Origin of the sequence: Streptacidiphilus melanogenes (genome assembly GCF_000787835.1) — a bacterium.
GTDB classification, from domain to species: Bacteria; Actinomycetota; Actinomycetes; order Streptomycetales; family Streptomycetaceae; genus Streptacidiphilus; species Streptacidiphilus melanogenes.
Genome location: NZ_BBPP01000044.1, coordinates 1 through 57,196, shown reverse-complemented (window position 1 = coordinate 57,196; position 57,196 = coordinate 1). Strand labels below are relative to the sequence as shown.

Here is a 57,196-nt window from a genome sequence, read left to right as displayed (position 1 = left end):
ATGAAGCCGAAGCCCTTCTCGGCGTTGAACCACTTGACGGTGCCAGTTGCCATTGCGCTGCTCCCTGTCGGGGCGGGGCCAGCAACATCTGCTGACCATGGGTCGGTCGCGTCCACGAACAGCGGATGAAGCGGAACAGCGGACAGCGAGTCTCTGAGATCACGCTACGGCAGGGTGTTCGTGGACGCCTCGCATGCGCGCTCGCGTCGCGAGTCAGGACGCGCTGCGGAAAGTGGTCCGGTAGGCCTGCGGAGTGGTGCCGGCGATGCGCTTGAAGCGTTCGCGGAAGGCGGTTGCGGAACCGAATCCGGCCTGGACGGCAATGCGTTCGACGGGGTGATCGGTGTTCTCCAGCAGGTACTGGGCGTGGCGGACGCGTGCGCGCAGCAGCCACTGGAGGGGTGTCGTGCCGGTCTGCTCGCGGAAGCGTCGGCTGAACGTGCGGGTGCTCATGCCGCAGCGGTCGGCCAGGTCCTGCAAGGTGAGCTCCTCGCCGAGGTGGTCCTGGATCCACGTCAGGGTGGGTTCCAGCAGCGAGCCGGTCGGCAGGGGCGGGCGCTCGTGGACGATGTACTGGGCCTGGCCTCCCTCGCGCTCCAAGGGGGTGACGGCCAGCCGGGCGGCGTCCGCCGCCACCGCCGAGCCCAGGTCGCGCCGCACCAGGTGAAGGCACAGGTCCAGCCCGGCGGACGCGCCCGCGGACGTGAGCAGCAGGCCGTTGTCCACATAGAGGACCTCCGGGCGCACCTCGACCGCCGGGTACTGCCGGGCGAGTTCGTCCGCGGCGATCCAGTGGGTGGTCGCGGCCAGGCCGTCCAGCAGGCCGGTGGCGGCGAGGGTGAACGCGCCGCCGCAGATCGACGCGATGCGCGTGCCGCGAGCGGCGGCGTCCCGCAGCGCCCGGAGAGCCTCGGCGGGTGGCGGCCCCGCGTGCTCGGCCCGGCCGGGAACGATGATCGTGTCGGCTCCGGCGAGGCCGTCCAGCCCCCACGGGGCGTTGATCGTGAACGTCTCGGTCTCCACCTGCGGCCGGGTGCCGCAAACCCGTAGACGGTAGGGACGGCGCCCGTCCGGCAAGCGGACCCGCCCGAACACCTCGACCGGGATGGCCATGTCGAAGGGCACCGTCTGGTCCAGCGCGAGAATCGCCACCGTGTGCACGAGTGCAGCTTATGCCTGGTTTCAGCCGCACCACAGTTCGCAGGTCATCAGGCATGAGGTGCCGATGGTGCTGGTCAGGGGCTTGGCCGGAACCCGTTGGAACGTGTCATTCCAGCCCATGGTTGCGGGCCGGCGACCCGCCTAGCGTGAGCGCGGCAGTCAACCGACCGGACATGTGAGGGGCACTGATGCTGGTCCAGTTCGTACTCTTCGACGGCTTCGACCCGATGGACGTCATCGGACCGCTCGAGGTCCTCAGCGCAGCGAGGGCCTTCACCGACGAGGTGACCATCACCGTGGAACTGGTCTGCGCGGAAGGCGACCGGGAGGTGCCGAGCGGAGTCCACGGCGTCTCGCTGCGAGCCGTGGCGCGCCTGGACCCGGACCGCGCCGACCTGGTCGTGGTGCCCGGCGCGGCGGGCAGGCTCCCCGGACACGGCGAGGACCAGCCGGGCGCCGAGGCCGTCTGCGCGGACGCCGGTGCCGGAGCCAGTGCCGGTGTCGGTGTCGGTGTGGGCGCGGATGCCGATACCGCCGACGAGATCCCCGCGATCCTCGCCCGCGCGCTGACCACCGAGCTGTCGAAGCTGCTGGCCCAGGCGCTGGCCGCACCGGCCACCACGGTGGCGACCGTCTGCGGCGGCTCCCTGCTGCTGGCGATGGCCGGACTCCTGCACGGCCGCCATGCCACCACCCATCACCAGGGCCTGGACGTCCTCGCGGCCGCCGGTGCGCGCGTCGTACCAGGCCGGGTCGTCGACGACGGCGACCTGGTCACCGCCGGGGGCGTCACCTCCGGTCTCGACCTGGGCCTGTACCTGCTGGAGCGGGCGGTCGGCCCGCAGATCGCCATCGCGGTGGAGCAGCTGTTCGCCTACGAGCGCCGCGGCGTGGTCTGGCGCGACCAGGCCCCGGCGCGGGTGTCCGCCGCGAGCCACACGCGTGCGGCCGGCCACGCGAGCGACGCGGTGCAGCCGCGATGACCAAGCTCCTGCTCGTCCTGCACGTCGTCGCGGCGATCATCGCCGTCGGGCCGGTGACCGTGGCAGCCAGCATGTTCCCCGCCGCGACCCGCCGGGCCGCGAGCGCGCCCGACCGCCCCGAGGCCGTCGCCACGCTCCGGGTGCTGCACCGCATCTGCCGGGTCTACGCCGTGCTCGGTCTGGCCGTGCCCGTGTTCGGCTTCGCCACCGCCGGTGAGCTGCACGTGCTGGGCAGTCCCTGGGTGATCGCCTCGATCACCCTGACCGGCGCGGCCGCGCTGGTGCTGGCGCTGTTGGTCCTGCCGACCCAGGAACGCCTGCTGACGGAACTCGTCGAGCCGGACGCCATCCCGGCCACGGCCGTCCCGGCAAAAGTCACGCGCGCGCGGACCGCGCGCCTGGCCATGCTGACCGGCTCCTTCAACCTGCTCTGGGCGACGGTCACCGTGCTGATGATCCTCCGCCCCGGCTCCACCACGGGAGTGTGACACCAGTCGATGGCGGCCACGGTCTCCTCCCTCGCCGAGGCGGGACTCGTGGAACGGCGCCCGGACCCCGCCGACGGTCGGCGTCGGGTGATCGCGCTGACCGCCGAGGGACGCCGACGAGCCGAGGAGAGTCGACAGGCCCGCGGCGAGTGGCTCGCCGCCCAGCTGCAGAGCAAGTGCACCGAAGACGAACGGCAGACCGTGATCGCGGCCATGTCCGTACTGGAACGACTCGTCCAGGAATGACCAGACCACCGCCTCGCGCGGCGACACCAGGAACACCGCCCTGCAGCGGCCGACCTCGACTTCCGCGTCACCGTCCTGTCCGACGCCTGCGCCGACCCCGACCCCGAGCTGCACCACACCCTGCTCACCACGGTCCTCGCCCGGCGCGGAGAGGTGCTGTCGACGAGCGAATGGGCCGAGGCACTGAAGGCAGACGCCTCACAACCTGCAACCCGCAGGCGTGTCATCCCGCGTCGGCCGGACCGGCGGTCAACTCGCCCAAGGCATCGAGCTCCCGGCCGATCGCCTCGCGCAAGGCGTCGTGCTTCGGTCCGAGTGCGCAGGCAGGATCGCGCCAGTTCTCCACGGGATACCACCACACCGGGCGGCTCACGAGATCCGGGCGCTCCCATTCGAACCGAGGCCACACGTGCGCGTGCAGGAAACCGTCGGTGTTGCCGAGGATCTCCAGGTTCACCCGCCGGAACTCCGGATCCAGCCGCCGGCAGGCCCGCTCCACGGCCTCACCCAACCGGTCCATGTCGGCGAGGAAGGCCAGCCGCTTGCTCCGCGGCAGCTCGGACAGACGCTGCACCTCGGGCTCGTCCACCAGCAGAACCGAATAGCCCGGCAGGAACTGCACGTCACCGATCACTGCGAAACCCGCGTCAAGCCGCCGGAGCACGGTGGGGTTCGTCCCGTTCAGTGCCGTGCCGATCCTGTCGTCCCGCCAGTCGCCCACCATGAGATCGCACCGTACACGCGCGACGTTCACCCCAGCGACGCTCATCCCAGCGCCGCGCGGAGCCGCGCCGCCGCGAGGCCGCGGCGGGCGTCGTCAGGGGCGAGGAGGGAGAGGGCGTGGCGGTGGAGGGCGATGTCGTAGCGGGCATGGTGGCCGAAGGCGAGGGCCAGGGAGGGGTCCCCGGACGCCAGGACGGCCTCGCGGAGGGCGACATGGAGGTGCTCACGCCACTCGACGACGCCCGGGGCCTCCGAGCGGGCGAGCAGCGGCCCGGCGTAGACGGCCAGCGCCGTCTGCGTGTCACCGCGTTCGACGGCCGTCGCGACCAGCGCCGCGTCGCAGGCCAACGGGCGCGTCAGGGCGTAGCGACGGGTGGCGATGCCGCCGCCCAGTGCGCTGCGCAGGTGGGAGACCTCGGCCTTGAACGTCGAGGCCGAGACGGGGCGCTCGCCGTAGAGAGCATCGCGCAGGCGCTCGGGGGTGAACCCCTCCGGTTCCAGGGCCAGCAGCGCAAGGATCTCCAACTGCCGTGGCCGGAGCGGGATCTCCCTCGCCTGGCGTTCCAGGCGGGGGCTCTCGCCGAGCACGCTGAGGCACAACTCGGCGTCCACCGGCGGCGACGCGGCCACGCCCTGCTCCCGGATCCGCTCCTCGATGCCGGCCGCGAGCAGGCGAACCGTGGAGAGGGCGAGCGGATGTGAGCGGTCCCAGGTCGTCGACAGGTCCAGCACGCCGAGCACCCGCCCGTCGGGGTGCCGGATCGGCGCGCAGTAGCAGACCCAGCCGTGCAGCGCCGAGACGTAGTGCTCGGCCGAGAACACCGTCGCCGCCTGCCCGCGCAGCAGGGCCAGCGAGAGGGCGTTCGTCCCCATCGCCTGCTCGTCCCAGCGACCGCCCGGGGCGAAGTTGATCCGCTCGGCCGCACGACGCATGTGCGGGCCGCCGCACGTCCACAGGATCGTGCCGGTCTCGTCCGTCACGGCCGCCACGAAACCCGCGTCCTCGGTGATGCGGCGCAGCTCGTCCGCCACCGCGCCGACCGGGCGACGCAGTTGGGAGTCGGCCCAGCGGGAGCGCGCCGCGTCCGCGTCCGTCACCGGTGCCTCGACACAGGCCCGGTCCACGCTTGCGCCGCTACGGGCCCAGGATTCCACCACCTCGGAGCGCAGCGCCCCGCTGCCCGTCTTCGGGCGCCATGGGCCGGATCGCCCCCGCCTGCCGCCGACGCCCCGCGCTCCGACGGCCGGGGATCCTGCAGCCGGGTATCCCACGGCCGGGAGTCCGAAGGCCGGAGCACCGCCGAGCGCATCGTTCCCTACGGCGGCGCCCGGGTCGCCGTCACCCGTAGCGCCGCCCGCGCCGACAGCCTCGCCCCAGCGCACCCATGCCCGCTCCAACTCCTGCCGGAGCCGTCGCAGTTGCGACGCGTCGGGCACCCCGCCCGATCCACCGGGCTCCGCACCGGCGGGCTGGGCTCCCGTGTCCGTCCTCACGTCTCCCATTTACCTCGCCTCGGCCGCCGCCGACAAGAGCCCCCGCAGCGACGCCCCGACGAGACGGTTGCCAGTATTCGCCGCCGCCCGGTCCCGCGCGCCCAATCGATCGGTTCTCACTCCTTCGAGTGGACGGCTGGCGAAATCCTTCCGCTCCGGGGCTACGGGACTAGCGTCGGCAACTGGAGTCGGCCACGGCTCACCAGCAGGGCAGGAGGGGCCCGGCCCGGGTGGGACCGGGCGGGGAGGTTGCCGTCATGGGGAGTTCGGCCGACGCATGGGCCCGCACGGGTGCTCCGGGCGCGGCGGGAGCGCCGCGGACACCGTGGGCGGGCGTGCGGGAAGGCACATCACGGGAGGGCGCATCGTGGGGCGATCGGGGCTCGGCGCAGGCGCGCGAGCGGTTTCTGGGCGGCGACGAGGTGCGGGGCGTCGTCCGAGCCGGGGTCCTGGCGTCCTGGGAACGCTGCCGTGCCACCGGACTGTCGGCGGAGCGGACGCAGCTCCGCTACGACCCGGATCCGGACGGGGAGGAGCGCCTGCTGCTGGCCTCACTGCCCGTCCTCGAGCGGCTGCACGAGCAGCTGCTCGGAACGCGGGTCAGCGTACTGCTGGCCGACGCCCACGCCCGGGTGATGGACCGCCGGGCGGGCGAGCCGGCCCTCGACCGGCATCTGGACGCGGTGCAGCTCGCGCCCGGGTTCAGCTGGGCGGAGCACGACGCGGGGACGAACGGAATCGGCACAGCCCTGGTCGAGGGCCGCCCCGGCGTCGTCCTCGGCAGTGAACACTTCTCCGAGGCACACCGCGCCTTCGCCTGCACGGGCGCACCGATCCGCGACCCGCTGACGGGCGCGATCCGCGGCGTCGTCGACCTGACGACCTGGCGCCGGGACGCGCACCCGCTCATGGCCGCGCTCGCCCGCGAGGCCGCAACGGCGGTCGAGCACCGCCTTCTCGAGCAGTACACGCTCCGCGAACGCGCCCACCACGACCGGGCGCTGCGCACGGCGGCCCGGCGCGGGGCCGTCCAGCACAGGCCGACCCGCGGCCGCCGCACATCCTGGGAGGCGGCTCTCCCCCTCCGCGCGCTGACGGCACGCCACCCCGCCCACCCGGCCCTGGCGGTGGTGCCCCCGAGGGGGCAAGGCTCCGAGCTGCCATCGCCGGGGGCGCAGCGCCCGGGAGCGCCGTGCACCGGAACGCGGTGCGGCGGAGAACCGTCCCACGGCGGGACAGAACTGGGGACGCCGACCCGGGAAGCAGTGTCCCGGGAGCCGCTGTCCCGGGAAGCGCCGCCCCTGCGCGGGCCGCACCTCTGGGTGCCGTCCCCCGTGGTGCCGTCGGGCCGGGGCACGTGCCCGGAGAGGCCGCGCCCGGGGAGGCCGCCGCTGGGCGGCGCGGCCGACGAGGTCACCGCACGGGCCGTGGTGTCCGTCCGCGGCGGCGATTCGGGTCGGGAGGGGTCGGTCAGCCGTCGCACGGTCGACCGCGAGCCCGAGGACCACACGCCCGCCCACGGGGGCTCGCGTCCATGGGCGCCCGTGCACTCGGGCTCGCCCTCAGCCGCGCCCTCAGCCGGGGGCTCGGCGGTCACGAGCGGCGCGCCCGGTTCGCTCAGCGCGGGCGTCGGCGTCGGCGTCGGGCGGATCGCCGTCGCGGCGCGGCATCGTCTCACGCTGCTGTGGGAGGCCGGGGTCCGGATCGGCACCACCCTCGACGTCGGCCAGACCGCCCACGAGTTGGCCGAGGTGGCGCTGCCGGAGTTCGCCCAGTACGCCGCCGTCGACCTGGCCGACTGGGTGCCCGAGGGCGCCGAGGCGCCCGCCGGTGCGGATGTGGGGCCCCTGCGGCGTGCGGCCACGCGGACGATACGTGCCCGCGGGGCGCTGCTCCCGGTCGGGGCGCCGGTCGGCTACCCCGTGGGCTCCGCGCAGGCGCGGGCCCTCACCTCTGGGCGGGCCGTGCTGGACGAGGAGTCGACGAGCGTCGTCCGGACCGAGTCGGGGCTGGAGGACTACCGCGTGGGCGCGGTGATCGCGGTCCCGCTCTCCGCCCGGGGCACGGTGCTCGGCGTGGCGTCGTTCTACCGGTCCGTCGACGCCGGGCCGTTCCACGGGGACGATCTGACGCTCGCCGAGGAGCTGGCGCACCGAGCCGCCGTCTGCCTCGACAACGCCCGCCGCTACACGCGTGAGCACGCTCTCGCCCTCACGCTGCAGCGCAGCCTGCTGCCCCGGGCGCTCCCCGAACTGCCCGCGATCGAGGTCGCGCACCGCTACCTGCCGGCCCAGGAGGGCGTGGGCGGGGACTGGTTCGACGTGATCCCGCTCTCCGGGGCGCGCGTCGCGCTGGTCGTCGGCGATGTGGTCGGGCACGGCATCCACGCCGCCGCGACGATGGGTCGGCTGCGCACCGCCGTCCGCAACTTCTCGGCCCTCGACCTCCCGCCGGAGGAGCTGCTCGGCCATCTGGACGCGCTCGTCGACGCGATGGACCAGGAGGAGGGCGAGCTGGGCGGCATCGGGATCATCGGGGCGACCTGTCTCTACGTCATCTACGATCCCGTCAGCCACAGCTGCACACTGGCCAGCGCTGGTCACCCGTCCCCCGCGTTGCTGCTTCCGGACGGCTCGGTCGGCTTCCCCGAGGTGCCGTCGGGCCCGCCGCTCGGCCTCGGCAGCACGCCGTTCGAGGCCGTGGAGTTCGCGCTGCCCGAGGACAGCGAGATCGTCCTCTACACGGACGGCCTCATCGAGGACCGCGACCGGGACATCGACGTGGGTCTCGCCCGGCTCGCCGACGTGCTCGCGACCGCACGAGCCGGTCGGGACCGCACGCCGGAGGCACTCTGCACGGCTGTCGTGTCGGCGCTCTTACCCGAGCGGCCGCGCGACGACGTAGCGCTGCTGATCGCCCGGACGCGGGGCGTGAGCGGCGCGCTGGTGGCGCGCTGGCCGGTGCCGCTGGAACCCGCGGCCGTCGCCGGGCTGCGGGCACAGGTACGCGCGCGGCTGCGCGCCTGGGGGCTGGCCGAGGTCGCGGGAACGGTCGAACTGATGGTCAGCGAACTGGTGACGAACGCGATCCGGCACGCCACCGGCCCCGTGGAGCTCCGACTGCTGCGCGATCGCGGTCTGATCTGCGAGGTCGCCGACGGCAGCAGCGTCTCGCCGCGGATGCGCCGCGCACGCTCCGAGGACGAGGGCGGGCGCGGCCTCTTCCTGGTCGCCCAGCTTGCCGAGCGCTGGGGCACCCGCTTCACCAGCGGCGGCGGCAAGGTGATCTGGGCCGAGCTCAAGACCCGTGCCGGGCTGGCCAAGCGGGCCGAGCCACGTCCGCAGGCGGCCGGGGTACCGCTGGGCGTCACGCTGGGCGAACAGGGTGTATAGGGTGAGGCATGGCAGAAATGATCTCCACGCAGGGCCCTGACCAGCCGTACCGTCCGAGCGACCCCGCCGGAGCCATGAGCGGCTCCGCCGCGTACGCGTGGTCCGTCCGGCCCGAGGCGACGGACGGCTCCGAGATCACGGCGGTCCGCCGCGTCAACCTGACGGCCTTCCCCACCCCGAACGAGGCTGATCTCGTCGACGCGCTCCGGCTGGATCCGGGGGCGTGGGCGCCGGGCTTCTCGGTGGTGGCCACCGCACCGGACGGCGAGGTCGTCGGCCACGCGCTGCTGACGCGGTGCCATGTGTCGGGCACCCCCGCGCTGGCCCTCGCCCCCGTCGCGGTCCTCCCGCCCTGGCAGCGGCGCGGCGCGGGGACCGCGATGATCCACGCGCTGCTGGACGCCGCCCACGCGGCCGGCGAGCAGCTGGTGCTGGTCCTGGGCCACCCGGCCTACTACCCGCGCTTCGGCTTCGTCCCCGCGTCCGGCTACGGCATCAAGCCGCCGTTCGAGGTGCCGGACGAGGCGATGCTCGCCCTGGCCCTCGACCCGGGCCGTCCCGTCCCCGGCGGCGCGATCCGCTACGCGCCCGCCTTCGGCGACTGACAGGGGGAGCTGACGGTTCGGCAGACGGAGATCGAACCCCGGCTCGACTGCGTGGGCTGATTCGGCTGCGAGATCAGCCGTTCGGGGATTCGGCGTCGTCGGCGCTGCCGGTGGACTGAGCGGGGATCTGCGCCTTAGGGGACGGTGCCCCGCCCGCAGCCGCAGCAGGTCCACTGCTCGCCGGGGGTTCAGCCGCTGCGCTTTCGACGGCGACGGGTTCGCTCACGGCCGTTCCGGCGGGCGCGGGCTTCGTCGCGGCGGCTCCTGCCGAAGCCACGGCGCCGACCGCAGGCGGGGTGTCGTTCAGGGGGTGGGTGACGCTGCTGGTGTCGAGGAAGAGTGCGCTGAACGCCGCCGCGACGGCCACGAAGGCGGCGGGGGCGTTGGTGTGACCGCTGCCGTCGACGACCAGGGCGAGCGCCGTGACCAGCAGCGCGGCGCAGCCGACGACCGCCTGGATCCCCCAGGACGCGTCCGCCCCGGCCGTGCCCCGCCCCGCGCCGACCGCTGCGACCTGTGCGACCGGCTCCGTTGGCGCAACCGGCGAACTGGGCCGAGTGGGCGCAGTAGGCGCGGTGGGCGCAGCCTGCGCGGACTTCCTCGAACCGCCCGGGTTGATGGCGGCGCCGAGCAGAGCCGCCGCGAGCGCGCTGGAGACCTGGCCGACCGAGGAGAGGTCGACCTTGGCGCCCTGCCAGGCGACGATCGTCATGATGACCATCAGCCCCAGATAGGCGACGGTCAGCGCAGCTCGGGCGAGAGTACGGGGTTTGGACACCAGGTCGACGAACATGCGTCAACCATGGTGCTGGACGTCCGACCCCCACAATGCCCCACGAGATAACGATTTGACGGCCCATCGTCCGCTTGTGGCGGCACCGAGCGGCGCGGGACGGCCCGGCCGGTCCGCGAACCGAACAGGCGCACTACGCGTCCGCCTGCGGTGTGATGGACTCGATGATGTCGGCGCTGTCGCCCTCGAAGTCGAAGTGATCCAGGGTGACTCCGTAGCGTCTCGCCATCTCGTAGAGGTCGTGGGACTCCGTCACCACGACCTCCTCGCCGATCGGGTTGTTCAGCGCGTCGTGGGCCTGGGCGACGACGTGGCGGGGCCCGATCTCGGTCTTGACCCAGACCCGAACCGATGTCCCGGATTGTCCCGTCATGATCCAATTATCCGTCCGCACACACGGAAGCGCCAGCCCGACACGCGCAGTAGTCGAGCGCTCAACAGAGCCCTCCGATCCGTGCGGCCATCCATGCCAGTGCCTCCTCGGCGGCGTCCGAGAGGACGGAGACGTGACCCTGCCCTGGTCGCTCCCACCACTCCGCGCCGGGACAGCGCCCGGCCAGCCAGGCGCCGTGGGCGGCGGGGACCATCCGGTCGGCCGCACCGTGGACCACCAGCGTCGGAACGCCGATCTGCCCCGAATCGCAGCCCCAGGGGCGGACATAGGCGAGGTCGTCGTCGACCATGCCACCGAGGCCGCCGGCCGTCGCCCGCTGGACGACGCCCATGAACCAGGACCACGGACCGGCACTCAAGGCGGTGTGGTCCTCCGGGGTGAAGATCTCGGGATCGAAGTCGCCCGCGGCGAGCACGCTCTCCAGCTCCTCCGGGCCCGCGAGGGCGGCGCGCAGCTCCGCCGCGCCGTTGGGGTGCATGCCCGCGAACCAATCCCCGCCCTCCTTCTCGAAGGCGCCGAACGGGGCGACCCCCGAGATGCTCACCACCGCACTGACACGGTCGGGGAGCAGCGCGCCGCAGGCCAGGGCGTGCGGGCCGCCGCCGGAATGGCCCAGCACGGCGAAGCGGCCGACGTCGAGCGCGTCCGCGACGGTGGCCGCCTCCGCCGCGACGGACGCGATGTCACGCCCCTGGTGACGTGTCGAACCGCCGTAGCCGGGGCGGTCGTAGGCGATCCAGCGCAGGCCCAACCGCTCGGCGGCCGCGAAGAGCGGCACCGGCGGCTCCCCCGTGTTGGGCGTGCCGTGGTGCCAGAACACCACCGGGCGAGGCGCGCCGTCGGCGGCCTCGCCGGTGTCGTAGACGTGCAGAGTGCGGCCGTCGCCGAGGGCGACGTCCCTTTCGGTCACTGTCGTCATGGGGCGAATCTAGCCAGCCCGACTGACAGCGAACCCCGCGGCTCAGCCGACGGACGCGCCGGCCTCGACCAGCTTGGCGTAGGGGGCGTGCTTGCGCACGGCCTCGATGCTCTTCTCACAGGCCTCACGCGATTCGAAGACCTCGCTCAGAGCGATGACCTCGCCCGTCGCCGCCTTCAGGGTGAACCGGTACTCCTGCGGCCTGTCCATGTGGACCTCGAACTTGCCGGGCATGCCCGCACTCCTTCGTCCGTCTCTGTCGTCTGACCCTGCAGCAGCCGGTCACTCTGCGTTGCCGACCGACTACTGCAGAAGCTAACGCCGATCGCCCGCCTCGGCATCCGGAGCGCTCCCGAAGCTTCCCGGAGCGCTCCCGAAGCTTCCCGGGGCGCTGCCGGGCGCTCCCGAAGCGTTCCCCGGGGTCGCCCGCGATGCCGAGGCGGGCCACGCGGACCTGCGGTCAGCTCTCGACCGGCAGCTGCAGCACTCCCGTCCCGCGCTTGACCAGCTCACCTGCGATGATCAGGCGCTGGATCTCGGAGGTGCCCTCCCAGATCCGGTCGACGCGCAGCTCCCGGTAGAGACGCTCGACCGCGTAGCTGCGGTCGTAGCCGCGCCCGCCGAAGATCTGCACGCAGCGGTCGATGACCCGTCCGGAGGCCTCGCTGGCCGAGAGCTTCGCGATGGCGGCCTTGGCGTGCAGGGTCTTGCGGTCGGTGTCGGGCTGGTCGGCCTCCCACGCCACCTGGTGGGTGTACGCGCGGTGCACCGCGATGTCGGCGGCGCTGTCTGCCAGCATGCCCTGGACCAGCTGGAACGAGGAGATCGGCTGCCCGAACTGCTCACGGCGCACGGCCCAGTCCCGGGCCAGCTCCAGACCGCGCTCGGCCGCGCCGATGGTCCGGGCCGCGATCATCAGACGCTCCTCGGTGAACCACGACCGGGTGATGTCGTAGCCGTTGCCGAGGCCGCCGAGCACGGCGTCCTCGGGGACGAAGACGTCGGTGAAGGTGAACTCGGGGTGCTCGTACACGAAGGTGTGCATGAAGCGCGGCACGCGGGTCATCTCGATGCCCGGGGTGTCCTTGTCGACCAGGAACAGCGTCGGAGCCTTCTCCTCGCCCGCGGCGGCCAGCAGGATCATGAAGTCGGCGTGGTCGCCCACCGTGACGAACCACTTCTCGCCGTTGATGAGCCAGCCGCCGTCGGTGCGGGTCGCGGTGGTGGCGAGGTTCTGCGGGTCGGAGCCGGCGCCGGGCTCGGTGACGGCGTAGCAGTCACGCCGCTGCCCCTTGATGACCGGGACCAGGTAGCGCTCGCGCTGCTCCTCGGTGCAGAAGCGCAGGGCGTTGGCGGGGCGCCAGACCATGTCCCACAGCGCGCCGGTGAGCCGGCCCAGCTCCTCCTGGACGACGGCCTGCTCCAGGATCGTCAGTCCCGCGCCGCCCCACTCGGCGGGCATGTTGACGGCCTGCAGACCGGACTCGAGGACGGCGTCGCGCACGGCCTCGTGGGCCTCGCGCGGGAGGCCGTTGTTCTCCTCGCAGTCCTGCTCGTACTTGGCGACGAAGTCCGTCAGCTCCCGGGCCTTGGCCTTGAGGCCGACCTGACGGGGGGTGAGGCGGAAGTCCATGATGCTCCTCGGCGAAACGAACGGTGGTGGATGGCGGGCGTCAGTGCGTGGGGAGTTGGAGGGCGCGCGTGCCGCGCTTGATCAGCTCGTTGGCGATGATCAGGCGCTGGATCTCGGAGGTGCCCTCCCAGATCCGGTCGACGCGCAGCTCGCGGTACATGCGCTCGACGGGGTAACTGCGGTCGTAGCCGCGCCCGCCGAAGATCTGCACACAGCGGTCGACGACGCGTCCGGCGGCCTCGCTGGCGGCGAGCTTGGCCGTGGACGCCTTGGCGTGCAGGGTCTTGCGGTCGGTGTCGGGCTGGTCGGCCTCCCAGGCCACCTGGTGGGTGTAGGCGCGGTGCACCGCGATCTCGGCGGCGCAGTCCGCGAGCATGCCCTGGACCAGCTGGAAGGACGCGATCGGCTGCCCGAACTGCTCCCGCCGCACCGCCCAGTCCCGGGCCAGCTCCAGGGCGCGCTCGGCCGCGCCGACCGTCCGGGCCGCGATCATCAGCCGCTCGTCGGTGAACCACTCCTTGGTCAGCTCGTAACCCTGGCCGACCTCCCCGAGCACGTCCTCGTCCGCGACGAAGACGTCGGCGAGGGTGAACTCCGGGTGCCCGTTGACGGCGGTGTGCATGAAGTGCGGGACGCGGGACATCGTCAGGCCCGGCGCGTGCTTGTCGACGAAGAAGAGCGTGGCGGCGCGCTCCGGGCCGGCGTCGGCCTGGACGACGAGGAAGTCGGCGATGTCGCCGCAGGTGACGAACCACTTCTCGCCGTTGAGCAGCCAGCCCCCCTCGGTGCGGGTGGCGGTGGCGGTCCCCGAGGACGGATCGGACCCGGCGCCGGGCTCGGTGACCGCGAAGGCGTCGAACTTCTCCGCGCGGATGATCGGCAGCAGGTACTTCTCGCGCTGCGCCTCGGTGCCGTAGACGAGCACGTTGGCGGGCCGCCAGGGGATGTCCCACAGGCAGTTGGTGACCTTGCCGAACTCCTCCTCGACGATCACCTGGTCGAGCAGGGAGAGGCCGGGGCCGCCGAACTCGACCGGCATGTTGATGGCGTAGACGCCCGCGTCCATGGCGGCGCGGGTCAGCTCCCGTACCGTCTCGGCGGGCAGCGGGCCGCCGGCCTGCTCGGACTGGTCCTCGTACGTCATCAGCAGCCGCGCGTAGTCGGCGGCGCGACGCTTCAGGTCAGCCTGCTCGGGGGTGTAGCGGAAGTCCATGGGCGGTTCTCCTGCGTGAGCGGGGGGGGGGGGTGAACGGTCCACGAGGGTGGTTCGATCGAGGCCGAGAGGGCGGGCACGGTCAAGGTGGGTCGGGTCAAGGTGGGTCGGGTCAAGGTGGGTCGGGCGAAGGCGAGTAGGAAGGGCGGGGCCGGTCGGAGAGACGGGGCACGGCCCGGACGGGCGGCCCGAGGGGCGAGCCACGAGGGAAGCGGGGGCTCGGAGGCGCGGGCCCCGACCGGCGCCGCTCCGGCGGGTGAGGTCCGCACGGGCGCGGCTGCGACGATCGCCGCCCGGCCGGCGCGGTTCAGCCGAGAACAGCGCGGGAGTCGAGGGCGAGGGCGCCCCGCGGGGTTGCCAGGAGCGGGTTGACCTCCAGTTCGGCGATCTCGGGATGCGCGGCGGCCACGGCGGTGATCGCGGCGACCGCCCGTGCGGCCGCCGCGACGTCGACGGCGGGGCGGCCGCGGACGCCGTCGAGCAGCACGGCGCTGCGCAGACTGCGCAGCAGCCGCTCGGCATGCTCGGCGGTGACCGGGGCGAGCGCGAAGGCGACGTCTCCGAGCGCCTCGGTGAGCACCCCGCCCAGGCCGACCATCGCGACCGGGCCGAAGCGCGGATCGCGGTTGACTCCGACGATGAGCTCCACGCCGTCGCTCAGATCGGCCATGGCCTCCATCGAGTAGGAGGGCGCGCCGAGACGGGCGTGCATCTCGCGGTGCGCGGCGACCAGGGCCTCCTCGTCGGCCAGGCGGAGCGCGACGCCTCCGGCATCGGACTTGTGCAGCAGGTGCAGCGCCTTGAGCACGTGCGGACCGGGGAACTCCCGTGCCGCGGCGACCAGTTCAGCCTCGGTGGAGATCTCGCGGGCGGACGGGAAGGGGACCCCGGCCGCCGCGAGCAGGCGTCGGGTGGCGTGGTAGTCGGGGTCGGCGAGCGGCTCGGCCGCAGGTGGCAGGGGGAGGACCCGGACTCCGTCGCCGGCCCCGCCGTCGGCCGCCGTCGGGGCGAGCGCGACGAGGGCGCGGGCGGCGTCCTCGACCGCCTCGTGGACCGGGACGCCGGCGGCCGCCAGGACTCGGCAACTGGGGGATCCCGGATACATCGACTGCACCACGAGCGGCTTGCCGGACTCGGGCACCACCGCCGCGATCGCCTCGGCCGCCGCAAGCTCGGCCACCCCCAACCCGCCGACCTCGCCGTCGACGGCCTCACCACCGACCCCGATGTCGCCATCGCCGCCGTCGCCGCCGAGACCGCCCTCCCCGGACGCGTAGCCGCCGAAGTAGCCCGTCAGCAGCACCGCGTCGACCTCGTCGGACGCCAACAGGGCCTGCACGGTGTGCGCGTAGGACAGCGGATCCCGTTCCCCCATGCCGGCCAGGTCGACGGGGTTGCCGACGGCGGACTGCTCCCAGAGCACGTCCGTCAACTCTCCTTGCAGCGGCGCGGACAGCTCGGGCACCGACAGCCCGGCCGCCTCGACCGTGTCGGCGGCGATGGCGCCGTGGCCGCCGCCGTCCGTGAAGACCGCCACGCGGCGGCCGCGGGCGCGCCGCCCGGCGTCCAGAGCGCCCAGCACGCAGGCGAGTTCGCGGGGCGTGCGGGTCAGTTCGATGCCCGCGTCCCGGCACGCGGCGAGCACCACGTCGCTGGAGGTGGTGAGGGCGCCGGTGTGGGACTTGGCGCTGCGGGCGGCGGCGTCGCCGCGGCCTGCGGTCAGCAGCACGACGGGCTTGCCCGCGTGGGCGGCGGCCTCGGCGAAGGCGCGGCCGTCGCCGAAGTCCTCGGCATAGACGGCGATGGCGCGGGTGCCCTCGTGGCGGGCGCAGTCCGCGACCAGGTCGACCAGCGTCACGTCGGACTGGTTGCCCAGGGAGACGAAGCGGGAGAAGCCCAGTCCCTGGGGTTCGAGCCGCAACTGGAGCTCCAGCGCCAGGTTGCCGCTCTGGCTGAGCAGGGCGACGCCGCCGGGGGCGAACCGGTCGGAGGCGAGGTAGAGCTCGGTGGTGTTGTCGGCGATGCCGAGGCAGTTGGGGCCGACCAGCAGCGCACCGGCGGCCTGGACCTTCTCGGCGACGGCGCGCTGCCGGGCCAGGCCCTCCGCGCCCATCTCGGCGAAGCCCGCCGTGATGGCCACGATGGCGCGGGCCCCGCAGGCGAGCGCCTCGTCCACGGCCTCCTCGAAGCCGGTCAGCGGGACGCTCACCACGACCAGCTCCACCGGCTCGCCGATCGCGCCCAGGCTGGTGGCTGCCTTCCGGCCGAGCACCGTGCCGCCGCGCCGGTTGACCAGGTGCAGCGGGCGCCGTCCGTTGGCGCGCAGGGCCTGGACGGCGATGGCGTGACCGTACTTTGCCGGGTCGTCGCTGGCGCCGAGCACCGCGACCGAGTCCGGGGAGAACAGGGCGGTCAGGTCACGTCGCATCGGTCACCGCTCCAGTCGCAGGGCGTTGTTGGGGCAGGCGTCGACGGCGGCACGGGCGGCCGCCTCCTGGTCGTCGGTCAGGTCGACGACCAGGAGCCGGGCGTAGCCCCACTCGTCGAGGTCGATCACGCCGGGGGCGGGCGGCAGGCATTCTCCGTACCCCTGGCAGCGGGTGGAGTCGATGCGGAGTTTCATGGGGGTTCCCTCTTCGGTGTGCGGTGGAACGGGAGGAGGAAGGGGGCGGGGCGTCAGCCGACCCGGGCAGCCGTGCACGGCGGCGGCGGGACCGCCGCGCGGAGGACCGTCGCGGTGGTCATGGGCAACGGCACGGGAACACGCAGGCGGCGACCGGCGTCCGGCGGAGTGGCGGCGCAGGCCGGACAGGGCGTGCGCCGATGGGCCTCGACCAGGTCCGCGAAGCCGGCGACCAGCGAACCGGCCAGCCGGGCGGCGGCGTCGAGCAGGCCGCACGCGCCGCGTCCGGGCAGGCCCTGCGCCCAACGGGCCAGGTTGGCCTGGCCGTCGGCGTCACAGCGGCCCTCGGCCAGGGCGACGAGGGTGTCGCGCAGGGCCCGGGTCCCGGAGACGCAGACGCCGCACTGGCGGCTGCTCTCGGCGGTCAGGTGGTCCACGGCGTCGGCAGCGACGGAGACCGGGCACTCGTCGGGCGCCAGGAAGCGGATCGCGCCACAGCCGAGCCCCGTGCCCGCCTGGGCCAGCCGGGCCCGGTCCAGCGGAAGATCGAGGGCACTCGGCGGAAGCAGTCCGCCGAAGAGGCCGCCCATCAGCACGGCGGACGGTTCGGCTGTACCCTGCAGCACGGCGAGTTGACGAAGAGTCACACCGTAGCGCTGCTCGGTCAGCACCGGTGCGCTGCGGCCCCCCGACAGGGTGAGCAGAGCCGTGTCCGCACCGTCGCTCCCACCGGTCAGCAGGGCCAGTCGCGCCAGCGTCTCGACGTTGGCCACCAGGGTCGGCGCGCCGCCGACGCCGTGTTCGAACACGCGCGGCGGCTTGGCCGTCGGCAGGGCCGGCCCGCCGTCGATGCGGCGGACCACGGCGCTCTCCTCCCCCGCGACATAGGCGGGTTCGGTGCGCACGACCTCCACGGGCAGCCCGGGGTCGCGCTCGGCCAGGGCCTGGCGGACGCGGCGCTCGGCTCCCTCGTCGGAGAGGTAGACGAACGCGCGGTCGGCCCCGGTGATCCGGGCCGCCCGGACGAGGCCGTCCAGGACCAGGTGCGGACGGGCCCGCAACAGCCAGCGGTCCTTGACCGAGCCCGGCTCGCCCTCCTCGCCGTTGGCGACGACGACGGGCGCGCCCTCGCCGTCGCGCACGGCGCGCAGCTTGACGGCGGTGGGGAAGCCCGCCCCGCCGTGGCCGCGCAGGTCCGCGGCCTCGATCCGGGCGAGCAGCTCCTCGGGCCGGAGCTCCGAGCGGTATCCGCCGCGGGCCAGGTAGGCGGCCAGGCTCTCGACCCGGTCCGGGCTCGGTCCCAGCACGGGCGCCGGGCCGTGCCCCGGGATGTGGATCACTGTCGCGGTCATCGCAAACCTGCCTCTGGGTGGTGTCCGGCCGACGCCCGCGCCGACAGCGACAGGCGCCGCAGCCGGTCGACGGCTCGGGTGAGCAGCGCCCGGTCGGCGGCGACCCGGTCGTAGTCCGGGCCGGGCAGGCCGATCAGCATCTGGTGGTGGGCGAGGACGACCTCGCCGGCGACGAGTGCCGCCTCGACGGTCCCCGGGCCCGGTGGGCCCTCCCCACCGGCGGCTCCCCCCGCGGCTGCGCGCGCGGCTCCCCCGGCCCTTCCGCCCGAGCCGCCGGCCGCGACGTCGGCCACCAGCTCGGCGACCTCCCGCAGGTAGCCGAGCCAGCTGCGCCGGTTGCCGTGCAGGACCAGGCGCTCCACGCGGCGGCGCTCGGCGGCCTCCGTGCTCGCCGCCGCTCCGTCGGGGAGCCGGGCGCGCAGCCGGGCCACTGCGTGGGGCAGCTCGCGCTCGGGCTCGGGGGTGAGTCCGAGCCAGGCGTTCCTGCGGGATCCGTGCATGCCTGCCTCCGCGGTGGGACGGGGTGCGATGCCGAGGGGTCCGGCAACGGCCGGACCGCGTGAGTGGGGTGGGGAGAGATCGGCGTCCGGGAGAAGGGGCCGCTCCTGGGATGGGACATCAGGAGCGCCGGGTCGGCCGGGCGGCGTGGTCGCCACGGTACTGATCAACCAGTTAGTCAGCAAGTATTGACACCGAGGACGTGAAGGCGCAACCTTGCCGCACCGCTCGCTGAGCAGCCAGTCAGTCTCTGCCCCACCCAGGCCCCGCGCGATGAGCAGGAGCGCCATGCAGTCCGAACTGACCCGATCCGGTCCCCCGCAAGCAGAGCCGGCCCCGTCGGCTCCCGACGGGGGCACCGCCCCCGCGGCGGGCCTCGCGGCCCGCTACTACACCGATCCCGCCGTCGCCACGGCCGAGAACGACCACGTCTTCGCCCGCTCCTGGCAGCTGGTCTGCCATGAGACGGACCTGCCGGGCCCGGGCGCCCGGCTCAGCGCCTGGGCCGCCGGCCGTGAGGTCCTGGTGGTCCGCACCGAGGACGGCGGCCTCAAGGCCCACCTCAACGTCTGCCGCCACCGCGGCACCCGACTGGTCTCCGCCCCGGAGCCCTCCGGCAAGGCGATCCGCTGCCCGTACCACGGCTGGACCTACCGCCTCGACGGAAGCCTGGTCGGCGCGCCCGAGGCCCGGCAGATCCCCTGCCTCGACAAGCCGAATCTGGGGCTTTTCCCCGTTGCGGTCGAGTCCTTCCTCGGCTTCGTCTTCGTCAACGTCGACGGCCGTGCCAAGCCGCTGGCAGAGCAGTGCGCCGGTCTGAGCGACGCCGTCGGCCGCTACCTCGGCCCGGACCTGGTCCCGGTCGGCAAGTACCGGATCCACGACCGAGACAGCTTCGAGGTGCAGGAGGCCAACTGGAAGGTAGCCGTCGACAACTACCTCGAGGGCTACCACGTCCCGGTCGCCCACCCGGGCCTGATGCGGCTGTTCGACTATCAGAACTACGTGGCCAGTGAGCTGCGCGAGTCCTACGCTCTGTTCCAGGTGCCGCTCCGGGACAAGCCTTCGTCGAACTTCGTCGAACGGCTCTACCAGCGGGTGACGTCCCCCATGCCGGGTCTGACCGAAGCCGACCGGCGGGTCTGGCGCTACGCGGTGATCTACCCCAACACCCTTCTCGACTTCTACCCTGACCATGTGCTCGCCTGGACCGCCATCCCCACCGCGCCCGACCGCGTGGCCCTGGGCGGGGCCTGGTACACCAAGCCCGGTGCGGGAGTCCGCACCGCCCTCGCCCGGCGGCTCAACATCCACATCGGCTGGATCACCAACGACGAGGACGCCGAGCTGGTGGCGCGTGTCCAGCAGGGCCTCGGCACGCCGGGGTTCCAGCCGGGCCCGCTCTCGCGACGGGAATCGGCGGTAGGTTGGTTCGCCGAGCGGATCCGCGCCGACCTGGACGGCGTCGTCGGCCCGGCCGCCCCGAACACCGACCCTCAGGAGTCCGCGTGAGCGCCACGACCCGGCCGGTGCCCGCGGCGACCGCCGGCCGCCGCGCCAGCCACGAGGAGCGCACCGAGCAGACCCGCCGCGTCATCCTGCTGGCGGCGTGCGAGACCATCGCCGAGGTCGGCTTCGAGAAGGTCCGGATGCGCATGGTGGCGGAGCGCGCCGGGGTCTCCTCGGCACTGCTGCACTACCACTTCGAGAACCGCGAGAAGCTCTTCCTCGAAGCGCTGACCTTCTCCTACGAGCACGCGGGCGTCGAGGGCTACGCCGCCGAACCGCCGAACGAGCTGCCGCACACCTGGCGGCTCGGCCGCGTCATCGACGCCTGTCTGCCGATCGACACCGAGCTGCGCCGCGACTTCCTGCTCTGGCAGGAGCTGCACCTGCGCGCCGTCCGGGACGCCGACTCGCTCGTCGTCGCCCGGGACCTGTACGGCAACCTGCGCGACTGGATCGCCGGCGTGGTCCGTGACGGCCAGGCGGCCGGCGAGTTCGGGCCCTGCGACGTCGGCCGGCTCGCGGACCTGGTGATCGCGCTGACCAACGGCTACGGCACGCGGATCCTGATCGGTTCCTCGGCGACGGACGTCGCCGACGCCCGCGACCAGATCTGGTCCCTGGTCACCCCGCAGCTGGGCGTCACCGCCCCGTTCCCGCTCGCGACCCACACCGGCAGCCCGAACCACCACCACGGCTGACGGCCGTCCCCCTCACACAGGCACCGTTCACCCGGCAGCGGCGTGGACGCCCCCGGTGCAGCCTCCCTCGAACAGAGCCAGGGATCCCGCACACCCTCACCCCCTCGGTCACCTCCAACCGGCTCGCCCCCGCCGGTCCACCCACCTGGAGAGGACACAGATGTCCGACCACCTCCCCCAGTTCCCGCACAGAACCCGGCCCTCGCACGGATCCCAGCTCTCCCGCAGGTCGCTGCTCCGCGCCGGCGGGCTCGGCGTGCTCGGCCTGGGCCTCGCCGGTTGCGGCTTCAGCCAGCCCGCGACCGCCACTCCCGCGCAGACCGACAAGCCCATCGACATGAAGGTCGACGGCCCGCTCGTCTACTTCAACTGGGCCGACTACATCGACCCCTCCGTCTTCGCCGGGTTCCAGAAGGAGTACGGCGTCAAGATCGTCCAGTCCAACTTCGACTCGATGCCGGGCATGGTCGCCAAGCTGGACGCCGGGAACAAGTACGACATCATCTTCCCGTCCGCCAAGTACGCGCAGCGGCTGGCCCAGGCGGGACGCCTGCGCGCCATCGACCACACCAAGCTCCGCAACGCCGAGCTGGTCTTCGGCAGCTACCCGTACTTCGAGGACCCCTGGTACGACCCGAAGTCCGCGCACACGGTGCCGTTCACGATGTACAAGACCGGCATCGGCTGGCGCCGCGACAAGCTCGGTGCGCTGACCGGCTCCTGGCAGGACCTGTGGGACGCGCAGTCCAGCGGCACCACCTTCCTCCTCGACGACGAGGACGAGGTGCTCGGCATGGCGGCGCTCAAGCTCGGCCTGGACCCGAACACCACCGCGCAGGGCGACCTGGACCGGATGACCTCGCTGCTGAAGACGCTCCGTCCGCACCTGCGCGGTTTCTCCAGCGACGACTACAACAACCTGCTCGACGGGACCGCCACCATGACGCAGGCCTGGAGCGGGGACATGGTCAGCGTGCTCAACCAGGCCAAGGACGCGACGCTCTACGGCTTCGAGGTGGCCAAGGAGGGTTCGCCGATCAACTCCGACTGCTTCGCGATACCGGCGAACGCCGAGCATCCGGGCACGGCGATGCTCTTCATCGACTATCTGCTGCGACCCCAGAACGCGATCAAGACCATCCAGTACCTCGGCTACCCGATGCCGGTCCACGGCACCGAGTCCACCTATGCGGGGCTGGTCAAGCAGCTGCCGCAGTGCATGATCGAGCCGGGCGACCTCAAGCCCTCCCTCTACTTCCGCAATCCGAGCGGCGCCGGCGCCCAGGCGCGCGACACGGCCTGGACCGACGTGAAGGCGGGCTGAGATGGCACTGCGCACTCCCGTCCGCACCGACGGACCGTCGGACAGCAGAACCGTCCGGCGGGACCGACGGCCCCGCCCCTCCGCCGCCGGCGCGCGGATCTGGACCTGGCTCACGTTGCCGGGCACCGTCTGGATGTCGGTCTTCTTCATCGCCTCCCTGCTGCTGGTCGCCGCGATCTCCTTCGGGACCACGGACGAGCTCGGCGACCCGCGGTTCGGCACCAACCTGGGCAACCTCAAGGCGCTCGCCGACCCGGCCTACCGCGACGTCATGCTCCGCTCGCTCGGCTACGCGCTGCTGACCTCGGTGATCTGCCTGCTGATCGCCTACCCGGTCGCCTACGCCGTGGCGCTGCACGCGGGCCGCTTCAAGAACGCGCTGATCGCCGCGATCGTGGTGCCCTTCTTCGCCAACTACCTGGTGCGGATGTACGGGTGGTCGGTGCTGCTCTCCGACGACGGGCCGGTGCTGCGCATGCTGCGCGCCGTCGGACTGGCGGGCGCCCATACGAAGATCCTCAACACCGGCTTCGGCGTCATCGCCGGCCTGGTCTACGGCTTCGTGGTCTTCATGATCATCCCGCTCTACGCCGCCATGGAACGCATGGACACCTCGCTGATCGAGGCCGGACGCGACCTGTACGGCGGACCGCTGCGCACCTTCCTGTTCGTCACCGTCCCCGCCACCCGGCAGGGCGCGGGGGCCGGGGTGGTGCTGGTCTTCCTCCCGGCGATGGGCGACTTCGTCAGCGCGCAGTTCATGGGCGGACCGAACCAGATCATGATCGGCAACCTGATCCAGGACAAGTTCTTCGAGGGCCAGGACTGGCCCCTCGGCTCGGCGCTGACGATGGCGCTGATGGCCGTGCTGCTGATTGCGATGTTCGGCTACCTGCGGCGCGCCCGCAAGGACGAGGCGGAGGCCACCCGATGAACCCCACAGCCCCCGCTCCCCTGCGTGCGCGCAGACGTCGAGACCAGCGCCGCAGGCCGGTCTTCGCGATCGCCGTCACCGTCGTCTTCTTCGTCCTGCTCTACCTGCCGATCGCCATGGTCGTGCTCTTCTCCTTCAACGCGCAGAAGTCGCTGACCGTCTTCAAGGGCTTCTCGCTGCGCTGGTACGAGGCGTTCTTCCACGACAACGTGCTGCTCGGCTCGCTCGGGATGAGCCTCGAGGTCTCCCTGGTCGCCATGGTCGGCTCGGTCGTGCTGGGCGTGGCGCTCGCGCTGGGCCTGGTCCGCAACAAGGGCAGGCTCGGGACCTACGCCGGGCTGATCATGATGGTGCCGCTGATCACCCCGGAGATCGTCACCGGCGTCGCCTCACTGCTGCTCTTCAAGGGCCTCGGCATCACCCTGAACAGCGGCACCGTGATGATCGCCGAGATCACCTTCTCCATCTCCTACGTCACCGTCATCCTGCGCTCCCGCGTCGCCGCGCTGAACCCGGAGGTCGAGGAGGCGGCGATGGACCTCGGCGCCACACGCTGGCAGGCGCTGCGCCTGGTCACCCTCCCCGCGCTGCTGCCGGCCATCCTGGCCAGCGCGGTGCTGATCTTCGCCTTGGTCTTCGACGACTTCGTGCTCGCCTACTTCACCACCGGCGTCGACCCGCAGCCGCTCGCCGTCCGCATCTACTCCGCGATCCGCTTCGGCGTCGAGCCCACCATCAACGCGGTGGGGACGATGATGCTGGCCGGCTCGATCACCCTCATCGGCCTCGCCCTGGCCATCCCGCGCCTCTTCGGTCGCCGCGGCGGCCTCGACCTCATCTCCGGGGAGTGACACCCATGACGCCGACCACCGCGACCACGACGACCGCCGCGAGCGCCACCGACCCGACCGTTCCCGCCGTCAGGCTCGACCACGTCAGCAAGGAGTTCAACGGCTCCCACGCGGTGCGCGACCTCGACCTGGACATCGCGCCCGGCGAGTTCTTCTCCCTGCTCGGCCCCTCGGGCTGCGGCAAGACCACCACCCTTCGCATGATCGGCGGCTTCGCCGACCCGACCGACGGCGCGGTGCTGCTCTCCGGCGAAGACGTGACCGCGCTGCCGCCGAACAAGCGCAACGTCAACACCGTCTTCCAGAGCTACGCGCTCTTCGACCACCTCAGCGTCGCCGACAACATCGGCTTCGGCCTCAAGCGCAAGGGCGTGCCGAAGCCGGAGATCCGCGAGCGGGTCGGCGCGATGATCGACCTGGTGCAGCTGGGCGGCATGGCCGAGCGCAAGCCGCGCACGCTCTCGGGCGGGCAGCGTCAGCGCGTGGCGCTGGCCCGGGCGCTGGTCAACCGGCCGGCCGTGCTGCTGCTCGACGAGCCGCTGGCCGCGCTCGACCTGAAGCTGCGGCGGCAGATGCAGGTGGAGCTCAAGCAGATCCAGCGCGAGGTCGGCATCACGTTCGTCTTCGTCACCCACGACCAGGACGAGGCGCTCACCATGTCCGACCGCGTCGCGGTGATGAACGGCGGGCGGGTCGAGCAGTGCGGCACGCCCGAGGACGTCTACGAGCGGCCCGAGAGCCGGTTCGTGGCCGCGTTCATGGGGACGTCCAACCTCGTCAGCGGCGTCTACCGGGACGGCGCGGTCCGGATCGAGGGCGGCCCGTCCCTGCCCGTCGGACCCCGGCCCGGGATCGGCGAGGGCAGCGTCGTGGACCTGTCGATCCGGCCGGAGAAGATCTGGCTCTCCGACTTCGAACCCGGCATGCCCGTCGTCAACGGCGTCATCCGCGAGACGGTCTACTCCGGGCCCACCACGACGTACCTGATCGAGCTCGCCCCGGGCGTCACCGTCGCGGCGCTGGAGCAGAACACCGCCCGCGCGCGGATGGAGGACCGCTGGGAGGGCGGCGAGACCGTCGAACTCGGCTACGACCCCGACCACTGCCTGGTGCTGGGCCACTGAGTCCTGCGGACTCCCGCGCCGTCGGCCGGCCCGTGCGGGTGCTTCGCCGGCCCCGGGCCGGGTGACGCCCCCGAACGAGCCCTCGGCTGCTGAGAGCTGAGAGAGGAAACCAATGAACCACGACGTCATCGTGCTCGGCGCCGGCCTGGCCGGGCTGAGCGCGGCCCGCGATCTGGCCGCCGCCGGGGTCGACGTCCTCGTCGTCGAGGCCCGGGACCGGGTCGGCGGGCGGGTCGAGCAACAGCAACTGCCCGACGGACGCCTGGTCCAGCTCGGCGGCGAGGTCGTCGGGCGCGCCCACACCGCCTATCTGGGCCTGGTCGCCGAGCTCGGCCTGACCCTGATTCCCAGCTACGTCGCCGAACCGGGCCTCATCGCCCGCGCCACGCCCGAGGGGGTGTCGGCGGGCGATCCCCCGCACTGGTTCGGCCCGGACGACGAGGCCGAACACCGCACGGTCACCGACGAGTTCGTCTCCCTGGCGGCGACGGTGGACCCGGACGACCCCTGGTCGCACCCCGACGCGGCGGCCCTGGACACGCTCTCGGTCGGGGCGTGGCTGCGCTCGCGCAAGGCGCCGGACGCCGTGGTGCGGCTGTGGGAGATCGGCGCGCTCGGGCTCGCCGACGGCTCGATCGAGCGCACCTCGCTGCTCGCGGCGCTGCGCAAGCAGGCCGCCGTGCCGAGCTCGGGCCACTACGACTACGAGGACTGGGAGGGCTTGCGCGTCGCCGAGGGCTCGGCGACGGTCGCCCTGCGCATGGCCGAGGAGCTCGGTCCGCGCGTCCGGCTGGGCGCGCCGGTGGCCTCACTCGACGTCCGGCCCGGCCGCTGCACGGTGCGCCTGCTCGGCGGCGAGACGCTGACGGCGTCGGCGGTGGTCAGCGCGCTGCCCGTCGGGCCGCTGCGGGACGTCGCGGTCACGGGCGTGTCCGAGGAGCGGCTGGCCTCCCTGCACGCGCAACGCCAGGCTCTCGCCGCGAAGTTCGTCGCCGCCTACGGCGGGCCCTTCTGGCAGCAGCGTGGCCTGAGCGGCCTGTCGGAGTGCGAGGGCGTGCTGGGCAGCACCTGGCCGCAGAGCACGGCCGTGCTGTCGGCCCTGGTCCCGCCGGAGCGCCTCGGCGTGCTGCTCGGCATGCCGGCACACCTGCGGGAGAGCGAACTGCTCGCTGAAGTAGCCGAGTTGTACGGTCCGGAGGCCGAGGCGCCGCTCGCCACCTGGTTGCGCTGTTGGGGCACGGACCCGTGGACGCAGGGCTATGTGACCCAGTGGGTGCCGGGCGACGTGCGACGCGTCGGTCCGCTCCACGGCACGCACGAGCCGCCGTTCTACGTCTGTGGCTCCGACCAGTGGGTGGCCGGCTACATGGAGGGCGCGGTGCGCACCGGCCGCGCCGCCGCCGAGGAGGCGCTGCGCCGTGGCTGACACTTCATCACTTCGTCTGGTGCAGAACCACATCGGCGGGCGTGACCGCCCGGCGGCCGACGGCGCGGAGACCGTCCTGGTCGATCCGTCCACCGGACGGCCCCACGCCCGCGCCGCGTGTTCGGGCGCGGCCGACGTCGACGCGGCCTGCGGCGCCGCCGAAGCGGCCTTCGAGCGCTGGTCGCGGACGACGCCGGCGGAGCGCCAACGCGCGCTGCTGCGCCTGGCCGACTCCCTGGAGTGGCACGCCGAGGAGTTCGCCGAAGCCGAGACCGCCGACACCGGCAAACCGCGGCTGGCCTTCCTGGCCGACGAACTTCTCGCCGTCATCGACACGTTGAGGTTCTTCGCGGGTGCGGCCCGGGCCCTGCCCGGGAGCGTGGCGGCCGAGTACGCCGAGGACCGCACCTCGCTGCTGCGGCGCGAGCCGCTCGGCGTGTGCGCGCAGATCACGCCGTGGAACTACCCGCTGATGATGGCGGTCTGGAAGCTCGCCCCGGCTCTGGCGGCGGGCAACACGGTGGTCCTCAAGCCCGCCGACACCACCCCGTCGTCCACGGCGCTGCTGGCCCGTCTCGCCGCCGAGCACCTGCCGCCGGGCGTGCTCAACGTCGTCTGCGGCGACCGCACGACGGGCGCGGCGCTGGTCGCCCACCCGACGCCCGCCATGGTCGCGGTGACCGGCAGCGTTCGCGCCGGACGGGAGATCGCGGCGGCCTGCGCCGCCGACCTCAAGCGCCTGCACCTCGAACTCGGCGGCAACGCACCGGTCCTGGTCCACGCCGACGTGGACGTCGAGGCGACCGCGGCGGCACTGGCGGACGTGGCCTTCTACAACGCCGGTCAGGACTGCACCGCGGCCACCCGCCTGCTGGTGCACCGGAGCGTCCATGACGCCTTCGTCGCCGCGTTCGCCGAACACGCCGCCAAGCTCCGCACGGGCTCGCCCGACGAACCCGACGCCGCTTTCGGCCCGCTGAACAGCGCCGCCCAACTGGCCCGGGTCCAGGGCCTGCTGGAACGCCTGCCGGACCACGCGGAGATCGTCACGGGCGGCGGGGTGGTGGCTCGGGACGGCTTCTTCCACGAGCCGACCGTGGTCGCCTCGGTCCGGCAGGACGACGAGATCGTGCAGGAGGAGGTGTTCGGGCCGGTCGTCACCGTCCAGCCGTTCGCGGACGAGGCGGAGGCCCTGCGGCTGGCCAACGGCGTCCGCTTCGGCCTCGCCGCGAGCGTGTGGACCCGCGACGTCGACCGGGCCATGCGGGCGACGCGCGCGCTGCGGACCGGCATCGTCTGGGTCAACACGCACGGCACCACCGTCTCCGAGATGCCGCACGGCGGCCGCGGCCAGTCCGGCTACGGCAGCGACCTGTCGATGACGGGGCTGCTGGAGTACACGCAGGCCAAGCACGTCATGGTGTGACGGCACGCGAGGCCGCGCAGGGCGAAGGCCGCCGACCGGAGGGGGTCGGCGGCCTTCGCCCTGCCTGCGGGACCGGCCAGGGTCAGAGGATCGCGCCGGGACGGTACTTCGCCGCCTCCGGGTGGCGGGCGGTGACCTGCTCGACGCGGGCGACGACCTCGCCGACCTGCGCGGCGGCCGCACCGGTGAAGGAGAGCTTGTCCGCCAGCAGCGCGTCCAGCCCCTCGCGGTCCAGCGGGATCCGCTCGTCCGCGGCGAGGCGGTCCAGCAGCTGGTTCTCGCGGACGCCCTGACGCATGGCCAGCGCCGAGCCGACGGCGTGCTCCTTGATCGCCTCGTGCGCGGTCTCGCGGCCGACACCGGCCCGCACCGAGGCCATCAGCACCTTGGTGGTGCCGAGGAAGGGCAGGTAGCGGTCCAGCTCGGCGGCGATGACGGCCGGGAAGGCGCCGAACTCGTCGAGCACGGTCAGGAAGGTCTCGACCAGGCCGTCGAAGGCGAAGAAGGCGTCCGGCAGCGCGACACGGCGCACGACCGAGCAGGAGACGTCGCCCTCGTTCCACTGGTCGCCGGAGAGCTCGGAGACCATGGAGGCGTAGCCACGCAGGATCACGGCCAGGCCGTTGACGCGCTCGCAGGAGCGGGTGTTCATCTTGTGCGGCATCGCGGAGGAGCCGACCTGGCCCTCCTTGAAGCCCTCGGTGACCAGCTCGATGCCGGCCATCAGCCGGATCGTCTTGGCCAGCGAGCCCGGCGCGCCGGCCAGCTGCACGAGGGCGGAGAGCACGTCGTAGTCGAGCGAGCGCGGGTAGACCTGGCCGACGCTGGTGAAGCCGTGGTCGAAGCCGAGGTGGCCGGCGACCCGCCGCTCCAGGTCCGCGAGCTTGGCGGCGTCGCCGCCGAGCAGGTCCAGCATGTCCTGGCTGGTGCCGACCGGGCCCTTGATCCCGCGCAGCGGGTAACGGGCGATCAGCTCCTCGAGCCGGGTGAAGGCGACCAGCAGCTCGTCGGCGGCGGTCGCGAAGCGCTTGCCGAGGGTGGTGGCCTGGGCGGCGACGTTGTGGGAGCGCCCGGCCATCACGAGCTCGCCGTGCTCGGCGGCGAGCTGGGCCAGGCGCGCCAGCAGCGCGACCGTGCGGTCCCGGACGTGCTCCAGCGACTGCTTGATCTGCAGCTGCTCGACGTTCTCGGTCAGGTCCCGGGAGGTCATGCCCTTGTGGACCTGCTCGTGGCCGGCGAGGGCGTTGAACTCCTCGATCCGCGCCTTGACGTCGTGCCGGGTGACGCGCTCGCGTTCGGCGATGGAGGCGAGGTCGACCTGGTCGACCACGCGCTCGTAGTCGGTGACGGCGCCCGCGGGCACCTCGATCCCCAGGTCGGCCTGGGCCTTCAGCACGGCCAGCCACAGCTGCCGTTCGAGGACGACCTTGTGTTCGGGGGACCACAGCCGCGCCAGCTCGCCGGAGGCGTAGCGGGCGGCCAGGACATCGGGGATGAAGGGCTTGGCGCTCACGCTGGGCAATTCTAACGTGCAGCTCAGCGCAGCGGCGCACCTGCCCGCGCGCCGCGCTGCCACGGCCCCGGCGCGCGGGCCTTCGGGATGGGCCCTCCGGGGTGAGGACGACGGCTGCGGACACCCCGGTCCGCCTGTCGCGGACCGTTGCCCATACGCTGCTCCGACACAGCGGAGGGGACAGCAGCATCGATGATCGACAGCTTTCTGGGGATGGTGGTGTTTCCCCTGGTCATCGCCGGGCTCGCGCGGTGGGCGGCGGCCCGCAGGCGACGCGGGCTGGCGGCGGGGCGGGCGGTGCACTTCCGGGGCCGGCTCGACGGCCGCAGGGGACGGCTGCTGGCCGACCCGCGTCTCGACGATCCGGTCTTCCTCGACCGCGCCGGAACGGCCACGGCCCTTTCACGCGGCGGCACCGCCCTCGACGCGACGGCGCTCCCCAACAGCACGGGCCAACCCGCCCTCGAAAGGGTCGGGCTGCGCTACCGCACGCCTGACGGGGTGACAGTCAGCCTCCGTCTGTCGACCTCCGACGCACGGAGCGTCGGCGCCTGGCTGTCCGAGGCGCCGGACCCGGCCGCCGCCTCCCACCGCTTCCGCCTGCCGACGGCGCCGCTCTGGGCGGTGCTGGCCCTGGCGGCGTCCGTGCTGATCGGCCTGGCCGCCGCGGACGTGGCGTTGCTCGGGAGGCACACCGCAGCGACGGTGCTGCGCGTGGACCGGAGGGCGGACGTGTGCGAGGTCGGCTGGTCCGGCGGCGCGCAGCACGCGACCGTGGACTGCGACACGGCGCACGCCCGCGTCGGCCAGGCGATGCCGGTCGTGTCGCTGCCCTGGCCCTTCCTCGGCAAGGCCGTCGACACCCTCACCGTCCCGACCGTGGCCCTCGTCGCCGGAGGCGGGTTCGGAGTGCTGGGCCTGCTCGGCGTCGCAGGCACGTCGGCGGCCTGCGCGCGCCGGGTCCGGCAGGCCCGGGCGGCCGGGCCGACCGCCCCGCAGGGATCGGCCACGGAACCTGACGAGGAGTCGGAGGAAGGCTTCGACGGCGCGACGGCGGGCGAACCCACCGAGCTGACCTATGCGGGCCTCGCGGCCGCCGCCCGTCACGCCGACCGTCACTGGCCGGGAGCGCACGTCTCCGCGCCGCGCCGCGGCCCCGGGGCGACCTCGGTGTCGCCACGTCGCTGGGCCACGGCCACCGTCCTCGGCACGGGTGGCTGGTGGTTCCTGACGGTCTCCGTCGGCGGCGTCCTCGACGACCGCTTCCAGCTGGGCCACTGGCGCTTCTTGGTGTTCGGCGCCGTCGCCATCGTCGCGCTCGCCCGGATCGGCTGGTACGCGGTCGACCGCTCCGCGCTGTGCGGCCCGGTGCTGCGGGCCGCACGCCAGGACGCCGCCCAGGCCGACTGGCAGCCCATGCGCTACGTCCGGCTGCGCCGGGGGCCGGGTGACATGGCGCTGGTGCTGTTCCGGTCCGACGGCGGCGAGATCGCGGCCCCGCGCTACCTCCAGCCGATCTCGTCGTGCCGGGGCAGCGAGCGACGCACCGTCGGCGGCCCGGCTCCGGTGGGCGAGGCGCTGGTGCACGACACCGGCCTCGGTCCGCTGGTCTGCGAGATCGAGGGGGTCCGCTACCTCCCCAAGGGGCGCGCCACCGACCTCGCGGCCGACCCGTCCCGCAGCGAACTGCTCAGCTACGCCGACAGCCACCGCCGCTCCACCGGCCGCGCCCGGCCCTGAGCGCGGGGCGCCCCTAGGCGCGGTCCGCGTTGCTGCGGATCCGGGACTCGATGCCGTCGAGGGCCAGCTCCAGGCTCTCCGCGAAGTTGTGGTCCCGCTTCGCGGCCATCGTCTCGCCCGCCTTCGGGGGCATGATGCGGTCGGCGTTGTCGAGGTGGCGCCGGTCGACCTCGGCCGCCAGGCCGATCACCGCCTCGTGGTACTCCTCCTCGCTCAGGCCGGACTCGCGGACGCGGATCAACTGCTGGGCCTCCGAGGTGGCGAAGCCGTAGACGAACTGGAAGAGCAGGCCCAGCGCGCCCGCGTACTGCTCGCGCGGCAGACCGGTGCGCTCCGCCGCGGCGATCGCGCTGGTCGAGAAGAAGAGCGCGTGCGGGCCGAGCGGCAGCACCTCGCCCGCGACGCGGGTGGCCCACAGATGGCGGCGGTAGAAGTCGCGGTACTCGTTGGCCAGGACGCGCAGGTGCTCGCGCCAGTCGCCGTCCTCGCCGAGCGGCGGGATGCGCATCTCACCGAGGGCCTCGTCGAGGGCGAGCTCCAGCAGCTCGCCCTTGTTGTCGACATACCAGTACACCGACATCGGCGTGACTCCGAGTTCCGCCGCCAGGCGTCGCATGGAGAACCCCTGCTCGCCCTCGGCGTCGAGCAGCTCGATCGCGGCCCGGACGATCCGCTGGCGGGAGAGCCCACTGGGCGCGGTGCCCCGCTTCCGTTCCCGTGGGGGCCTGACCCAGACGCTGACCTGCGGTGCGGCGGCCGGGTTCGGCGACGTGGACTTCTGCGGAGCCATGCGGCGATCGTAGTGCCGCAGGGAGGCGCTCACGGCGCGCGCCGCCGGTCAGCCGGCCGCGGCCGGTGCGGTCTCGGCGGGACCGGCGACCGGGCCGCCGCCCGCGGGCGTGCCCGCGACAGCACGGCCGATCAGCCAGGCGGCCAGCAGGCCGCCGAGCAGGACCGCGACCGCGCCGATCAGCTGAGCGCTGGTCAGACTGTCCGCGAACCCGCCGGTGACCTCCTGCGCCCGGGCCGGTCCGGCCGCGGCCAGCGCCTTGGGCAGGGAGCGCGCCGCGTCCTTCGGCACCCCGTGAGGCAGCGAGGCCGCGAAGCCCGCGGTCAGCACCGCGCCGAGGACGGCGACGCCGAGGGAGTTGCCGAGCTCGCTCAGGGTGCCCATGAGACCAGAGCCGACGCCGGCCTTCTCCGGCGGGATCGAGCTCATGACCGCGCCGGCCATGGCCGGCTGCGCGCAGGCGACGCCCGCGCCCATCAGCACCAGGCCGAGGAGGATGCCGAGGTAGTCCCCGTGGCGGCCGAGCACGGCGATCGCGGCGAGGCCGCCCGCCATCAGGCTGAGCCCGCCCGCGATGGCGACCGGACCGGGCAGCTTGGCGGTGATCCGCATACCGGTTCCGGTGAGGTTCAGCAGCACGATCGTCAGCGCCATCGGCGCGGTGCGCAGACCGGCCTCCAGCGGACCGTAGCCGAGGACGAACTGCAGGTGCTGGGTCAGCAGGAACAGCGAGCCGCCCATGCCGAAGGAGACCAGCACGCCGCCGGAGACCGCGCCGCGGAACCGGGCGTTGCGGAAGAAGGACATGTCCAGCAGCGGATGCGGGGTGCGGCGCTCCCAGAGCACGAACAGGGCGACGAAGACGACGCCGATCGCGCCCGGCACCAGGGTGCGGCCGGAGGTCCAACCGTAGCCGGGGCCCTGGATGATCGCGTAGACGACGGCGACCAGGCCCACGATGGACAGCAGCGCGCCGAGCAGGTCGGGGCGCTCGCCCTGCGGGTCCTTGGACTCGGGGACGTACCGGGCCACGGCGAGCAGGCCCAGCACGCAGACGGGCAGGTTGACGACGAAGACCGAGCCCCACCAGAAATGCGCCAGCAGCGCGCCGCCGATGATCGGTCCGAGGGCGAAGCCGAGCGAGCCGACGCCCATGGCGGCGGCGAGCGCCTTCGGCTGCTCCTCCGCGTCGAAGGTCCGCACGACCAGCGCGATGGTGGTCGCGAGCAGCAGGCTGCCGCCGACGCCCATGCCGACGCGCGCGGCGATGAGCTGACCGGGCGTGGACGAGAGCGCGCCGCCCAGGGATCCGAGGCCGAACAGGCCCAGGCCGATCATCTGCACGAGCTTGCGCCCGTAGCGGTCGGCGAGGCCGCCCGCGGCGATCAGCATGCCCGCCTGCGCGAGGGAGTAGGCCCCGACGACCCACTGCGTCTGCGCGGTGGTGGCGCCGAGCTCCTTGGTGAGCGAGGGCACGGCGACGTTGAGCACGGTGTTGTCGAGGATCACGACGAGCTGCACCAGGCAGATCACGGCGAGGATCAGCCAGCGGTCGGCTCTCCGCTCGGCTGGCGCGGGCACGGCGGCGGTCACGGAACGTCTCCTTGTACGGCGTATAAGACTTCTACACCGTAGAAGTACGGCGGGCCGACCGCCACCGCTTTTTCACAGCCGGTCCTCAGACCCGGTGTCAGCTCCCGACGTCAGCCCGTCGGCAGGGTCTCCACCCAGCGCAGGTGCCCCTCGACGACGGCCAGGTCACGGCACGCGCCGTCCGGACCGCGCAGGCGCAGTGACGCACCGCCACGCGAGGGGTCCGGGCGCGGATCCGGGTCCGGGGCCTCCTCGACCGAGAGCCACCACAGCGGACCGGTGTCGCCGAGCGCGGCGATCGCCGCGTCGAACGCCGCGAGCCGCTCGGCGGGCACGTGCATCCGCGTCGCAGAGTGGTAGACCACGCGCGGTTCGCCCGCGGGGAGGGAGGCCGCCAGGCCCGGCAGCACGTCGATCGCGTCCCCGGCCAGGATCGGCGGCGGATCGCCGGCGACGAGGTCCAGAGCCGCCGTCAGCAGCAACCGCTGGTCCTGGTTCTCCGGCCAGACCAGGGCCCGCAGCCACTGCCGGTCGTCGGGGTCGAGGACGTCGACGGGGTTCAGGTCCACCCCCAGCACGCTCGCCAGCCGGGGCAGCGCGTCGAGGTCCGGCACCTCCCCGTCCCCGTGGAGCTCGGCGACGAGTTGGACCGGCGAGTCCGGGTTCCCGTAGCGACGCCCGCCGAGCCGGTAGCCGTACCGGTCGAAGCGCAGGTTCAGGCCCGCGCTGGTGCCCACCTCGATCAGGTGGACCGGCTCGGCCCCGATCTCGGCGGCGATCGCCGCCAGCCCGAAACGCAGCCCCAACGCGCGCTGGACCTGGTTCGTCTGCACCAGCCGGGTGCCGATGACCGCGCGCAGCGCGTCGGCGTGGCGCGCGCAGAAGTCCACGAGCGCCGGCCCGGCCTCCTCCGCGGGCCGGGCGGTCGCGCCGGACGGCAGCAGCGACGGGTAGTACGCGGCGAGCGGCTCGTTCTCGGCGTCGGCGGCGGTCAGCAGCAGGTGGTGCACGGCGCCGAAGAACAGGAACGTCGGGTACTGGCCCGGCCGTCCCCCCGCGGCGAGGTCCAGCAGCGCGTCGTCCCCGGCGACGGTCCGGCTCAGCGCCCGGTACAACGGCGAGGTCCGGAACTCCCCCGGCTCGGTGAACGCCCGCCGCACGCGCTCACGCGGACTCTCGGTGATCTTGGTCGTCATGCGCCGACCGTAGCGCGGACGCGCCCCACCACGCGAGAAGTTGCGGGACGTCAGGTGCCGGGCGGCCGCGAGGCCGCACCGCGAGGTGGACGGTCGGCCCGCGCGTCGGGGACCGTCCGCCCGCGGGCTCAGCGCGCCTCACCCCCCGGAGCCGGAGCGGGAGCCGGGATCGCCGAAGGCCGCAGGCGGCACGCCGTCCGGGTCAGCGCCACGCGCCGTGCCGGGTGTCAGCGGACCAGCAGGTCCAGCAGCCGCTCGGTCTCGGCAGCCGGGTCGGTGGAGAGGCCGCAGTGGACGGGGCCCGGTTGGACGACGGTGCTGCGCGGGGCTGTCAGCCAGCGGAACCGGCGGCCCGGTTCCTCGTGGCGGGCCTGGCCCGCAGCGTCACCGCCGTCGCAGACATGGGCGACCGCGGCGAGCGCCGCGCGCACGCCCTCGAGGTCCACCGCCGGGTCGAGCGCCAGCAGCCGGTCCTCGTCGAGGTGGATCGCCGCGCGCAGCACGCCCGCCTGGCGGCTGTAGACCAGTACGCCCGCGTTGATCTGCTCGCCACGCTCCACCCGGGGCACGACACGCACCAGCGCGTACTCGTAAACCAACTTCTCCGCGGCCCCCGCCGCAGCCGGAACGGCGCTCACAGCGACACCCACTCCCTCGGGCCGGCGGCCCGTGCCGTCAACTGGGCCACGTACGCGGCGCGGACCGCGTCCGGATCGTCGAAGCCCGGCTCGTCCGCGAGCCAGACGTCGGGTACCAGCGCGAGGACCTCGTGCAGCAGCTCCTCGGTCACCTGCGGGCCGAGCTCCGCGTCCGCCGCCGCGACGTCGGGCCCGAACGGCAGCAGCACGTGGTCGGAGGCGTCGAAGCCCTTGCGCGCGGACGCGGCGGCCCGCGGCCAGTTGTGATGGAAGATCAGGCTGGCGCCGTGGTCGATCAGCCACAGCTCGCCGCCGTGGACCAGCAGGTTGGGGTTGCGCCAGGAGCGGTCGACGTTGCCGATCAGGGCGTCGAACCAGACGACGCGTCCGGCGAGCTGCGGGTCCACCGGGAAGGCGAGCGGGTCGAAGCCGAGCGCGCCGCTGAGATAGGCCATGCCGAGGTTGCTGCCGCCGGACGCCTTCACCAGGTCCTGCACCTGCTGGTCGGGCTCGCCGACGGCGACGCGCGGGTCGACCTCCATCCGCGTCAGCTCCGGCACCCGGAAGCCGAGGCGTCGGGCCAGCTCCCCGCTCACCACCTCCGCCACCAGCGCCTTACGGCCCTGCGCGGCGCCGACGAACTTGGCGACCCAAAGACCGCCCGCCCCGGCCTCGACCAGCCCGGGCAGCGAGCCGCCCTCCCGCAGCGGCGTCACGTACCGGTCCGCCGTCACCTCTCGCAACATGCGCACCACCCTAGTGCCCCGCCCGCACGCGTCTGTCCTGCGGCGACGCCCTGCGGGAGCGGCACCGGCCGCCATGTGGGACCTCGGAAGGCGGTCTCGCGCCGTGGCGGCGGGCAGCGGGCTCCGCCAGCGCTAATTCGGTGTCCCGGCCGAGCCCGGCGTGGCCGGGAGGCGACGGTCGGCGAGCTGCTGGCCGGGGTCGCCGGCGTGGTGGCCGGACGGAAGCAGGTCCGCCGCGTCGCCGAGGCGGGCGGTCTGCGCCTGGTCGCGGAGGACGAGGAGGGCGGGCAGCGGGTGGCGTCCCTCTCGCCCGCCGATGCGGACCGGAGCCTCGCCGAGGTGCTGGCCGAACACCGGTCACTGCTCGGGGCCGAAGGGAGCGGGGCCCGCACCCGGGCGTTCCTGCGCTGCGGCCGCGCCGCCGTCGCCCTGTCCTTGGGGAACGGAACCGGGGACGACCGGGCCGACTGAGCCCCCGAGGGCCCGCTCCGTCGGACGGTCTTGCGCGGTGGCGAGCGATCCGGGAGCGTGCCAGTGTGGCGGGGAGCGGTGACACCCGGTGGCCCCGGGTGCCCGCCGGTTCCCTGTGGCCAGGGGGACCAGGCTTGCCCGCAGGACAGTGACCACGACCGTGAGGGATGGGCACGATGGAACGACCCCGGATCCTGGTGGTCGGCGGCGGCTTCGCCGGCGTCGAGTGCGCGCGGCGGCTGGAGCGCCAGCTCGCACCGAGCGAGGCAGAGATCGCGATGATCGCGCCGTTCAGCTACGAGCTCTACCTCCCGCTGCTGCCGCAGGTCGCGGCCGGCGTGCTGACGCCGCAGTCGGTCGCGGTCTCGCTGCGCCGGATGCTGCGCCGGACCCGGATCGTCCCGGGCGGCGCGATCGGCATCGACGCGAGGGCGAAGATGGTGATCGCCCGGAAGATCACCGACGAACTGGTCGCCGAGCCGTACGACTACCTGGTGCTCGCCCCGGGCAGCGTGACCCGGACCTTCGACATCCCCGGGCTGGCCGAGTACGGGCGCGGGATGAAGACGCTGGCTGAGGCCGCCTACGTGCGCGACCACGTGCTGTCGCAGCTCGACCTGGCGGACGCGGCCACGACCCAGCAGGAGCGGATCTCCCGCCTCGGCTTCGTCGTGGTCGGCGGCGGCTACGCCGGCACGGAGACGGCGGCGTGTCTGCAGCGCGTCACCGCGAACGCCGTCAAGCGCTACCCGCGGCTGAACCCCAACCTGATCAAGTGGCACCTGGTCGACATCGCCCCGAAGCTGATGCCCGAGCTGGGCGACATGCTCGGCACCGAGGCGATGGACCTGCTGCGCAAGCGCGGCATCGAGATCTCGCTCGGCGTCTCGGTCGCGGAGGCCGGCGAGGAGTCGGTCAAGTTCACCGACGGCCGGGTGGTCCCCGCGCGCACGCTGATCTGGACCGCGGGTGTGGCCGCGAGTCCGCTGGTCGGCACGCTGGACGCGGAGACGGTGCGCGGGCGTCTCGCGGTGACCGCCGAGATGCGCGTGCCGCAGTGCGACGGCGTCTTCGCCCTCGGCGACGCCGCCGCCGTCCCGGACCTCGCCAGCGGCGACGGCGCGGTCTGCCCGCCGACGGCGCAGCACGCACAGCGTCAGGGCAAGGTCGTCGCGGACAACGTCGTCGCCCTGCTCCGAGGCCAGGAGACGAAGCCGTACTTCCACAAGGACCTCGGCCTGGTGGTGGACCTGGGCGGCGCGGACGCCGTCTCCAAGCCGCTCGGCGTGGAGCTGCACGGCATCGCGGCGCAGGGCGTGGCCCGCGGCTACCACCTGATGGCGCTGCGCACCAACGTCGCCAAGGTCCGGGTGATGACCAACTGGCTGCTGAACGCGGTGGCCGGCGACGACTACGTGCGCACCGGCTTCCAGGCCCGGCGCCCGGCACGGCTGCGCGACTTCGAGTACACCGACTCGTACCTGACGAAGGAACAGATCAAGCAGCACACGGCCGCGTTGCACGCACGGCACCAGTAGCACCAGGGGCGGGCCGACGCCCTGGGCGGCGGGTTGCGACCTGCGCCGTCCAGGGCCCGACGATTCTGGCATGAACGCGCCACGATGTCACCCGTCCGTGCGGTATTCACGACGACACGATGATGTGGCGGATTGACGCAAAGCCAGCGGTCATACCTTTGCGTGCATGCCAGATCACTCCGCGTCGCCTCGGCTGCCCCGCCCCTCCCGCCGCCTCGTACTCGGCTCCGCCGCAGGCTCGGCGCTGCTGACGACGGCGGCGGCCGTGCCAGGAGTCCAACAGGCCGCCGCGGCGAGCCGCACGGCGCGCCGCAGGCAGGGCGCGCCGCTCCTCGAGGGCGCCGCCATGCCGAGCGACGCGAAGGCCGCGGCCGCGATCCGCGACGAGTACCTGCACGGCTGGTACGGCTACACCGCGAAGGCCTGGGGCTACGACGAGCTGCGCCCGCTCAGCGGCGGCCACAACGACTTCTTCGCCGGCGGCCACAGCTTCGGCCTGTCCATCGTCGAGGCCCTGGACACCCTCTACCTGATGGGGTGCGACGACGAGCTGGCGCAGGCCCGCAGTTGGGTCGAGAACAACCTGGACCCGACGCAGGACGTGGACATCCACGTGTTCGAGGCCATCATCCGCCTCGTCGGCGGCCTGATCGCCGGACACCTGACGACCGGCAGCGCCGCACTGCTCTCCCTGGCCCAGGAGTTCGCGGACCGGCTGCTGCCCGCCTTCACCTCCTCCCCCACCGGCGTCCCCTACACGCACGTCAACCTGCGCACCGGCCAGGTGCAGGGGAGCCAGGTCGCCCTGGCCGAAGCCGGCACCAACGTGATGGAGTTCGGCGCCCTGTCACAACTGGTGGGCGACTCCCGCTACTACGACGCCGCGATGCGCGCCTACCGCGCGGTGCTGTCCCGCGGCAGCTCCCTCGACCTGCTCGGCACCACCATCGACGCCGAGACGGGCCGCTGGGCCGACCACACCTCGACCGCCCCCAACCCGCCGGTGGACTCGTTCTACGAGTACCTGTGGGGCGGCGGCCGCCTGCTGGGGGACAGTCAGCTCACCAGCTGGTACCAGCAGTTCACCCGACCGATCCTGAGCCGCCAGGCGGAGGTGCGCGGCGGCCGCCTCTGGTTCCGCGGCGCCGACACCTCCACCGGCCGCCGCACCGGCCCCACCCACCAGTCCGAACTGGCCGCGTTCTACGCGGGCCTGCTCGCCAAGGGCGGCGACCTCGACCACGGCGCCGCCTACTTCCGCTCCTGGTCCGCGGTGATGGACCGCTACCCGATCCTGCCCGAGACGGTCGACTACACGGACTTCCGCATCGTCGACCAGGGCAGCCAACTCCGTCCCGAGTACGCCAACTCGGCCTTCGACCTGTGGCGCATCACCGGCGGGGCGAGCTACAAGCAGGCGGCGTGGCGCTGGTTCGACAACGTCCGCACACACCTGCGCGTCTCCGGCGGCTACACCGTCGCGGACCACGTCAGCTCGTCGTCGGTCCGGCACGGGGACCTGACCCCGGGCTACTGGTTCGCGGAGAACTTCAAGTACGTCTGGCTGATCTTCTCCAACACCCCGCGTTTCGACTACCGGGGCGGCATCCTCTCCACGGAGGGCAAGGTCCTCGCCGGGGCCCGGTAGTCCGGCGACGGGGCTACTTCAGGCCCAGACGTGCCTCGGCTGTGAACCAGTCCGAGGCGATGGCCTGCTGGGCCTGGGCCAGCGTCACCTTGCCACTGCAGACGGCCGTGTGCAGCCGGGTCTCGACGGCGTCCTTCGGGTTGTTCGGGCCCGCGCCCGCCTTGTGGCCGGGGGACGGCGGCTCGACCCACAGGTTGCGCGGGTCGTTGGGGTCGCCGCCCAGCTCCAGGCTGATCAGGTGGTCGTACTCGGCGTCGTGCAGCGAGCCGGTGTAGTCGTAGGAGGCCGCGTTCTTGCGCTTCTCCGCGTCGGTGACCGACGCGGGCGGCCGGATGCCGCCGGTGTAACCGCCCTTGCGGCAGATGGTCTCCCCGATGTCCGCCTGCGTCACCGCGGGCGACAGGGCGCCCGGCGTGCACCTGGCGTCGGGCAGCGGCTGACCGTCCTGGTCCCCGTAGTGGCAGCTGTCGGGGGCGGGCTGCGACGCGACCGTGTAGTGGGACTGCGGCCCCGGACCCTCCGCGAGCGGTCCGGCGGCGTCACCGGGCGCCTGCGAGCTGCCGGAAGAGGCCCCCGCGGAGGCGTGGTCGCCGGAGGCGGTGGAGCTCCCGGAGACGTGGGAGCAGCCCGCGAGAGCGGCGATCAGCACGGTGGCCAGGGCCAGGACGGGACGGGCCAGGACAGGACGGCGCACGGGTGTCATTCCTTGGGACGTTCAGGCGTTCGGGTGAGGGTGATGGTGCCGCGCCAGCCTCCCAGATCCGAGGAGGGGTGGGAAGTCGGTCCGCAACTGACGGCGCGTCGCCCGAAAGGCGGCTATCCTCCGGCTACCCTCCGGTGCGGGCCGCGCCGTCCGGCCACACCCGCACCACCTCGACGCCGGCGTCCCGGCTGCGCTGCACCAGCTCCCCGGTGCCTCCCGGACCGGCCGGCGGCCGCCCGTCCCACACGGCGACGACCACGTCCGCGCGGGCCAGCAGCACCTCGTTGGCCGCCTGGTAGGCCTCCTGCGAGACCTCGCTGAACTGCAGCTCCTGCACCTCGACGGCGGCCAGCACCAGACGGTCGAAGCTCGGCGCGTACGCGGCGTGGCCGCGGTTCTCGCGGTATCCCCGCGCGGGGAACACGACCACGAGCTCGCCGCCCGCGTCGACCAGCTCCTCCGCGAAGATCGTGTCCGCGCCGGCCGCCAGACAGCTGAGGCCCACCAGCGGGCCCTCGGCCGCGCGCGCGGCGAGGAGCTTGCGCAGCTCCGCGCGGACGAGCTCGGCGGTCTGGTCGGTCAGATCCCTGTGCCCTGTCACCGCGAGCGTCACCACAGTCTCCCCTTCTCCTCCAGCGCGGCCCGACCACGCAACCGGTCCGGCTCCGCCGTCTCCGGGCCCCTCCAGCCTGTGCCTTTCTAAGGCTGTCTATGCCCGGCCCGACCGGGCCCGATACGGCGGGATCCGGGCACAACGCACGCACACCCGGCCGCCGTCCCCCGCCAGCCTGCACCCCCACGGTCGGGCGCCGGTTCCGTGCCCGTCGAGGGCGGCTACGGGCGAGGTGGCGCTCACCCACCGCTTGCGGTCTAGCCTGAGAGGGAGGGTGTGGGTGTGGCGGACCTCGGCAGGAGGTGCGGTGTGGCCGCGGAACCAGCTGACCGCCCGGGCGCGCCCGCGGCGCGCGGGGCGGGGCCCGGCCAGGCGGGCGACGCCGGAGCCGGGACGGAGCCGGACCCCCGGGCCGAGCACCGCCGCATCCTGGTCATCCTGTCGGCGCTGATGATGGGCATGTTCCTGGCCGCGCTCGACCAGACCATCGTGGCGACCGCCCTGCCCACCATCGCCGGCGACCTGCACGGGCTCAACCACCTGTCGTGGGTGGTGACGGCCTATCTGCTGACCTCGACCATCACGACCCCGCTCTGGGGCAAGCTCGGCGACCTCTTCGGCCGCAAACAGCTGTTCCAGGCCGCGATCATCATCTTCCTGGTCGGCTCGGCCCTGTCCGGGCTGTCCCAGGACATGATCCAGCTGATCGTCTTCCGTGCGGTCCAGGGCGCGGGCGCGGGCGGCCTGATCGTCGGTGCGCAGGCCATCATCGGCGAGGTGGTCAGCCCGCGCGAGCGCGGCCGGTACATGGGCTACTTCGGCGCGGTCTTCGGCGCCTCCTCCGTCATCGGCCCGCTGGCGGGCGGCTTCTTCACGGAGCATCTGAGCTGGCGCTGGGTGTTCTACATCAACCTGCCGGTCGGGGCCGCGGCCGTCTTCCTGATCTCGGCCGTGCTGCACCTGCCGCGCAGCCGCACCCGCCACACCATCGACTACACCGGAGCAGCGCTGCTCGGCGCCGCCGCGACGGCGGTCATCCTGCTGACGACCTGGGGCGGGACCACCTACCCATGGGCCTCCCCGCAGATCATCCTGCTGGCGGTCGGCGCGGTGGCGCTCATCGGCCTGTTCGTCGTGACCGAGCGGCGGGCCGCAGAGCCGGTGCTGCCGCTCTCGCTGTTCCGCTCTCCGGTCTTCACCGTGGCGAACGCGATGGGTTTCCTCATCGGCGCGACGATGTTCGGCGTCATCATCTACATCCCGCTCTACCTGCAGACCGTGCACGCGGCCAGCCCCACCAGCTCGGGACTGCAACTGCTGCCGCTGATCCTCGGCATGCTGATCACCTTCATCACCAGCGGCCGGATGGTCACCGCGCGCGGACGCTACAAGATCTTCCCGGTGATCGGCACCGCCGTGATGACCTTCGGCGTCTGGCTGCTGTCGCTGATGGAGCCGGACACGAGCCTGGCCGTCTCGTCCGCCTACATGTTCGTGGTCGGCTTCGGCATCGGGCTGGTCATGCAGGTGCTGGTGGTGGCGGTGCAGAACGCGGTCCCACGCGCGCAGCTGGGCGCGGCGACCTCGGCGACGACGTTCTTCCGCACCATCGGCGGCTCGTTCGGCGTCTCCGCCCTCGGCGCGGTGTTCAACCGGCAGCTGACCGAGAACCTGCCCAAGTACCTGCCGCCGCAGGCCGTGGAGCAGCTCCACGGCAGCAACGTGAGCGCCAATCCCGCCCAGTTGAACGCCCTCCCCGCGCCGGTGCGGCACGGGTTCATCCAGGCCTTCGACAGTTCCCTGCACGTGGTCTTCCTGGTCGGCGTGCCCATCGGGTTCGCCGCCTTCGTGCTCTCCTGGTTCCTCAAGGAACTCCCGCTGCGCGAGAAGGCCTACGTCTCCGCCGCGGAGACCGCGAACACCGACACCAGGGAACGCTGATCTCCGCAGCGCGCGAGGCAGACGAAGCCACAGGCGATTCTGCCCCGCGCGACCGACAACCGGCTCCGGTCCCGCCGCTCGGCCGCGTTCCGCTCCGCGCGTCCAGGAGTCGACATCACATCATTCGTCGGCTCCATCGCCCGCCGTGAGGCTCGGCGTGCTGTCCTTGCCCAGGCTTGGCGAAGCAGCCAGGCCCAGGGCATTCATCATGACCACGGTCGTGAGGTGCTGCCGCACAGCAGGATCCGGAATGCTCTCGATCAGGCTGAGTGCCTGCTTACGCATCGTGTCCTCCCTGGCGTGCGCGCGCTCCGCTTTCATGTCGTCACGAACCGCGGCTACCTGCTCTGTGAGGTGCCTGCGTGCACGGTTGGCATGCACGGCAAAGGCTCCGCCGCAGGTGCCGATGAGGACGCCCGCCAAGCTCGTCATCAAAGCAGCGGCATCACCGGCCGAGGCGGCGTGGCGTAACAACGCCAGCACGCCCCCGGCCAGCAGGATGACCGCCCCGGCCGACATGAAGATCGCGCTCAGCCGAAAGGTCGTCTCGGCTTGACTCAGCGCCTGGTTCATGAAGCGGGACATGATCATTTGGTTGACGTCGGCCTCGCTGCCGCCTGGAGCCGGCGGCCTTCCCTGCAGGTGCAGATCACCCGAGACCTGGTACACGGCGGAACCGGGGGCCGCTTGCACGTACTGCTGCTGCGGTACGTTCCGCCCGGACCAGGCCGGGTCTCCTTCGTTCCACCCGGACCAGGGCGAGCCTGGTTCTCCGCTACTCTCCGGCATACCTTCCCCCTGGCCGTCATGGTAGCCACTGCCCGTCATAGGCCCAACGGTATCGAGTAGTTGAGAACAGAGCTGCCACTCCGCAGGAGCGGGGAGCAGGCGCGGCTCCGGGTGTTGTCAGTCCTCCCGGCTAGGTTGATCGTGTTCCGCCGCTCTGGCGTGACGATCCCCCTATCTGCCTTGAGGAGGCTGCGCCTTGCCCATGTGGGAGGAGTCGAGCCTGGTGCGCGTGGTACCGACCGCGCGACCGCGCAAGCTCGCGAAGGTCCCGTTCGTCGAACTCGCCGCCGGCCGGTTGCAGGGCGTGGTGTCCAGCGGCTCGGACGTCTCACGGGTGTACGTGTCGTCCGTCGCCTCCGGCGACTTCGCCTTCGCGTGCCGGACCAACAACAACCGCCCCTGCGGCGGGGCTCGCGGCGGGTTCTGCAACCACATCGGCGCGATGGTCGGCGAGGCGGTGCTCCAGTACGGCGGTGCGCGTGTCGCCCGCTACCTGCAGACGGACACCGCCGACGGCGACGCGGCTCCGACGGCGCAGCAGCTCGCCGCAGCGATGAGCGCCGCTCGTCCGCAGCAGGCGGCCGACGCACAGGCCGTCACAGGGCAGGTCTTCGCGCGCTTCCTGCGTCATCTGGCCTACCTGGAGCTGCCCGCGACCACCGCGCCGCTGCCCGAGATGCACTGGTTCCCCACGGCCGGGGCGGTGGCATGATGCGGGCCGACCTGCTGACCGGGGAGCTTCCCGGCCTCGACGAGGCGCTGGCCGCCGTCGACGCGTTCGACCAGGTCCTCGCGGGCGGGTTGCTGCGTCCGCAGCCGGCCCAGGCCGCGGGGCTGACCGCGCTGGCAAACGCGGTCGCCGGTTCGCCGATCGCCGCGCTGGTCGCCGAGGCGGCCGAGAAGGCGGCGGCCGGGGTGGCGGGCGAGGAGCACCTCCTCGCGCTCGCCGCCGGTCGCACCGCGCTGTTCGGTGCGGTCCACGACGCCGTGGTGGCGCGGGTCGACGAGGCGACGGGGCGTCCCCGCGAGGCGACGCCGCCGTTCGAGCCGGGCGCGCCCCTGCCGGCGAACCTGCTGGCCTCCGCGCGGGCGTGGCTGTGCGACGTGGCCCGCGCCGGCTGGCGCGGCCTGGACCACGAGCTGGCTGCCGGGGCCGCCCAGGTCGTGTCCGCCCTGCTCCCCGCCCCCGAGCTGCGGCGGCTCGCGGTGCTGCTCGACGGCTTCGCCGCCGAGCTCGCCGCGTCCTGTCCCGGCCGGACGCTCGGCCGGATCCCGCTGCGCCGCTGGGCCGACCTGTGGGCGCGCGGGATGCTGCTGACCCAGCCCGGCGCCGTCACCGGGGCCGGAGCAGGAGCCGAGACGGCGGCGCTCACCGGGCGCCTGCTGCCGCTCGGCGTGGATCTGCACGAGCATGCGACGGCCGTGCACGCCCAGGTCCACGCGGTGTTCGAGCCCGCGGACGGCGGCCCGGCGCGGCTGGTGCGGGCCTCGGTGTCCGCGCCGAAGCCCGACACGGTGGTCGGCGCGGGGGTGTGGCAGCTGCTGCGACCGCATCTGTCGCTGCTGGCCGCGGCCGGGGAGGGCCACGCGATGGAACTGACCGGCATGCCCGTCACCGACGAGGGGGATCTGCTCTGGAGCGAGGAGCGCACCCGCGTCGACGAGAGCGCGGACGTGTTCACCACCGCGCGCGTCGCCCTGCCGACCGTTCGCGCCGGCGCGACCGCCCCGCTGGACCGCCATCCGGCCCGGATCGCGGAGCCGGTCCTCGTCGAGGGCTACACCGTCGACCGCAGCGGCGACGAGGTCGCCTTCGTGGTCGGCGGCGAGCGGCTCGCGGTGGACACCGGCCGACTGCCCGCGGCCTCACCCCTCACGGCCCAGGCGGTGGCTGGTTCCCGTGCCTGCATCGGGCTGCTGCGCTGGGACGCCGGCCGATTCCTGCTGCAGCCGCTGGCCGTTCAGAGCGCCGCGAAGAGCCGGACCGCCGTGGTGCAGGCCGGAGCCTGGGCCGGTGGGACGGCCGACAAGAGCGGCGCCAAGGCGGAGAAGGCGGCCACCGACACCGTGACGGTGCTGCGCGAACGCGCGGGAAGGCTGCTGCGCTCATGACCGACCCCACCACCGTGCCCGACGTCACCGCACCCGACATCACCGCATGCGACGTCGCCCTGCCCGACCCGGAGGCGAACCGCCGTCAGGTCCTGTACTGGCGGCTGCTGGCCCGCCTGTTCGACCCCGAGGAGCAGCCCGCACTGGAGACCGCCTCGCTGGAGGTCACCGAGGCTCTGGGCCTGCCCGCCGCGCTGCTGGATCCGCAGGCGTCGATCGACGCCATCGTGCAGCGTCACCCGCAGCTGGCGGCCGAGTTCGACTCGGTGATGGTCCCCGCCCCCGAGCCGGGCGACGTGCGGGACCGGGCCGCCGAGGTACGGCGCGCGGCGCTGGTCTCCAAGCTGCTGCTGAACACCTTCGCCACCGGCCGCGGTGAGGTGACGGCCGGTCAGCTGGCGCGCTGGCAGTCCGACGCCGGGTGGCTGGAACGCGCGCTCGGCTGCGATCCCGGGCAGCTGCGTGCCGCCCGTCCCGGCACGGGTCCCGGCCTCGGCCCTGAGCTCGCCGACATCGAGGCCGACCTCGTCAAGCGCATGCGGCTGCGCGAGCTGCTGGCCGACAACAAGCTGGCCGGGCAGCTCACGCCGAGCATGTCGCTGATCGAGCAGCTGCTGCGCGACAAGGGCAACCTCGACGGCGTGGCGCTGGCCAACGCCAAGCGCCTGATCCGCCGGTTCGTCGACGAGGTCGCCGAGGTGCTGCGCACCCAGGTGGCGAAGGCGAGCGTCGGCGAGCTGGACCGCTCGGTGCCACCGAAGCGGACCTTCCGCAACCTCGACCTGAAGCGCACCGTCTGGAAGAACCTGCCCAACTGGGACCCGGACGGGGAACGCCTCTACGTCGACCAGCTCTACTACCGCCACACCGCCCGCAGGACCACGCCGCAGGACCTGATCGTGGTCGTCGACCAGTCCGGTTCGATGGTCGACTCGATGGTCAACTGCACCATCCTCGCCTCGATCTTCGCGGGCCTGCCGAGGGTGCAGGTGCATCTCGTCGCCTACGACACCCAGGCGCTCGACCTGACCCCGTGGGTGCACGACCCCTTCGAGACGCTGCTGCGCACCAAGCTGGGCGGCGGGACCGACGGCACGGTCGCGATGACCCTGGTCCAACCGATGATCACCGATCCGCGCAACACCGTCGTGGTGTGGATCAGCGACTTCTACGAGTCCCGCTGCGAGCCGCTCTTCGCGAGCATGACGGCGATCCACCGCTCCGGCGCCAAGTTCATCCCCGTCGGCTCGGTCACCAGCGCCGGCCGCGGCAGCGTCAACCCCTGGTTCAAGGACCGCTTCAAGGACCTGGGCACACCGGTGCTCTCCGGTCACATCCGCAAGCTCGTCCACGAGCTCAAGACCTTCCTCGCCTAGACCTCCAGAAAGGCCACACCCGCACATGTCCGACCTGCTGCGCGCCCCCGCCGAGATCAAGTACGCCGACGAGCTGGCCTGGCTGGAGTCCGTGGACACCGGGACCAAGCCGTTCACCTGGCGGCTGTCGCCGAAGATGATCCGCACCTTCGTTCTCGGCTCCCAGCCGGGCGACCAACTGGACCGCAAGGTCGACCAGAAGTGGTTCGGCGACGCCGCCATCGTCGAGCGCGCCATCGTCACCCTCGCCTCCGACCGCGGCCTGCTGCTGATCGGCGATCCGGGCACCGGCAAGTCCTGGCTCGCGGAGCTGCTCTCGGCGGCCGTCTGCCGCAACTCGACGCTCGTCGTCCAGGGCACCGCCGGGACCACCGAGGACCACATCAAGTACTCGTGGAACGTGTCGATGGTCATCGCGCAGGGCCAGTCGCGCGAGTCGATGATCCCCTCCCCGATCATGACCGCGATGGAGGCCGGCGCGATCGGCCGCTTCGAGGAGCTGACCCGCGCCACCAGCGACGTGCAGGACGCCCTGATCTCGATCCTTTCGGAGAAGTACATCTCCGTGCCCGAGCTCGACGAGAACGGCACCGTCTTCGCGCGGCCCGGCTTCTCCGTCATCGCCACCGCCAACAGCCGCGACCGCGGCGTCAACGACCTGTCCTCCGCACTCAAGCGCCGGTTCAACTTCGTCCGCATCCCGGTCGTCACCAACCGCAGGAGCGAGGCGGAGATCGTGCGCTTCCGCACCGAGGAGCTGCTGCGGCGTCACCAGATCACCCTGGACGTCCCGCCGACCCTGCTGGACGTGCTGCTCCAGTCCTTCGCCGACCTGCGCGAGGCCTCCGCCGCCGCTGGGAGCGACGACGAGCGGCTGGAGTCGGCCCTGTCCAGCGCCGAGCAGATCGGCGTCCTGGAGGACGCGATCCTGCACTCCAACTTCTTCGGCCGGCAGACCCTCACGGCGGACGCGCTCGCCTCCTCCCTCGTCGGCTCCCTGGCCCGGCGGGACGAGGACACGCCCATCCTCAACAAGTACCTGCACGGCGTGGTCGCGCCGCGCACCGAGAACGCCGGGGAGAACAGCGGGGAGTGGACGCAGTTCCTCCAGGGCGGCCAGGCCGCACTGAAGGCCCTCGCATGAGCCCGATTGCCCCGGCCGGCGTGTTCGACGCCCTGCGCACCCAACTCCAGGACGCTGCAACGGCGTTCGCCGACGGCCCGGACGCCCTGCAGGGCATCCTGCTCGGCCTGGTCGACGACGTCGACCGCGCCGTGCGCGAGCCGCTGGAGATCTTCCCGGTCTGCCACCACTCCCCCGCCTCCGCGCTCGCCATGGCCAGGCGGCTGCGCGAGAAGCAGCCCAAGGTCGTCTACCTTGAGCTGTGCGAGGACATGGCGCCGCTCCTGTCCGAGCTGCACAACTGCACGCTCCCGGTCGCGGTCCAGGCCTTCGCGACCGAGCTCGACGGCTTCCCCGCCGACTGGGCGCCGCTGTCGGTGGTCGCGCCGATCACCGAGGCGTCGGCCGAGTACCAGGCCATCGCCTACGCCCGCAGCACCCCGGGTGTCGAGCTCGTCCTGGTGGACCGCTCCTCGGACCACGTCTTCCAGTGGGAACCGCGCCGCGCCGCCCCGCCCGGCCAGGCCGAGCCGGACGAGGAGGACGGCGCCCTGCACGGCGACGCGGTCGGCGTCGAGATCGGCGACCTGCGGCCGCGCTTCGCGGAGTTGGAGGAGCACCTGCTGCGCAACGGCCGGGTGCGGCACTGGTCCGAGTGGTGGCACCAGTACGTCGAGCTGCCGCTCGGCGAGGCCGACCACGACACCTACCGCCAGGTCATGTTCCTCGTCGGCTCGCTGTTCCGGCGCCTCGCTCCCGGCGAGAGCACGCGGATGCGGGTGGACGAGGACCGCGAGCGGTACATGTGGACGCGGATGCGCGAGCACCTCGCCGCGACCGGCACCGACCCGGGCGAAGCGGTGTACGTCTGCGGGGCGTTCCACGCCGCCAGCCGCGTCGAGGAGTTCGGCGTCCACGGATCCGCGGGCACCGGCGGCTTCGAGATCGCGCCGCGGACCGCGACCAAGTGGCAGTACGGCCTGATCCCGTCCAGCCACACCGCGATCGAGGGGCAGTTCGGCCTCGCGCCCGGGTCGGTGTCGATCGCGGCGACGCAGTGGACGAAGAACCTCAAGCGCACCCGGGTGGTCCCGTTCCGCCTGGAGGGACAGGGCGGCAAGGCCGCAGCGAAGGAGTCAGCCCGCGCCGCCGTGTCAGCGGCAGGCTCACAGCCGCGGGACGCCCGCCCCTCGGATCGGCTCTCCGGCTTCCTGCAGCGTCCCGGCGTCGTGGATCCCGTCGACGAGGCGGAGCTGCTGGGCTGGTCCGTAGGGATCGTCCACGCCGCCCGCCGCGCGGGCTACCTCGCCTCCACGGCGGACGCGATCGCGGTGTTCGAGACGTCCGTCCTGCTGGCCGGGATGCGGGACCGGGCCAAGCCCACCCCGTACGACTTCCAGGACGCCGCGGTCACCTGCATCGAGAAGGACTCCGTTCCCGGCCGCCGGGACGTGCGCCGCCTCGTCGAGATCATGATGGGCGGCGACCGGATCGGCCGCGTCGGCTACGACGCGCTTCCGCCGCTCGCCCGCGACGTCCACGACCGGCTCGCCCCGCTCGGGCTGAACCTCCAGCAGCGCGGCGTGAAGCGCGCCCTGCTCGACATCGCCTCCCGGCCCGAGCTGGAGCGCTGCTCCGACCTGCTGTGGATGCTGCGCTACCTCATGCCCTCGGGCACGGCCCGCCCGATCATGGGCGAGCGGGTGCTCGGGCAGCGCCCCATCCAGGAGTCCTGGGACCTCGCGCTCGGCACCAACCAACGGGCCCTGATCGAGCTCGGCTACGAGGGCATCAGCATCGAGCAGGTCCTCGAGCAGCGGCTGCGCCGCAAGGCCTACCACCCGCTGGCCACCACCGCCACGGTGCTGGAGGCCGTCGAGGACGCCACCCTCTACCTGCGCTCGGCCGCCCGCCTCGCCGACGAGCTCGGGGCCCACGCGCTGAAGGTGCTGGCCACCGAGCGCACCGTCGACAGCGCCCCGGAGGTGCTGCGCCGTGTGCGCCGGCTGCTCGCGTACTACCGCACCAGCGTGCCGGTGCTGCCCGCGTGGATCGAGGCGTTCGTCACCTCCGGCTACGCGCACTACTGCACCCTGCTGCCGCGCGCCTTCGCCGACGAGGATGCGACGGTGCGTCAGGTCGCGGCGATGCTGGGCTTCCTGTTCAGCATGGAGTCCCTGGCCCTCTCACTGGGCTGCGACCGGACCCAGTTGGAGCTCGCCGTCGCCCAGTCGCACCCCGAGGAGCCGTCACGGGTGGCGCTGCTGTGGGCGGCGCAGGTCCAGCTCGGCCGCCTGAGCCGCGCCGAACTCCGCGGTCGCTGCGACGAACTGCTGGGCAACCCGCTGGTGCTGCCCTCCTACCCGACCTACCTCAGCGGCCTGGTCCACGCCCTGGAGCCGGTCCCCGGTCTGGCCGACGTGGTGGTGGAGGCCGTTTCCCACGCGTTCGGTCGGCTCCCCGACCCGGTCCTGCTGCCCTGGCTGCCGACCTTGATCACCGCCCTGCGGGGCGACAGCAGCGACCTCGCCCCGCTGCTGGTCCGCGAGGCCGGCCGCGTCTTCCCCGGCCGACTGGCCGACCTGGACCGGTGGGTCCCGCCGTGGCGCGAGGCGCCTCCGGCTCCGGCGGACCAACCGTCGAGCCGATCCGTTGGTCCCGGCGGCCTCGCACTGCTCCCCGCCCATCCGGCCGCCTGCGATGCCGCCGCCCGGCTGCTGGGCTGCGAGCCCAGCTGGTCGACCGCCCCGGCCACGTCCTCCGGGGCCCGGCTGCTCGCGACCCACCCGGATACGGCCCAGGCGCTGGAGGTACTGCTGGCCGCCCGGTGAGCGGGCGGGCGAACGGGCGGGCACGTCGTCCCAAAGGGCGTGCCCGCCCGCCCCGTTGAGACGGCAGGCCGGGTGGGCTTCGCTACCCTTGCCATCATGATCTCGGTGGCCGGATTACCCGAAGGAACAATGACAGCGCGCCAGTTCTCGTTACTCAACGACGAACCGGTCACGGTGGACCGCGACGACACATTGGGCTCACGCCAGGCCGCCGACCATCTCACCTCCCTGATACTCGCCTCGCGCGCCTCCACCCCGTTCACCCTGGCCGTCGACGCCGGCTGGGGCATGGGCAAGAGCAGCGTCATGCACCTCATGCGCGACCGGCTCGAGAAGGCGCCCGGGGTACACACGATCTGGTACAACGCCTGGACGGCCAAAGGCGGGGACTCACTCGAGGGCCTGATCAAGTCGGTGCTGACGACGTTCGACCGCAGCGCGCTCCGGCGTGGACTGCATCGGGCGGCCGAGCACGGCGCCGCGCTCAAACTGCTCAGGGCCCTGCTGCTGATCGCCTCGGGACCGTTCGGGGTGTCGGGGCTCGTCGACGACCTCTGGAAGGCCCTGTCGGCGGACTCCAAGGCGCGCAACGAGATGCGTGACGCGATCAAGGAGATCGCGAAGGACTGGGCCGACGCCGGGCAGTCCGACGCCTCACGCCTCCTGGTGGTCTTCATCGACGACCTCGACCGGTGCTCGGCCCAGACCGTGCTCGGCGTCTGCGAGGCGATCAAGCTCTATCTCGACATTCCGGGGCTGGCGTTCGTCGTGGGCTGCGACCGATCGGTCCTCGGTCCCGAAGGGCTCCTGCGGGACCTGCCACCGGCCGGCGCGGCGTTCATGGAGAAGATCTTCCAGACCAACTTCCAGCTGCACGCGCCGACCGGTGAGCACGTCGACGCCTTCGTCCGACGCTGTGCCCGGCACTGCGGCATCGAGGACCTGCTGAACAGCCAGTTGGTCGGGCTTCTGGCAGACCACTCCCGCCGGAACCCCCGGAACATCAAGCGTCTGCTGAACGGGTTCGTGATCGAGGCGGGGCTGAACCCGCTCTGGCAGGAGTTCGGTCCGGAGGCGGCGATCCGGACGGTCCTGCTGCAGTACCTCTACCCCGACTTCTACCGCGTCCTGGTGGGCGGCCGGGACACCGATGTGGACGCCCTGACGGAGTTCTCGGAGTACCGCAGGGCCCGAAGCCTGCTGCGGCAGCCGGAGGAGCTCGCCGCGAAGGACTGGGACGTCCTGCGCAGCGTGTTCTCACGGCATGACGTCGTCGTGGACGAGCCCGCCCTCTCGGGCGCGAAGGACGCCCGGGAGCGGGCGCTCGTCCAGCTCGAACAGCAGTCGCCGACCCAGTTCAAGCTCCTCGCCGCCGACCACGCGTTCACCTCGCTGGTCACGGACCTCACCGCGCTGCCGGACGCCCAAGAGCTGCTGCGTCGGCTGCGCCAGCTCCCCCTGGTCCAACGTCCGGTCCTGATGCAACCGCAGGCCGCCCCGGCGTCCATGCGGGGACGGACCATCCTCTGGATCGACGATCACCCGGACTCCGTCCGCAACGAGGCCGACGCGCTACGGCACGCGGGCGCGGTCGTCGCCGTCGTGGGCGACCGCGAGGCCGCCCTCGACGCGCTCACGTCGCTCCGTCCCGACCTGCTGATCTCCGACATCGCCCGTGGCAGCGATCCCGAGGCCGGCTTCCGCGAGGTCGGAACCTTCCGGGAAGCCGGCTTCTCGGGGTCCGTCGTCTTCTACACGGGCCGCGTCACGCCTGCTCGTGAGGCCAGTGCCGCCGCCCTCGGCGCGCTCGGCGTCTGTGCGTACTTCGATTCCCTCCGACAACTGGTGCTCGCCGCTCCGCGGCGCCTCTGACGAGGACTCCGTCCGCCGCTCAGCGCCCGTCGGCGGTCGCGTGATCGCGGGTCTGGGTGTCCCGGGCGACGGGGGCGTCCGCAGCGGGGGCCGGCGCTTCGCCGGTGGCGGGGAGCGGGTGGGCCGTTCCGGTGGCGGTGATGAGCACGTCCGTACCGGCCGGGGGCGGCGTGGTGTCGGTGTAGGCGACGAGGAGGGTGTCGACGCCGCTGCCGGGGGCCGGGGTGAGCTCGACGCGGAAGTCGTGGCCGCGGAAGTGCACCGCCGCGACCTGGCCGGAGAGCGTGCCCGGCGCGTCGACGCCGTCGCGGCTGTCGGTCACCCGCAGCTGCCGGGGGCGCAGCAGGACGGTGCCCGGGCCGCTCGCTGCGGCGGACGCGCTGACCGGCAGCGCGCCGAGGGGCGTCGTCGCCCGCCCGTCCGCGAGGGTCGCCGGCAGCAGGTTCGCCTCGCCCAGGGCGCGGGCGACGTGGGCGTCGACGGGGTGGTGGAAGAGGTCGTCCGGGGCGCCGGACTGGACGATGCGGCCGTCGCGCATCACCGCGACCACGTCGGCGAAGGCCAGCGCCTCATCGACGTCGTGGGTGACCAGAACCGCCGTCGCGCCGGCCCGGCGCAGCGCGGCGGCGACCTCGGTGCGCAGTTCGACGCGCAGGGCCGCGTCGAGCGCCGAGAAGGGCTCGTCGAGCAGCAGCAGGTCGGGACGGGGCGCGAGGGCGCGGGCCAGGGCTACGCGCTGCTGCTGTCCGCCGGAGAGCTGGTGCGGGTGGCGGTCCCCGAGCCCGGCGAGGCCGACCAGCTCCAGCAGTTCGGGCACCCGGGCGGCGCGTTCGCCGCGCGGCAGGCCGAAGCCGATGTTCGCGGCGGCCGTCAGATGCGGGAAGAGGGCGCCGTCCTGGGGGACGAAGCCGATGCGGCGTCGCTCGGCGCGCTCGCGGCGGCGGCCGTCGTCGAGGACGCGGTCGCCGACGGCGACGGTACCGGTGGTGGCGTGGTGGAAGCCGGCGATGATGCGCAGCAGGGTGCTCTTGCCGCAGCCCGACGGGCCGAGCACGCAGGCGAGCCGGCCGTCCTTGACGTCCAGGTCGACGCCGCGCAGCACCTCGGCCCGGCCCTTCCCGTCGGTCGCGGGGTGGTGGGCGTGCAGGTCGGTGACGGTCAGGCCGCTCATCGCCCAGCCTCTCTGGTGGTGTGGGTGCGGGAGCCGCCGAGGGTACGGCGGGTGAGCAGCAGGACGGCGGGGACGGACAGCGCCGTCATGACCGCCGCGTACGGCGCGGCGGCGCCCCAGGCCAGACCGGTGGTGTAGGTCCAGAACTGGGTGGCCAGCGTGTCCGTGCCGGTGGGCCGCAGCAGCAGGGTCGCGGTCAGTTCGGTGCTGGCGGTCAGGCCGACCATGGCGAAGGCCGCGCCGAGGCCGGGCAGGATCAGCGGCACGGTGACCCGTACCAGGACGGCCAGCGGCCTGGTGCCGAGCGACCTGGCCACGTCCTCGACGGAGTGCGGGACCTGCGCGAGCGAGGAGCGCACGGCCGTCAGCGCGAGCGGGAAGAACAGGGCCACGTATCCGGCCACCAGCAGCGGCGCCTGCTGGTAGAGCGGCTGCGCGTAGCGGATTGCGAAGAAGACGATCGCGAGCGCGACGGCGATGCCGGGCAGCGCGCGGGTCAGGTAGACCGTCTGCTCCACGGCGCGGGCCAGCCGCGTCTCGCGGCGCCACGCGTAGAGCGCGACCGGAATCGCGGCGGCGGTGGCGACGGCCGCGGCCGCGATCGCGTAGCCGAGGGTCGTCGCGGTCAGCGACCAGATGGAGGCCGGGGGCAGCGTTGTGGAGCTGCCCTTGACCAGCCAGTAGCCGAGCGCGTAGACGGGAACGCCGACGGCGGTGCCGACCAGCGCGAGGATGCCGAGCACCGCGAGCGGCTTGGCCCGGCCGAGCGGGACGGGCGCGGCCGGTCGGCTCGGCGTGCCCTCACGCACGACGCGTCCGGGCTGCCGGGCCACCCATGCCTGCAGCAGCACGACCAGCAACGCGAGCGCGATCAGGACCAGGGCGAGCACCGAGGCGGACGCCATGTCGAAGGCGGTCTCGAACTCGGTGAAGATGGCGGTGGCGAAGGTCGTGTAGCGCAGCATCGCGAACGCGCCGTACTCGCCCAGCAGGTAGAGCGAGACCAGCAGGGCGCCGCCTGCCAGGGCCGGGCGGCACTGCGGCAGGGTGACCCGCCACAGGACGGAGAGCCGCCCGTGACCGAGACTGCGGGCGACCTCCTCCGCGCTCGCGTCGCTGCGCCGCAGCACGGCGGCGACGGGCAGGAAGACCAGCGGGTAGAGCGAGGAGGTCATCACCAGGGCCGCGCCCCACAGGCCCTGGACGGAGGGCATCAGCGAGACCCAGCAGTAGCCGTGCACGAACTCCGGGATGGCCAGCGGCATCGCGGCGAGCACGGTGAAGGTACGGCGCAGCGGCAGGTCGGTACGCTCCAGCAGCCAGGCGGCGCCGAAGCCGAGGACGAGCGCGGCGGAGGTGACGACGGCGGTCAGCTCGGCCGTGTGCTCGAGCAGGGTCAGCACCAGCGGACGGCCGAGGAGCGTGCGGGCGGAGCCCCAGCCGGACTGCCCGGCCTCCAGGGCGACGAAGACCAGCGGGCAGGCCACCAGCAGCGCCACCAGCCAGGCGACGAGCGGAAGCGCCGAGGCGCCCGGCCGCCACCCGGCCCACCGCGGGGATCGCGGCGGGCGGGCGGCGACGGGCGCCGACGAGGGGGACGTGGTCGTCACGACAGCAGGCCCACGCTCTGCATCAGCTGCAGCGCCTTCTTGCCGTCACCGAGGGACGCGGCCGAGTCAACCGGTCCGGCCTGTTGGAAGGTCCGGGTCAGGCGGGTGTCGGTCACCCCGGCGAGCAGCGGGTACTCGTAGCTCTCCGAGGTCGCGATGATCTGCTGCGCGGGCTTGCTCACCAGGTAGGTCAGGAACGCCTGAGCCGCGGCCTGGTGCTTGCTGGAGGAGAGCACGCCGGCGCCCGAGACGTCGACCAGCGCACCCGGGTCGCCCTGGGCGAAGTAGGACATCGCGCTGTGGATGCTCGACGTGCCCTGCTCGTCGCGCAGGCGGTACCAGTAGTAGTGGTCGATGACGCCGGCCTCGACCTCGCCGCGGTTCACGGCGGCGACCAGGTCCTCGTTCGAGTCGTAGACCTTGCCGTTGTCCTTGAGGCCCTGGAGCCAGGTCTTGGTGGCGGCCTCGCCCTCGGTCTTGATCATGAGGGTGACGATGGGGGTGAAGTCGGTCTCGGAGGGGGCGATGCCGAGCTTGCCCTTCCACGCGGCCGAGGCGAGGTCCTTGACGGAGGTGGGAGCCTGGGCCGCGGACATCTTGCCGGTGTTGTAGACGAAGGCGGCCTCCCGGGCGGAGACGCCGATCCAGTCGCCCTGGGCGGAGCTGTCGCCGGCCGGAACGGCGGCGAGCGTGGCCGCGTCGACCTTGGCGAGACGGCCCTTCTCCTCCAGCGTCGTCAGCGTCTGCGGGTTCTCGGAGACGTAGACGTCGGCGGGCGAGGCGGGGCCCTCGACCAGCAGCTGGTTGGCCAGCTCCGCCTCGTCGCCCGACCGCAGCTGTACCTTGATGCCGGTGCGCGTGGTGAAGTCCTTCACCAGCGCGCCCATCGTCTGCTCGTGCTGGCCGCTGTAGACGGTGATGGTCTGTCCCGCGAGCGATCCGCCGGACGCGGACGACGCCGCCGCCGAGGTGCCGGAGCTGCCGCACGCGCTCAGCGACAGCACGCAGAGCCCGGCGAGCGACGCACCGGCCGCCGACAGAACCGATCGCTTCATCGACCGAACACCGACGTTCACTGCACAACCTCCGACGGGCCATTGAGGGCAAGGCAAGGCTTACCTTAGTGGTTGGACAGAGTCCTTCTTCCCACCGGCCCTGTGACGCATGCGACAGCTCGAACGAGAATGTCCGTTCGATCCGCTTTCGGCGCCATGACAACGCGAGAGGCGGGCCCCGGGATGAGCTCCCGGGACCCGCCTCATACCGCCCGAAGTCGGATCAGGAGGCGTTCAGTGCGGTGTCGTCGAGGACGAAGCTGGTCTGCAGGCTCGAGTCCTCGCTGCCGGTGAACTTCAGGGTCACCGTCTGTCCTG

At 73.0% G+C, this 57,196-nt stretch carries 49 protein-coding genes and 1 pseudogene (1 of these 50 cut by a window edge); 24 read left to right on the top strand and 26 right to left on the bottom strand.

Going from position 1 to position 57,196, the window contains the following annotated elements; translation table 11 throughout:
- Both TR49_RS32535 and TR49_RS32530 read right to left on the bottom strand, forming a co-directional pair.
- Nucleotides 1–53 carry the beginning of a cold-shock protein gene (locus tag TR49_RS32535; RefSeq protein ID WP_042388026.1) on the bottom strand. It extends 151 nt beyond the left edge of the window, so 53 of the gene's 204 nt are visible here — the first part of the coding sequence; the start codon lies at nt 51–53; its stop codon lies off the left edge, out of view.
- Between the two features lie 160 nt (nt 54–213).
- A complete protein-coding gene (locus TR49_RS32530; RefSeq protein WP_042388025.1) occupies nt 214–1,161 on the bottom strand; it encodes a GlxA family transcriptional regulator in 948 nt (315 codons plus the stop codon).
- A gap of 188 nt (nt 1,162–1,349) precedes the next feature.
- Here TR49_RS32530 and TR49_RS32525 point away from each other — a divergent pair, with 188 nt between their 5' ends.
- The 3 genes and pseudogenes from TR49_RS32525 to TR49_RS43240 all read left to right on the top strand — a co-directional run.
- Nucleotides 1,350–2,144, top strand: coding sequence for a DJ-1/PfpI family protein (locus TR49_RS32525; protein WP_042388023.1), 795 nt, complete (start codon nt 1,350–1,352; stop codon nt 2,142–2,144).
- Entirely contained in the window at nt 2,141–2,632 is a 492-nt protein-coding gene (locus TR49_RS45940) for a membrane protein (protein ID WP_042388020.1), read from the top strand. Before TR49_RS32525 ends, TR49_RS45940 begins: the two co-directional genes overlap by 4 nt.
- Nucleotides 2,633–2,878 (top strand): annotated as a pseudogene (locus TR49_RS43240) (MarR family winged helix-turn-helix transcriptional regulator); the annotation flags it as partial.
- Between the two features lie 223 nt (nt 2,879–3,101).
- Here TR49_RS43240 and TR49_RS32510 read toward each other — a convergent pair.
- Together TR49_RS32510 and TR49_RS32505 are read right to left on the bottom strand one after the other, a co-directional pair.
- Nucleotides 3,102–3,602 (bottom strand): HIT family protein, encoded by a 501-nt coding sequence (locus TR49_RS32510; protein WP_042388018.1) that lies wholly within the window; start codon nt 3,600–3,602, stop codon nt 3,102–3,104.
- A 41-nt stretch (nt 3,603–3,643) separates the two neighbouring features.
- Nucleotides 3,644–4,726: a GAF domain-containing protein gene (locus tag TR49_RS32505; protein ID WP_201776256.1), complete on the bottom strand. Its 1,083-nt coding sequence runs from the start codon at nt 4,724–4,726 to the stop codon at nt 3,644–3,646.
- A 704-nt stretch (nt 4,727–5,430) separates the two neighbouring features.
- On the opposite strand from TR49_RS32505, the gene TR49_RS32500 reads away from it, so the two are divergent.
- Nucleotides 5,431–8,487, top strand: a complete 3,057-nt coding sequence (locus TR49_RS32500) for a SpoIIE family protein phosphatase (RefSeq protein ID WP_236653625.1) — start codon at nt 5,431–5,433, stop codon at nt 8,485–8,487.
- Between the two features lie 74 nt (nt 8,488–8,561).
- On the top strand, nt 8,562–9,092 hold the full coding sequence (locus TR49_RS32495; RefSeq protein ID WP_042388062.1) for a GNAT family N-acetyltransferase: 531 nt from the start codon (nt 8,562–8,564) through the stop codon (nt 9,090–9,092).
- 73 nt (nt 9,093–9,165) lie between these two features.
- Here the strand turns inward: TR49_RS32495 and TR49_RS32490 are convergent, their stop codons facing one another.
- The 10 genes from TR49_RS32490 to TR49_RS32445 form a co-directional block, all read right to left on the bottom strand.
- Nucleotides 9,166–9,885 carry a hypothetical protein gene (locus TR49_RS32490; protein WP_042388015.1) on the bottom strand — a complete coding sequence of 240 codons (720 nt, stop codon included), beginning with the start codon at nt 9,883–9,885 and terminating at the stop codon, nt 9,166–9,168.
- Between the two features lie 133 nt (nt 9,886–10,018).
- Nucleotides 10,019–10,258 (bottom strand): hypothetical protein, encoded by a 240-nt coding sequence (locus TR49_RS32485; protein ID WP_042388013.1) that lies wholly within the window; start codon nt 10,256–10,258, stop codon nt 10,019–10,021.
- A 61-nt stretch (nt 10,259–10,319) separates the two neighbouring features.
- On the bottom strand, nt 10,320–11,198 hold the full coding sequence (locus tag TR49_RS32480; RefSeq protein ID WP_042388012.1) for an alpha/beta fold hydrolase: 879 nt from the start codon (nt 11,196–11,198) through the stop codon (nt 10,320–10,322).
- A gap of 42 nt (nt 11,199–11,240) precedes the next feature.
- The gene (locus TR49_RS32475) at nt 11,241–11,432 is read right to left on the bottom strand and encodes a YegP family protein (protein WP_042388010.1); all 192 of its coding nucleotides are present in this window, start codon (nt 11,430–11,432) and stop codon (nt 11,241–11,243) included.
- Between the two features lie 226 nt (nt 11,433–11,658).
- Nucleotides 11,659–12,831, bottom strand: coding sequence for an acyl-CoA dehydrogenase family protein (locus tag TR49_RS32470; RefSeq protein WP_042388008.1), 1,173 nt, complete (start codon nt 12,829–12,831; stop codon nt 11,659–11,661).
- Nucleotides 12,832–12,871: 40 nt separating this feature from the next.
- Nucleotides 12,872–14,044 (bottom strand): acyl-CoA dehydrogenase family protein, encoded by a 1,173-nt coding sequence (locus TR49_RS32465; RefSeq protein ID WP_042388006.1) that lies wholly within the window; start codon nt 14,042–14,044, stop codon nt 12,872–12,874.
- 307 nt (nt 14,045–14,351) lie between these two features.
- Nucleotides 14,352–16,472 carry an acetate--CoA ligase family protein gene (locus tag TR49_RS32460; RefSeq protein ID WP_042388004.1) on the bottom strand — a complete coding sequence of 707 codons (2,121 nt, stop codon included), beginning with the start codon at nt 16,470–16,472 and terminating at the stop codon, nt 14,352–14,354.
- 3 nt (nt 16,473–16,475) lie between these two features.
- Nucleotides 16,476–16,667 carry a ferredoxin gene (locus TR49_RS32455; RefSeq protein ID WP_042388002.1) on the bottom strand — a complete coding sequence of 64 codons (192 nt, stop codon included), beginning with the start codon at nt 16,665–16,667 and terminating at the stop codon, nt 16,476–16,478.
- Between the two features lie 53 nt (nt 16,668–16,720).
- On the bottom strand, nt 16,721–18,019 hold the full coding sequence (locus tag TR49_RS32450; RefSeq protein ID WP_063770232.1) for an NADH-ubiquinone oxidoreductase-F iron-sulfur binding region domain-containing protein: 1,299 nt from the start codon (nt 18,017–18,019) through the stop codon (nt 16,721–16,723).
- Nucleotides 18,016–18,519 carry a hypothetical protein gene (locus TR49_RS32445; protein ID WP_042387999.1) on the bottom strand — a complete coding sequence of 168 codons (504 nt, stop codon included), beginning with the start codon at nt 18,517–18,519 and terminating at the stop codon, nt 18,016–18,018. The genes TR49_RS32450 and TR49_RS32445 overlap by 4 nt, the downstream gene beginning before the upstream one ends.
- A 286-nt stretch (nt 18,520–18,805) precedes the next feature.
- Here TR49_RS32445 and TR49_RS32440 point away from each other — a divergent pair, with 286 nt between their 5' ends.
- The 8 genes from TR49_RS32440 (at nt 18,806) to TR49_RS32405 (ending at nt 27,809) form a co-directional block, all read left to right on the top strand.
- Nucleotides 18,806–20,029: an aromatic ring-hydroxylating oxygenase subunit alpha gene (locus TR49_RS32440; RefSeq protein WP_042387998.1), complete on the top strand. Its 1,224-nt coding sequence runs from the start codon at nt 18,806–18,808 to the stop codon at nt 20,027–20,029.
- Nucleotides 20,026–20,724, top strand: a complete 699-nt coding sequence (locus tag TR49_RS32435) for a TetR/AcrR family transcriptional regulator (RefSeq protein WP_236653624.1) — start codon at nt 20,026–20,028, stop codon at nt 20,722–20,724. Before TR49_RS32440 ends, TR49_RS32435 begins: the two co-directional genes overlap by 4 nt.
- Nucleotides 20,725–20,884: 160 nt before the next feature.
- The gene (locus tag TR49_RS32430; protein WP_042387996.1) at nt 20,885–22,048 is read left to right on the top strand and encodes a polyamine ABC transporter substrate-binding protein; all 1,164 of its coding nucleotides are present in this window, start codon (nt 20,885–20,887) and stop codon (nt 22,046–22,048) included.
- A gap of 1 nt (nt 22,049) precedes the next feature.
- Nucleotides 22,050–22,982, top strand: coding sequence for an ABC transporter permease (locus tag TR49_RS32425; RefSeq protein WP_042387994.1), 933 nt, complete (start codon nt 22,050–22,052; stop codon nt 22,980–22,982).
- On the top strand, nt 22,979–23,833 hold the full coding sequence (locus TR49_RS32420) for an ABC transporter permease (RefSeq protein ID WP_052434832.1): 855 nt from the start codon (nt 22,979–22,981) through the stop codon (nt 23,831–23,833). The genes TR49_RS32425 and TR49_RS32420 overlap by 4 nt, the downstream gene beginning before the upstream one ends.
- Before the next feature lie 5 nt (nt 23,834–23,838).
- On the top strand, nt 23,839–24,957 hold the full coding sequence (locus TR49_RS32415; protein WP_042387993.1) for an ABC transporter ATP-binding protein: 1,119 nt from the start codon (nt 23,839–23,841) through the stop codon (nt 24,955–24,957).
- Nucleotides 24,958–25,069: 112 nt separating this feature from the next.
- Nucleotides 25,070–26,383 (top strand): flavin monoamine oxidase family protein, encoded by a 1,314-nt coding sequence (locus tag TR49_RS32410; protein ID WP_042387990.1) that lies wholly within the window; start codon nt 25,070–25,072, stop codon nt 26,381–26,383.
- Nucleotides 26,376–27,809, top strand: a complete 1,434-nt coding sequence (locus TR49_RS32405) for an aminobutyraldehyde dehydrogenase (RefSeq protein ID WP_084725659.1) — start codon at nt 26,376–26,378, stop codon at nt 27,807–27,809. The genes TR49_RS32410 and TR49_RS32405 overlap by 8 nt, the downstream gene beginning before the upstream one ends.
- Nucleotides 27,810–27,891: 82 nt before the next feature.
- Here TR49_RS32405 and purB read toward each other — a convergent pair whose 3' ends face one another.
- Complete coding sequence (purB, locus tag TR49_RS32400; protein ID WP_084725658.1) at nt 27,892–29,331, bottom strand: adenylosuccinate lyase; 1,440 nt, start codon at nt 29,329–29,331, stop codon at nt 27,892–27,894.
- A 204-nt stretch (nt 29,332–29,535) separates the two neighbouring features.
- Here purB and TR49_RS32395 point away from each other — a divergent pair, with 204 nt between their 5' ends.
- Complete coding sequence (locus tag TR49_RS32395; protein WP_152627561.1) at nt 29,536–31,062, top strand: hypothetical protein; 1,527 nt, start codon at nt 29,536–29,538, stop codon at nt 31,060–31,062.
- 13 nt (nt 31,063–31,075) lie between these two features.
- Here the strand turns inward: TR49_RS32395 and TR49_RS32390 are convergent, their stop codons facing one another.
- The 5 genes from TR49_RS32390 to TR49_RS32370 all read right to left on the bottom strand — a co-directional run bounded on the left by TR49_RS32390 (nt 31,076) and on the right by TR49_RS32370 (nt 36,025).
- Nucleotides 31,076–31,852, bottom strand: coding sequence for a TetR/AcrR family transcriptional regulator (locus tag TR49_RS32390; protein ID WP_042387983.1), 777 nt, complete (start codon nt 31,850–31,852; stop codon nt 31,076–31,078).
- Nucleotides 31,853–31,900: 48 nt separating this feature from the next.
- A complete protein-coding gene (locus TR49_RS32385; protein ID WP_439654144.1) occupies nt 31,901–33,433 on the bottom strand; it encodes an MFS transporter in 1,533 nt (510 codons plus the stop codon).
- A 122-nt stretch (nt 33,434–33,555) separates the two neighbouring features.
- Nucleotides 33,556–34,641 carry a DUF2332 domain-containing protein gene (locus TR49_RS32380; RefSeq protein ID WP_052434831.1) on the bottom strand — a complete coding sequence of 362 codons (1,086 nt, stop codon included), beginning with the start codon at nt 34,639–34,641 and terminating at the stop codon, nt 33,556–33,558.
- 227 nt (nt 34,642–34,868) lie between these two features.
- The gene (locus TR49_RS32375) at nt 34,869–35,279 is read right to left on the bottom strand and encodes a DUF3037 domain-containing protein (protein WP_042387979.1); all 411 of its coding nucleotides are present in this window, start codon (nt 35,277–35,279) and stop codon (nt 34,869–34,871) included.
- Complete coding sequence (locus tag TR49_RS32370; RefSeq protein ID WP_042387978.1) at nt 35,276–36,025, bottom strand: HipA family kinase; 750 nt, start codon at nt 36,023–36,025, stop codon at nt 35,276–35,278. The genes TR49_RS32375 and TR49_RS32370 overlap by 4 nt, the downstream gene beginning before the upstream one ends.
- A 207-nt stretch (nt 36,026–36,232) precedes the next feature.
- Here TR49_RS32370 and TR49_RS43235 point away from each other — a divergent pair, with 207 nt between their 5' ends.
- From TR49_RS43235 to TR49_RS32355, 3 genes are all read left to right on the top strand, one after another.
- Nucleotides 36,233–36,496, top strand: a complete 264-nt coding sequence (locus TR49_RS43235; protein ID WP_042387977.1) for a hypothetical protein — start codon at nt 36,233–36,235, stop codon at nt 36,494–36,496.
- A gap of 176 nt (nt 36,497–36,672) precedes the next feature.
- Entirely contained in the window at nt 36,673–38,034 is a 1,362-nt protein-coding gene (locus tag TR49_RS32360) for an NAD(P)/FAD-dependent oxidoreductase (protein ID WP_042388050.1), read from the top strand.
- Nucleotides 38,035–38,200: 166 nt separating this feature from the next.
- Nucleotides 38,201–39,682 (top strand): glycoside hydrolase family 47 protein, encoded by a 1,482-nt coding sequence (locus tag TR49_RS32355; protein WP_042387976.1) that lies wholly within the window; start codon nt 38,201–38,203, stop codon nt 39,680–39,682.
- Nucleotides 39,683–39,695: 13 nt separating this feature from the next.
- Here TR49_RS32355 and TR49_RS32350 read toward each other — a convergent pair whose 3' ends face one another.
- Both TR49_RS32350 and TR49_RS32345 read right to left on the bottom strand, forming a co-directional pair.
- Nucleotides 39,696–40,376 (bottom strand): hypothetical protein, encoded by a 681-nt coding sequence (locus TR49_RS32350; protein WP_236653623.1) that lies wholly within the window; start codon nt 40,374–40,376, stop codon nt 39,696–39,698.
- Between the two features lie 133 nt (nt 40,377–40,509).
- Nucleotides 40,510–40,998, bottom strand: a complete 489-nt coding sequence (locus TR49_RS32345; protein WP_369405353.1) for a hypothetical protein — start codon at nt 40,996–40,998, stop codon at nt 40,510–40,512.
- Nucleotides 40,999–41,307: 309 nt separating this feature from the next.
- Here TR49_RS32345 and TR49_RS32340 point away from each other — a divergent pair, with 309 nt between their 5' ends.
- Entirely contained in the window at nt 41,308–42,939 is a 1,632-nt protein-coding gene (locus TR49_RS32340; RefSeq protein WP_042387974.1) for an MDR family MFS transporter, read from the top strand.
- Between the two features lie 120 nt (nt 42,940–43,059).
- Here TR49_RS32340 and TR49_RS32335 read toward each other — a convergent pair whose 3' ends face one another.
- Nucleotides 43,060–43,608, bottom strand: a complete 549-nt coding sequence (locus TR49_RS32335; protein ID WP_152627560.1) for a TRADD-N-associated membrane domain-containing protein — start codon at nt 43,606–43,608, stop codon at nt 43,060–43,062.
- 322 nt (nt 43,609–43,930) lie between these two features.
- Here TR49_RS32335 and TR49_RS32330 point away from each other — a divergent pair, with 322 nt between their 5' ends.
- The 6 genes from TR49_RS32330 to TR49_RS32305 all read left to right on the top strand — a co-directional run bounded on the left by TR49_RS32330 (nt 43,931) and on the right by TR49_RS32305 (nt 53,042).
- Nucleotides 43,931–44,440 (top strand): hypothetical protein, encoded by a 510-nt coding sequence (locus TR49_RS32330; protein WP_042387973.1) that lies wholly within the window; start codon nt 43,931–43,933, stop codon nt 44,438–44,440.
- On the top strand, nt 44,440–45,840 hold the full coding sequence (locus tag TR49_RS32325; protein ID WP_042388044.1) for a hypothetical protein: 1,401 nt from the start codon (nt 44,440–44,442) through the stop codon (nt 45,838–45,840). The genes TR49_RS32330 and TR49_RS32325 overlap by 1 nt, the downstream gene beginning before the upstream one ends.
- A complete protein-coding gene (locus TR49_RS32320; protein WP_042387971.1) occupies nt 45,837–47,216 on the top strand; it encodes a VWA domain-containing protein in 1,380 nt (459 codons plus the stop codon). The genes TR49_RS32325 and TR49_RS32320 overlap by 4 nt, the downstream gene beginning before the upstream one ends.
- Nucleotides 47,217–47,241: 25 nt before the next feature.
- Nucleotides 47,242–48,360 (top strand): ATP-binding protein, encoded by a 1,119-nt coding sequence (locus tag TR49_RS32315; RefSeq protein ID WP_042387969.1) that lies wholly within the window; start codon nt 47,242–47,244, stop codon nt 48,358–48,360.
- Nucleotides 48,357–51,170 carry a DUF5682 family protein gene (locus TR49_RS32310; RefSeq protein ID WP_042387966.1) on the top strand — a complete coding sequence of 938 codons (2,814 nt, stop codon included), beginning with the start codon at nt 48,357–48,359 and terminating at the stop codon, nt 51,168–51,170. The genes TR49_RS32315 and TR49_RS32310 overlap by 4 nt, the downstream gene beginning before the upstream one ends.
- A gap of 96 nt (nt 51,171–51,266) precedes the next feature.
- Nucleotides 51,267–53,042, top strand: a complete 1,776-nt coding sequence (locus tag TR49_RS32305) for a P-loop NTPase fold protein (protein WP_042388042.1) — start codon at nt 51,267–51,269, stop codon at nt 53,040–53,042.
- Nucleotides 53,043–53,061: 19 nt separating this feature from the next.
- Here TR49_RS32305 and TR49_RS32300 read toward each other — a convergent pair whose 3' ends face one another.
- From TR49_RS32300 to TR49_RS32290, 3 genes are read right to left on the bottom strand one after another with little or no spacing between them, the layout of a single operon-like run.
- Nucleotides 53,062–54,213: an ABC transporter ATP-binding protein gene (locus tag TR49_RS32300; RefSeq protein WP_042387964.1), complete on the bottom strand. Its 1,152-nt coding sequence runs from the start codon at nt 54,211–54,213 to the stop codon at nt 53,062–53,064.
- On the bottom strand, nt 54,210–55,823 hold the full coding sequence (locus TR49_RS32295) for an ABC transporter permease (protein WP_042387962.1): 1,614 nt from the start codon (nt 55,821–55,823) through the stop codon (nt 54,210–54,212). Before TR49_RS32295 ends, TR49_RS32300 begins: the two co-directional genes overlap by 4 nt.
- Nucleotides 55,820–56,878 (bottom strand): iron ABC transporter substrate-binding protein, encoded by a 1,059-nt coding sequence (locus tag TR49_RS32290; RefSeq protein WP_042388040.1) that lies wholly within the window; start codon nt 56,876–56,878, stop codon nt 55,820–55,822. Before TR49_RS32290 ends, TR49_RS32295 begins: the two co-directional genes overlap by 4 nt.
- Nucleotides 56,879–57,196: the final 318 nt, after the last annotated feature.

Bases quoted from the DNA above. Each gene is read 5' to 3' on its own strand.
- TR49_RS32525 (WP_042388023.1), top strand. From the start codon at position 1,350: ATGCTGGTCCAGTTCGTACTCTTCGACGGCTTCGACCCGATGGACGTC.
- TR49_RS45940 (WP_042388020.1), top strand. From the start codon at position 2,141: ATGACCAAGCTCCTGCTCGTCCTGCACGTCGTCGCGGCGATCATCGCC.
- TR49_RS32510 (WP_042388018.1), bottom strand. From the start codon at position 3,602: ATGGTGGGCGACTGGCGGGACGACAGGATCGGCACGGCACTGAACGGG.
- TR49_RS32495 (WP_042388062.1), top strand. From the start codon at position 8,562: ATGAGCGGCTCCGCCGCGTACGCGTGGTCCGTCCGGCCCGAGGCGACG.
- TR49_RS32490 (WP_042388015.1), bottom strand. From the start codon at position 9,885: ATGTTCGTCGACCTGGTGTCCAAACCCCGTACTCTCGCCCGAGCTGCG.
- TR49_RS32485 (WP_042388013.1), bottom strand. From the start codon at position 10,258: ATGACGGGACAATCCGGGACATCGGTTCGGGTCTGGGTCAAGACCGAG.
- TR49_RS32480 (WP_042388012.1), bottom strand. From the start codon at position 11,198: ATGACGACAGTGACCGAAAGGGACGTCGCCCTCGGCGACGGCCGCACT.
- TR49_RS32475 (WP_042388010.1), bottom strand. From the start codon at position 11,432: ATGCCCGGCAAGTTCGAGGTCCACATGGACAGGCCGCAGGAGTACCGG.
- TR49_RS32470 (WP_042388008.1), bottom strand. From the start codon at position 12,831: ATGGACTTCCGCCTCACCCCCCGTCAGGTCGGCCTCAAGGCCAAGGCC.
- TR49_RS32465 (WP_042388006.1), bottom strand. From the start codon at position 14,044: ATGGACTTCCGCTACACCCCCGAGCAGGCTGACCTGAAGCGTCGCGCC.
- TR49_RS32460 (WP_042388004.1), bottom strand. From the start codon at position 16,472: ATGCGACGTGACCTGACCGCCCTGTTCTCCCCGGACTCGGTCGCGGTG.
- TR49_RS32455 (WP_042388002.1), bottom strand. From the start codon at position 16,667: ATGAAACTCCGCATCGACTCCACCCGCTGCCAGGGGTACGGAGAATGC.
- TR49_RS32450 (WP_063770232.1), bottom strand. From the start codon at position 18,019: ATGACCGCGACAGTGATCCACATCCCGGGGCACGGCCCGGCGCCCGTG.
- TR49_RS32445 (WP_042387999.1), bottom strand. From the start codon at position 18,519: ATGCACGGATCCCGCAGGAACGCCTGGCTCGGACTCACCCCCGAGCCC.
- TR49_RS32440 (WP_042387998.1), top strand. From the start codon at position 18,806: ATGCAGTCCGAACTGACCCGATCCGGTCCCCCGCAAGCAGAGCCGGCC.
- TR49_RS32430 (WP_042387996.1), top strand. From the start codon at position 20,885: ATGTCCGACCACCTCCCCCAGTTCCCGCACAGAACCCGGCCCTCGCAC.
- TR49_RS32425 (WP_042387994.1), top strand. From the start codon at position 22,050: ATGGCACTGCGCACTCCCGTCCGCACCGACGGACCGTCGGACAGCAGA.
- TR49_RS32420 (WP_052434832.1), top strand. From the start codon at position 22,979: ATGAACCCCACAGCCCCCGCTCCCCTGCGTGCGCGCAGACGTCGAGAC.
- TR49_RS32415 (WP_042387993.1), top strand. From the start codon at position 23,839: ATGACGCCGACCACCGCGACCACGACGACCGCCGCGAGCGCCACCGAC.
- TR49_RS32410 (WP_042387990.1), top strand. From the start codon at position 25,070: ATGAACCACGACGTCATCGTGCTCGGCGCCGGCCTGGCCGGGCTGAGC.
- TR49_RS32395 (WP_152627561.1), top strand. From the start codon at position 29,536: ATGGTGGTGTTTCCCCTGGTCATCGCCGGGCTCGCGCGGTGGGCGGCG.
- TR49_RS32390 (WP_042387983.1), bottom strand. From the start codon at position 31,852: ATGGCTCCGCAGAAGTCCACGTCGCCGAACCCGGCCGCCGCACCGCAG.
- TR49_RS32380 (WP_052434831.1), bottom strand. From the start codon at position 34,641: ATGACGACCAAGATCACCGAGAGTCCGCGTGAGCGCGTGCGGCGGGCG.
- TR49_RS32370 (WP_042387978.1), bottom strand. From the start codon at position 36,025: ATGTTGCGAGAGGTGACGGCGGACCGGTACGTGACGCCGCTGCGGGAG.
- TR49_RS32360 (WP_042388050.1), top strand. From the start codon at position 36,673: ATGGAACGACCCCGGATCCTGGTGGTCGGCGGCGGCTTCGCCGGCGTC.
- TR49_RS32355 (WP_042387976.1), top strand. From the start codon at position 38,201: ATGCCAGATCACTCCGCGTCGCCTCGGCTGCCCCGCCCCTCCCGCCGC.
- TR49_RS32330 (WP_042387973.1), top strand. From the start codon at position 43,931: ATGTGGGAGGAGTCGAGCCTGGTGCGCGTGGTACCGACCGCGCGACCG.
- TR49_RS32325 (WP_042388044.1), top strand. From the start codon at position 44,440: ATGCGGGCCGACCTGCTGACCGGGGAGCTTCCCGGCCTCGACGAGGCG.
- TR49_RS32320 (WP_042387971.1), top strand. From the start codon at position 45,837: ATGACCGACCCCACCACCGTGCCCGACGTCACCGCACCCGACATCACC.
- TR49_RS32315 (WP_042387969.1), top strand. From the start codon at position 47,242: ATGTCCGACCTGCTGCGCGCCCCCGCCGAGATCAAGTACGCCGACGAG.
- TR49_RS32310 (WP_042387966.1), top strand. From the start codon at position 48,357: ATGAGCCCGATTGCCCCGGCCGGCGTGTTCGACGCCCTGCGCACCCAA.
- TR49_RS32305 (WP_042388042.1), top strand. From the start codon at position 51,267: ATGATCTCGGTGGCCGGATTACCCGAAGGAACAATGACAGCGCGCCAG.
- TR49_RS32300 (WP_042387964.1), bottom strand. From the start codon at position 54,213: ATGAGCGGCCTGACCGTCACCGACCTGCACGCCCACCACCCCGCGACC.
- TR49_RS32290 (WP_042388040.1), bottom strand. From the start codon at position 56,878: ATGAAGCGATCGGTTCTGTCGGCGGCCGGTGCGTCGCTCGCCGGGCTC.